Raw genomic sequence first — 57,671 nt, forward strand, 5'->3', positions numbered from 1 at the left:
TGCCAGCGCCTCCGGCTCCGCCGGCCCCTCCTGCCCCACCAGCAGGCGCCAGCAAAAAAGAGCAGAAAGCCTATGAGCGCGAGATGAAGAAGTATCAGGAGGAGATGGAGCGGCATGCACAGCAGATGCAGCAGGAGGCCAGAAGATTTGAACAGCAAGTGGTGGTACGGCGTATAGCCCAAGACAGCCTGAGACACCGAGAGCTTATGATCAGACACGAGGAAAGAGCCGATGAGATGCGGGCCCGCATGGAGGCGCGGCAGCATGAAATGGAGGCCCGGCGAGCCGAAATGGACTCGCGCAGGGCAGAGATGGAGGAGCGCCGCCATAAACATGCTGAGAATATGCGCCAGATGAAGGATGAGCTGCTGAAGGATGGCCTGATCGAGAGCGACAGCAGCAACCTGAACATCCAGCTAAATAACGGCGAGTTCTTCATCAACGGTAAAAAGCAGCCGCAGCAAGTGTACGACAAGTATAAAAAGTGGCTGCACCCGGATAAGGAGTAGCTTGTGCCGGCACTATGCAAATTTCGTAATAAAGCCTACCTTTGAGTATCAAAAGGTAGGCTTTATGCTTTTTAAGTAGCTGTAAGGCTATAGTTTATACTATGTGCCTACATCCCTTTACGGGTAAAATTGCGTAAGTAGGCGTACCTGCCGCGTGGCTGGCCCAAAACGTTGTTTTAATTACATCATCACCCATACCCCATGGCTAAAAGATTTCTCTTAACACAGGCACGTCTGCGCGCTGCGCTTTCATTGCTGCTGCTGCTCCTGCTTTCGGTACACGCCTTTGCCTCCGATACCCAGCACATGATCCCGCTTTCGCTGCAGGAGCGCGTGCAGGGCGCCGAGATGGTGGTGGAGGGCGAAGTGGTGCGGCAGGAGTCGTTCTGGGATGCCCAGCATGAAAACATCTATACTTCTAACATCATTAAGGTGTACAAAGCCTTTAAAGGCGAGGTGAAGGCTGAGCTGGTGGAAGTAATTACCGAGGGAGGCACGATAGGCTTGAAAAAGCATGTTTTCTCTACGGCACTTAAGCTAAGGCCGGGGCAGCAGGGCCTGTTCTTCCTCAGCCGCCAGCAGATGCACCAACGCACCCCGGGCAATCAGTCTGTGAGCACTCGCGCCTACGGCAGCGAACAAGGGTTTGTGCAGTATGACCTGGAGAGACGGACTGCCCGCGGCGTGTTTGAGAAGTATGGCAGTGTGCAGGAACTGTACGATGCTGTGAGCGGGAAGACGGGGCAGCAGTTCCGCGTCATCTCCGAGAACCAGAAACTGAAGGCGACCTCTGTGCAGAACGGGCAGCAACAGCAGCAGGGAGTTACCGCACCGATTATCACCAGCTTCTCGCCGCGGGTGGCCAGCGCAGGCACAGGCGTTGTACTGACTATAAACGGCACCGGCTTTGGCAGCAGCCGCGGCAATGGCTCTGTGGAGTTCAGAAACGCTGACGACGGAGGCCAGACATTCGTGAAGCCGCTCCCAACAGAGTATATCTCCTGGACCAACACGCAGATCAAGATGTACATCCCTTCGGTGATGCAGGACGAGGGTACGGCTGGCTCCGGCCCTATCCGTGTAACGACCAGCGATGGTAGTTCTTTTACCTCTGTGGGGGGCATTACGCTGGAGTTCGCCTACTCCAACATCGACTTCGACGACAAGTCGTTCCGGCCTGTACTTACTGACCAGAATGGCTCCGGCGGCTATACCATACTCTTTGCCGAGAGCATGGAAAGCCGCCTGGCTGCCAAAGAAGGCTTCAGAAGAGCCGTAAACACTTGGGTGTGCGTCTCAGAGATTAACTGGACCCTGGGTGGCCAAACCACAAAAAACAGCACGGCAGACGATGGATTGTCTATCGTCCGGTTTGCCTCACAATCAACGGTTGGCGAGTCGGTGCTGGCGCGCACCATTAGCCGCTATGAAGGCTGCGCCAGCCGTGTCACCAACGACACACTGTTTTGGGTAACTGAGTTCGACATGGAGATCAACAGCGAAATAGACTGGCAGTATGGCCCGGGCGGCCCCGGTAACCGCCAGTTTGATTTTGAGACAGTAATGCTGCATGAGCTGGGGCATGCCCACCAGCTTGGCCACGTGAACCTGGACAATGCCGTGATGTTCTACGCCATTGAGTACGCACGCCTGGAGCGTGACCTGAGCCCACTCGACATACGCGGCGCCCAACTGGTAATGGCGGCCAGCACCAAGGAAAACAGCTGTAGCCAGCCTCCTATGGTGCCGAACCCGAACGGCGAGTGTAACCTGGCCCCAGAAATACTAACGCTAGAAGCAGCGTTTAACGCGGCAGGCGCTGTGCAGGTAAACTGGATAAGCCGCAATGAGCAGCAGGTGGTCAGTTATATGTTGCAGCGCAGCCAGGATGGGGTAACCTGGGAGGATGTGGGCTCTGTGGCGGCCAAAGGGCCGAATACCGGCGACCTGAGCTATACTTTCGCGGACCCGAGCCCGCTGCGCGAGCAGTCTTACTACCGCCTGGAGGTAACGTACAGAAGCGGTGAGGTCAGCTATTCGCCCCGCGTTATAGTGGTCAACCCAGCTGACTTGCGTGTGCTGCGGTATTTCCCTAACCCGGTTGGAGGGGAGAACACACGGCTTACCCTGCGCTACCTGGTTAGCCGCGGTGCCACTATGCAGGTGCAGCTCTACAATGCAAAGGGGCAGGCTGTAAGAACGTATGAAATCAGCTTCAGCACCGGCACAAGCGCCTACAGCATCGACCTTGAGGGGCTGGCGGCTGGCATATACTTCCTGAAGTGGCAGGAAGGCAGCCGTAACGGTACAGAGCGGATTCTGAAGCAATAATCCTATTTACTGTAAAAGCAGCAGCGCCGGAGCCCAAAAGCTCCGGCGCTGCTGCTTTTACACTTTCTGCTTTATCCGCTCAATCGATCCGGATCTTGTGGCTGGGCTTTTCTTTGTTGCCGCGCTTAGGAACGGTAACGTGCAGCACCCCGTCCTTGTAGCTGGCCTTTATGTCCTCCTCCTTTACAGCGTCGGGAAGGCGGAAAGAACGGGTGAAAGAGCTGTAGTTGTACTCGCGACGGGTATAGTTTTCTTGCTCGTCTTTTTTCTCCTCCTCTTTCTCAGAGCTGATCGTTAACATGCCATCGTGCACATCAATGTTGAAGTCTTCTTTCTGCATGCCCGGTGCGGCCAACTCAATGGCATAGTCCTGCTCGTTCTCGCGGATGTTGGTGGCAGGTACATTGGCCATCATCTGAGGGCCTACACGAGAAGGGAAGCCCCAAAGGTCTGATTCGAAGAAGCGGTCTACATCGCTGAAGAAGTCAGAGAATACAGAGCGGGTTGGCATCGCATTCCCCCTGTTTCTCCTGGTCATCATGTTTGCCATGGCTTTTCCTCCTTTTGTTCTTTAAGTTTAAAATTAGCTTAAACGCATAATGCTTTGGCTTTTATTTTTACGAGTGGCCTGCGTGCGTGTTGTGTTGTAGGAGTGTTGTTAGCAGGTGTACGCCCGGTACTCACGCAATAAAAAAGCCGCTTAGCCATGCCTGGGCAAGAGCGGCCAAGCACTGTGGGCTGGTGGAAAAAGCAAAAAGGCAGGCAACATGCAGTTGGGGATACTGTCTGTTGTCTGCCTTTTCAGGAAAGGCACCTGTTATGCCAGGCGTGCGGTAAGCCCATGGAAGAGACTCGCGCCTGGCTGATGCCGTAGCTGTTGGTTTTAGAGCATTAAGGGCTTTCTAGCTTGGAAAGACTGTGAACGATGGCACAAATGTGCACCCCTCATTTCTATAACACAAGGTATTTTAAGGTGCTTTTGTCACATCGGAAAATCGGAGATGGAGAGGGGGTTTTAGGGATGTAAATGTGTTTCTGGCGCCTAATCGCTCATTACTCTTGTTGGAAAATAAGGCATTTGTCACATGAGCTTTAGAAAAAAGTGCGTCATGACATCGAATTTTATGTGCCGGAAAAGGCAGAGGAGTGGCAGTTGATGCCTGGCAGGATGACGAGATTTCCCGCCCTGCTGGTTCACCGGGGCTGCACCGCAACCATGTGGAGCTCTACATGATTTCCATACACACGCTTCTTCTTCTCCTGCACGCCCTACCGCACCGCTTCGGCTCTTTCTGCCTGGTTCCGATATTTTCCTTACAGGGGGTACTGATTACAGTTGTTTATGTTTATTTTGCCACACTGCGTGTGCCTAAGCAGGGAAACCTGCAAACGCTGTCTGGGCTTATGCCTGCTTTGATTGTTTTCCCGCTCTGCCCGGCTATGGCCCTCTTTGGGAGTATAGTGCCGGCCTGATGCGGAGCTAACTTATACCTGCGAACCATGCCTCAACAAAGATTAAACTGGGATAAGCTTATCTCTAAAAAACGCTTCGAGACCAACGACAGGAAGTATACTTCGGATGAGTCGGTGCGCGGCGAGTTCCAGCGCGACTACGACCGCATCGTGTTTTCCTCAGCTTTCCGGCGGCTGCAGAACAAGACGCAGGTCATGCCCATGCCCGAAAGCGATTTTGTGCACACCCGCCTGACGCACAGCCTGGAGGCCTCGGTGGTGGGGCGCTCGCTGGGGCGCATCGTGGGCAAAAGCATACTGGAGCGGCACCCGCAGCTGGCGCAGGAGAAAAACATTCAGGAAGCTGATTTTGGGGATGTAGTGGCCGCGGCCTGCCTGGCCCACGACATTGGCAACCCGCCCTTCGGGCACTCCGGCGAAGATGCCATCTCTGCCTATTTCCTGAGCGATGAGGCACAGGCATACCTGCAGAACCTGACAGCCGCCGAAAAAGCGGATCTACGCAACTACGAGGGCAACGCTGCGGGCTTTAGGGTACTGACGTATACGTATCCGGCGCACTGCCAATTGCCCGACGGTGTTAGCCACAGTGGCCTCAGCCTGACCTACACCACGCTGGCCACCTTCACGAAGTATCCGAAAGAGTCGCTGCCCAAAGTGGCCGGCACCAAAAATACCAGTGAGAAGAAGTATGGCTTTTTCCAGACGGAGAAAGGATGGTTTAACACCATTGCCCAGGAGCTGGGGCTGCTGAAGAAAGGCCAAGACGGGGAAGTGTTTTACCACCGCCACCCACTGGCTTTTCTGGTAGAGGCCGCCGACGACATCTGCTACCGCATCATCGATTTTGAGGATGGCCTGAAGCTGGGGCTGGTGCCACAGGAACAGGGTATGGACCTCCTTCGCCAGATCCTCAACGACGACCCGAACCGCAAGTCCAGCCTCACCTTCTATGATTGGAAAGAGGAGATCGGCTACCTGCGCGCCCGCATCATAAACAAATTGATAGAGGAAACCACCGCTATTTTTCTGCAGCACGAAGAGGAAATACTGGCCGGCACCTATGATAAGCCGCTGATCAATGAAGTAAGCAGCAAGCCGGTGCTGGACGAGATAAAGGACTTATCTATAAAGCTGATCTACCAGAACCGCCCGGTGCTGGAAATTGAGGCTGCCGGCTTTGAGGTGCTGGGCGGCCTGCTGGACGCCGGTATAAAAGCCGTGTTCAGGCCAGAGTCGAAGCACCACCGAAAGCTGGGCGCCCTGATCCCGCCACACTACCTGCAGCTCCCTGACGAGGCAACCGAATATGAGCGCATCATCCACATCTGCGACTTCGTGACTAGCCTCACCGACCAGGCGGCACTGGGTTTGTACCGCAAAATAAAGGGAATCGAGCTGCCGAGGATGTACTGATAAATCCTTCATAATGATGTCTGCGTATGAGCTAAGTCGTTAAGGTTCAGCAGATGTCGCAACCAGTGTTCAATTTTGAAAGGTACAAGCCGCAGGACTGGCTTTCGGTTTACCGGTTGCTGGCGGTGCCGGCATTGTTGTACACGTTGCTGAACAGGCAGGAGGCGCCTTTCCTGGTGTTGCTGGCTATCAGCCTGGCTACCGATGCCGTGGACGGCCTGCTGGCGCGCCGGCAACGGCAGGAGAGCCTGCGCGGTGCCAAGCTCGATTCCTGCAGCGACCTGCTCACGGTGCCTTTCATGCTGGCCAGCCTCTTCATCTTTAAACCCAATTTTCTGGAAGAGCAGGTAGTGCTGCTGAGTGTGCTGGTAGGGCTATACTTCCTGGAGTTGCTGACCTCCATGCTGCGCTACGGCAAACCCAGCAGTTTCCACACCTACCTCGATAAAGCCTCTTTCATACTGCTGGGTATCTTCTACTTCTCCCTTTTCCTGTTCGGCTTTGTTGGCTGGCTTTTCTACACTGCCATGGCGCTGGCCATACTTGGGGAGTTGGAGGAGCTTGTGCTGGTCATGCGGTTGCCCAGGTGGCGAAGTAAGGTTAAAGGCCTTTTCTGGGTGCTGCAGGAGAAGTAGCATGCCCCTGCTTCCTTTCGTCTAGAAAAAATCGAGGTTCATCTTCCTCCCTCTCTCATCTGTATAATGCGGTAGCTTTGCGGTGCGGTAAATTCGTTTCTTAGCCCATTTTGAATTAATTTTAGACGTTGTAGCACAGCTGCTGCAAGTGGCCTTTGGCCAAATACACCCTTTTTTCAACAAACAAAAACACATGAAGAGCAAATTTATCATCTGCCTTTTGTGGTGCGTTACTAGCCTGTCGGCGATGGCGCAGAGCAATGGCAACAAGATTGAGTTCACGGAGTACACGCTCCCGAACGGCCTGCACGTGATCCTGCACCAGGATAAGTCCACACCTAATGTGGCGGTGTCGGTGCTGTACCACGTGGGCTCTAAGAATGAGGTAGAGGGCCGCTCTGGCTTTGCCCACTTCTTTGAGCACCTGATGTTTGAGGGCACCGAGAACATCGGCCGCGGCGAGTACAGCTCGCTGGTGCAGAAAGCCGGCGGCGCCCTGAACGCCAACACCTCCTTCGATCGCACTTACTATTATGAGCTGCTGCCGTCTAACCAGGTGGAGCTGGGGCTGTGGCTGGAGGCTGAGCGCATGAAGCACGCCAAGGTAGACGAAGTGGGCGTGGAGACCCAGCGCAAGGTAGTGCAGGAGGAGAAGCGCGAGCGCATCGACAACCAGCCGTACGGCTCTATGGGCGAGAACGTGTTCTCTACAGCCTACACCAAGCACCCATACAAGACCATGCCGATCGGCTCTTTCGAAGACCTGAACGCCGCCAGCATTGAGGAGTTCCGCGACTTTTACAAGACCTTCTACGTGCCCAACAACGCCACCCTGTCTGTGGCCGGCGACATCAATGTAGAGGAAACCAAGAAGATGATCGAGAAGTACTTTGCGGGCATCCCGAAAGGCACTAAAGAGATTCCTCGCCCGAACGTGGAGGAGCCTAAGCAGACAGCGGAGCGCCGCAAAACGGTGTATGACAACATTCAGCTGCCAGCCGTTATCCAGGCCTACCACATTCCGGCACAAGGTACAGATGATTACTATGCCCTCTCGATGCTGACCACGCTGCTTTCTGGCGGCGAGAGCGCGCGCCTGCCAAAGGCGCTGGTGGACAAGCAGCAGAAAGCCGTGGCCGCCGCCTCTATCCCTTTCCCTACCGAAGACCCGGGCCTGTTCCTGACCTTCGCTATTGCCAACATGGGTGTGGAGGTAAACGATCTGGAGCAAGCCATGGATGCCGAGATCGAGCGCGTGAAAACCGAGCCGCTTTCTGACCGCGAGTTCCAGAAGCTGCGCAACCAGGTAGAGAGCAACTTTGTGCAGCAGAACCGCACGGTGGCCGGTCGTGCCGAGAGCCTGGCCAACTACCATGTATACTTTGGCGATGCTAACCTGATCAACACAGAGCTGCAGCGTTACCTGAACGTGAAGAAGGAGGACATCCAGCGTGTGGCCAAGGAGTACCTGACCAAGAACAACCGCGTGGTGCTGCACTACCTGCCAAAGTCAGCGGAAGCAAAAAAGTAGAAATTTTAGACAAAGGACTTGATGACAAAAGACAAAGGATATACCATACATCTATAAGGTCTTTTGTCCTTTGTCACATAATCTTTTGTCAGGCTAAAATCTTAGAGATATCATGATAAAGAAACTATATAGTACCGCATTGCTGTCGCTGGCGCTGCTGTGTGTCATGCCGGCACAGGCCCAGCAAACCACCCCGCCGCCTCCGGGTCCTGCGCCTAAAATAGAGCTGGGCGAGTACAAGCACTTCACCCTGAAGAACGGCCTGAAAGTATACGTGGTGGAGAACCACAAACTGCCGGTGGTATCTATGTCGCTGGTGCTGGACCGCGACCCGATCCTGGAAGGCGAGAAGGCCGGTTATGTGCAGGCTGCCGGCCAGATGATGCGCACCGGTACCGCCAACCGCACCAAGGACCAGTTCGATGAGCAGGTAGACTTTATTGGGGCTGACCTAAGCTTCTCCTCTACCGGCTTCAACGCCTCTTCCATGAAGAAGCACCTGCCCACCCTGCTTGATCTGACTACCGACGCCCTGCTGAACCCGAAGTTCACGCAGGAGGAGCTGGACAAGATCAAAAAGCAGATGAAGGCGAACCTGGCGCAGGCCAAGGACAACCCGGATGCCATTGCCAGCCGCACCCGCAACCTGGTGCTGTACGGCAAAGATCACCCTTACGGGGAACTGATGACCGAGCAGACGGTGGATAACTTTACGCTGGAGGACATACAGAAGTACTACAACACCTTTTACAAGCCGAACATCGGTTACCTGGCCGTGGTGGGCGATGTGACGGAAAAGGAGATGAAGAAGCTCCTGAAGAAGTCGTTTGCCAAGTGGAAGAAAGCTGATGTGCAGGAAGTGAAGTATGACCTGCCGCAGCAGCCGGAGCAAACGCAGGTGGTGATCGTGGATCGCCCAAGCTCGGTGCAGAGTTCACTTATACTTACCAACCCCGTGGATATGAAGCCGGGTGCGGAGGATGCGGTGGCAGCCTCCCTGATGAACAACATCCTGGGCGGAGGCATGGATGCCCGCCTGTTCCAGAACCTGCGCGAGACGCACGGCTACACGTACGGCGCCTATTCTTCCATCAGCTCTGATGAGATCCTGGGCCGCTTTAACGCCAGCGCCAATGTGCGCAACGCCGTTACCGATAGTGCCGTGGTAGAGTTTATGAACGAGCTGAGCAAGATCCGCAACGAGCGCGTGAGCGAGGAGGAGCTGCAGGACGCCAAAGCCTACATGATGGGCAGCTTCGGCCGCGGCCTGGAGAACCCGGCAACGGTGGCGGTTTACGCCATCAACACGGCCCGCTACGGTTTGCCACAGGATTACTACCCGAACTACCTGAAAAAGGTGGAGGCTGTAACGGCAGCAGACGTGCAGCGCGTGGCGCAGAAGTACATTAACCCAGACAAGATGTACGTGCTGGCCGTAGGCAACGCCTCTGAGATTGCCGATAAGCTGAAGAAGTTTGACAAGGACGACAGCCAGATCACCTACTACAACACGGTGGGTGAGAAAGTAGACCGCGCGGCCATGGGCGTGCCGGCTGGCTTAACGGCCGAGCAGGTGATAAACGACTATATCAAGGCGATCGGCGGCAAAGCCAACATCGAAAAGCTGAAGGATATCAGCGTCACCAGCAACGCCACCATCCAGGGCATGACGCTGGTGTTTAAACAGCAGCAGAAAGGCAACGATAAGTTCCTGGTGCAGGTGCTGATGAACAACAACCCGATGCAGCGCGTGATCATCAACGGCGACAAAGGCAAAATGGAGGCCCCGATGCAGGGCGTGAACAAGGAGATGACGGCAGAGGAGCTGAAAACGCAGAAGCTGGAGGCAAACCTGTTTCCGGTGCTGCAGTACGAGAAGCTAGGCATTGAAACCAAGCTGACAGGGGTAGAGGATGTTGACGGTACCCAAGCCTACGCCGTAGAGGTGAAACAGCCGAATGGCCAGAAAGCCACCCATTACTTCGCTAAAGATACAGGCCTGCGCCTGAAAGAGGTAAACAGCCTGGAGACGCCTCAGGGCGTAATCACCCAGACCAAAACCTTTGGAAATTATAAAGAGGTGAATGGCGTGAAGTTCCCATACGTAGTAGAGACAGTGGTTGGCCCGCAGGCAATAAAAGCCGAGGTACAGACTATTGAGGTAAACAAAAACCTGAGCGACGATACGTTCAAGCTCTAAGGTTTATACTTGCCGATGAAGTACAAAGCGGCTGCCCTAGCTAGGGCAGCCGCTTTTTTTCTTGGTGCTTACCTGAAAAGGCTTCCCTGGCGCAAGCGTCCGCTTGTGTCTTTATACTTTAGCACAACTGGAATCCTCCGCTGGCGCGGGCTTGCAGCCCGTGTCGCTTTAAATTTCCTCGCTGTTCCGGACATCCCCGTCTGAAACCGACTCTGCCGCGGATCTTCAGATCCGCGTAAGGCATACTTTGGCTAAACATCCTAGCCACGACTTCCTGCAACCCGAGCTAAGCTATCCTTGCTAGCTACTGCTGATCCTCAGCTTTACAAGCGGCTCTTTCCATAGCTGGCTTTGGGGCTCTCCAGCCCGAGAGGGCTCGTCTTTGGGCATCGCGCTGTGTTCCCTTCCTGCCTCCGCTGCGCTGCGGCTGCCCTTTCAGGGCACCGGAATCTCACAAGGCGCTCAACCCAAAGACTGGGATTTGGTTTGATAGCCAGAGCTGATGGAGCTTGAACAGAGCTCCTCCCCTTTGACAAGGAGGGGCAGGGGTGGTTGGACCCGGTGCAGCTGAGTTCTCTCCCCTACTTTTAGGAGAGGGCCGGGGAGGGGTCTATCTAAAATAACTCCCCCTGCACCGGCTGCACATACTTCTTCGGCGGCTTTAAATCAAAGCCGCATACTTTGTTGAGCTGCTCGATGAGGTAAGTAGCCAGCTCCGGGGCTAGCGTGTTGTCGGGCTCGTGCACGAAAAAGTATAGGTGGCGCAAACCATTGCTAAACCACTCCTGCAGGCGCTCTACCCAGGCATCAATGCGGGTATAGTCGGTGGGGTGCAGGCCGTTGCCCACAAACCGGATCATGGCTGATGGCGTGGTGAGGCGCATGTGCAGCACATCGCGGCGGCCGGCTACATCGGTCAGCACCGTGCCGGCTTTATACTTCTCCAGCACTTCGAAAAGCTCCAGGCTGGCCACGTTGTCCACAAACCAGCCTTCGTGGCGCAGCTCTACCGTAATGGGTACACTTTCGGGGATGAAAGCAAGGAAAGCCTCCAGGTCGGGCAGTTGGTTAGGCGCAAAGTAGGGTGGCAGTTGCAGAAAAGCCTCGCCCAGCTTGTCCTCCAATCCGGCAACGGCCGCGCAGAAGGCAGCGGTTACATCCTGGGTGCTGCGCAGGGCGGCTTCGTGGCTGATGAGCTGTGGGAACTTGGGGCAGAACTTAAAGCCGCGTGGCACCATGTTGCGCCAGCGGTCGATGGTGTCGGGGCTGGGGATGTGGTAGTGGGTGCTGTTGAGCTCAATGGTGTTGAACTGCTTGCCATACCACAGTAGCGACTCTTTCTCGGGCATGCCGGCTGGGTAGTATTTGCCTACCCAGGCCTTGTTTACCCACACCGGCAGCCCCACGTATACCTGCGGCTTCAGGTAAGAGCCGGATTGCTGCAGCAGCGGCAGCGTGTCGGGATGGTTGGGGGGCAGCGTAAAGTCTACGCGGCTGATGTCGGGCAGCTTTCCAAAGTCCATGGTTTTATGCTTTTAGTTACTATACGTGTAAGCGCAAAATTAGCAGGAGCTGCCGGAGTGCCTCAGGCCGGATTCACCAAAAATGGGGCGAAAATTGGATCAAATCTCCTTGGCCAGAAGAAAATTTTTAATTATTTTTTATAGGTTATTTTCTATGCTTCCAATGTATGAAAATATCGCCATACGTCCTTTAAAAGGCGATTTCTGCATTAGCTGACTTAAGGCAATTTTACCTCTCCAGCCTATATCCCCCTACACCCACGGTGCAATAACGGCGTAAAAGGCCTCGTTTAAAAACAAATTCCGTAATTTTGCGGCTTCACCAACTATTAAGTGATATGATACATAATAGAAAGTGCTTTATTTTCTCATTAGTCATTTTTCTATTTATCGGCATTGGCCAACCAACTTTTGCACTGAACAACAACTCCGGCCAAGCCAAAGTACAGAAAGGCGAGGCATCGTGGTACGGCAGTCGTTACCACGGCAGGAAAACCAGCAGCGGCGAGCGCTACAACAAGAACGCCATGACCGCCGCGCACAAAACGCTTCCTTTCGGCACGAAAGTGAAAGTGACCAACCTCGATAACAACGAATTTGTTATCGTGCGCATCAACGACAGAGGCCCTTTCGTGGGCGATCGCATCATTGATGTGTCTGAGGCCGCAGCCCGCAAGCTTGATTTCCACAGCGAGGGTATTGGCAACGTGAAAATCGAGGTATTGGAGACCAAGGCTGACCTGGCTTCGGCTGTTGGGTTCTCATTCAATGCGCCATCCTATGCTAAAAACGAGCTTGATGCCGGTATAGACGCTGGTATCCTGCTAAGCGCGAGGTAAGGTGCGATGGCTGTAACAGCCTTCCTTTAATTTACTGGATTAAATTACCGCTTTAGAAGCGCGGTGCCTGTAGAGGCGCTGCGCTTTTGTTGTTTTAGTCTAAAAGTATTCTTGCTTCATCTATAAAAAGCTGTATTTAAGCTTTTAAGCCGTGGCCATACTTTGAGATATAAAATGGAATTGCTATACTTAGATACCGAAACCTAACTCTTTTAAACTTTAACTAACCTGCTATACTTTGAAAAGACGAAATTTCCTCGAATTGTCGGCCCTGGGGCTAGGGGGCTTAATGCTGCCTTCCATCCCCGTCTTCGGTAACACAGTTTCGCCAGAGCGCTTGCTGGAAACCGTTGACTCGGCCCTCAAAAAGAAGCTCGCCGACGTTGCCCTGAACACAGCCAAGTCCAAGGGTGCCTCTTATGCCGACGTGCGCATAGGCCGCTACCTGCAGCAGTACGTCTTCACCCGCGAAAAGCAGGTGCAGAATATCGTGAACGCCGAGTCTTACGGCGTGGGCGTGCGCGTGCTGGCCAACGGTACCTGGGGCTTTGCCGCCACTTCTGATGTAACCGACAAAGGCATTGCCAAAGCTGCTGAGCAGGCTGTGGCCATTGCCAAGGCCAATGCCAAGCTGCAAAAGGAGCCCGTGAAGCTGGCTCCGGTGAAAGGCTACGGCGAGGTAAGCTGGAGAACGCCTATCGAGAAGAATGCCTTTGAGGTGCCTGTGGGCGAGAAAGCCGACCTGCTGCTGGCGGCCAACGCCAAGGCAATGGACAACGGAGCCAATTTCGTTAACTCGGCCCTGTTCCAGGTGAACGAGCAGAAATACTTTGCCTCTACCGAAGGCTCTTACATCGACCAGGACATCCACCGCATCTGGCCGAACTTTACGGTTACGGCTGTGGATAAGGCCAGCGGCAAGTTCAGAACCCGCGAGGCGCTGAGCGCTCCGATGGGGATGGGCTGGGAGTATATGGTCCCGAAGGCATCTGAGAAGATAAAAGGTCCGGAAGGCACTGGCCTCACCGGCTACCGCTACGCTTACGACATGCTGGAGGATGCGGCTCTGGCCGCCAAGCAAGCCAGGGAAAAGCTGACGGCAAAATCGGTGATGGCAGGCAAGTATGACCTTATCCTTGATCCAAACCACTTGGGCCTGACAATACACGAATCTGTGGGGCACCCGCTGGAGCTGGACCGCGTGCTGGGTTACGAGGCTAACTATGCCGGTACCTCATTTGCCACGCTGGATAAGTGGAAGGGCAAGGACTTTAAGTATGGCTCCGACAAAGTGAACATCTTCGCCGATAAAACACAGCCAGGCTCGCTCGGCTACGTGGGTTGGGACGACGAAGGCGTGAAAACAAAGCAGTGGGACCTGATCAAGAACGGGGTGCTGGTGAACTACCAGGCCATTCGTGACCAGGCGCACATCATCAATGAGCCGGAGTCGCATGGCTGCTGCTACGCCGACAGCTGGAGCTCCGTGCAGTTCCAGCGTATGCCAAACGTGTCGCTGGCGCCGGGCAAGGAGAAGAAGAATGTGGATCAGTTGATAAGTGGTGTGGATAAAGGTATCTACATCGCGGGGCGCGGCTCCTACTCTATCGACCAGCAGCGCTACAACTTCCAGTTTGGCGGTACTACGTTCTATGAGATCAAAGGAGGTAAGATTGTCGGCCCATTGGAGGACGTGGCGTACCAGAGCAATACCCAGGAATTCTGGAACTCCTGCTCCGACATGTGCGACCAGAGCGACTACCGCCTGTTCGGCTCGTTCTTCGACGGCAAAGGGCAGCCAAGCCAGATCAGTGCGGTGTCGCACGGCTCTGCCCACACCCGCTTCGATGGCGTGAACGTGATCAACACGGCTAGAAAAATCTAGCGATTATTAGTTTAGAGTTAAAAGTTAATAGTTAAGAGTGGCAACAACAGAACTCTTGACTACAGGCGATAGGGAAAGCGGTATCAATCAAAATCCCACATAACTTTTAACTCATAACTCTCAACCCTTAACTATCCAAACATGGCAATATTAACGAAAGAAGAAGCTCAGGCGATACTGAAGAAAGCACTGGGTTTTTCGAAGGCTGATGAGTGTGAGATCACGCTCAACGGCAACACAGGCGGCAACATCCGCTACGCCAGAAACGAGGTATCCACGAGCGGTGCGGAAGAAAACATATCCATGGCGGTGGAGTCGCGATTCGGCAAGCGTTCCGGAGTGGCCACTATCAATGAGTTCGACGATGCGTCGCTGGAGAAAGTGATTCGCCGCTCGGAGGAGATCGCGCGCCTGGCGCCGGAGAGCCCAGAGTACGTGGAGTTGCTCGGGCCCCAGCAGTACATCACCACCAAGGCCCATTTCGACTCCACAGCCAAGATAGACCCGGCCTACAGAGCCGAGGCGGCCGCTAAAAGTATAAAAGCCGCTACCGCCAAAGGCCTGACGGCCGCCGGCTTCCTAGAGCACTACACCAACTTCACGGCCAAGATGAACAACAAGGGCCTGTTCGCTTATCATCCGTCTACGGTGGTGGACTTCTCGGTGACCATGCGTACCGAAGATGGCACCGGCTCCGGTTACGTAACCCAGGACTTCTCGGATGTGAGCAAGCTGGACACGGGCAAAGCCTCGCAGATAGCCGCTGATAAAGCCGCTAACTCACGCAACGCCCGTGCACTGGAGCCAGGCAAGTATACCGTTATCCTGGAGCCAGCCGCTTCGATAGACCTGCTGCAGAACATGTTCTACAACATGGACCAGCGGAACGCTGAGGAGGGCCGCAGCTTCCTGAGCAAGCCAGGCGGCAAGACCAAGGTAGGCGAGAAACTGGTGGATGAGCGCATCACGGTATACTCTGACCCAACGCACCTGGAGGTGCCCTCCTCGCCTTTCGCCGGCGATGGCCGTCCGCAGAAAAAAATCACCTGGATAGACAAAGGTGTGGTGAAGAACCTGTACAACACCCGCTTCTGGGCATCCAACAAAGGGGCTGTCTCCGTACCGCCCCCAGGCAACATGATCATGGAAGGCGGGAACCAGTCGCTGGAAGATATGATCAAGAGCACCAAGCGCGGCATATTGGTTACGCGCCTGTGGTACATCCGCTCCGTAGACCCGCAGACGCTGCTCTACACCGGCCTTACCCGCGACGGTACGTTCTACATTGAGAATGGCAAGATCATGTATCCGGTGAAGAACTTCCGCTTTAACGAAAGTCCGGTGATCATGCTCAACAACCTGGAGGCGTTGGGCAAGCCGCAGCGTATCAGCGGCAGCCTTATCCCGCCCATGAAGATCCGTGACTTTACGTTCACGAGCCTTTCGGATGCGGTATAATTGCTGCAGATCTATACTTCGGATGCCGTATGCAGCAGTGCTGTGTGCGGCATCTGTTTTCATACTGTAACGCTAAACGCTACACATTTAACTCTTAACTCCCCTAGTGCAACCCTTCACCTTTGTGCGCCTGCAATACCGCTCTGGCAACTGGGATACCGACCCGCGTATGCCGAGCAATCTACTGCACTCGCTTATCCAGTACACTACGGTGCCGGTAAACGAGCAGGAGAAGGTGGTGTCGTTGGAGAGCGCGGAGCTGTTTAACTACCCTTTCAGCTACCTGAGCGGGCACAAGCTGGTGCAGTTTAACCAGAAGGAGCGGCAGAACTTTGAGACCTACGTGAAGAATGGCGGCTTTGTATTTGTAGACGACTGCAACCACGACGTTGACGGGCTTTTTGCCAAGTCGTTTGAAGAGCAGATGCGGCAGATATTCGGGACAAATGCGCTGAAAAAGATCCCGAACAACCACAAGCTCTACCGCAGCTTCTTCACCTTTGAGGAAGGGCCGCCCACGACCAGCTTTGAGCTAAACGGCTGGGGCGATGACCTGGTGCACGATTACCTGAAGGCCATCGAGGTAAACGGGCGCATCGCCGTGCTCTACAGCAACAAAGACTATGGCTGTGAGTGGGACTATGACTTTAGAAACAAGCGCTGGCTGGCAGAGGATAACACTAAGTTCGGCGTCAACATCATCATGTATGCGCTTACCAGTTAGTGTTGCCGACCTCGCAGTGTGCGCAGCTCCTGCGAGTGCCTAACCATACTACCTAAGTATAAAATGACTGAACAAGACATAAAACACCTGCTGGCAAAGCTGCCCCGGCTAAAGCAGGAGATACAGAAAGTAATCGTGGGCCAGGAGGAGGTGCTCGACGAGGTGCTGATTACAATGATGGCCGGCGGGCACGGCCTGCTGGAAGGCGTGCCGGGCCTGGCCAAAACGCTGTTGGTGCGCACGCTCAGCAACGCCATGGATCTGGGCTTCCGCAGAATACAGTTCACGCCGGACCTGATGCCCACCGACATTCTGGGTACCGAGGTGCTGGAAGAGGACCATGCCACCGGCAAGCGCTTTTTCAAGTTCAATGAAGGGCCGATCTTCTCGAACATCGTGCTGGCCGACGAGATAAACCGCACGCCGCCCAAAACGCAGGCGGCGCTGCTGGAGGCCATGCAGGAGCACGAGGTAACGTATGCCGGTAAAACATACTTCCTGCCCAAGCCTTTCTTCCTGCTGGCCACCCAAAACCCTATTGAGCAGGCCGGCACTTACCCGCTGCCCGAAGCGCAGCTGGACCGCTTCCTGTTGTTCATCAAAATAAAGTACCCCACCGAGCAGGAGGAGCTAAACATTCTTTCCAGCACCACCGGCACAAGGCAGGCACAGGTGCAGCCTGTACTTAGCGGCGACGAGGTAATGCAGCTACGGCAGCTGGTACGTGAGGTAAGCATCAGCGAGGAGCTTCTCGGGTTTGTGAACCAGTTGGTACGCGCCACCCGCCCCGACAGCACATCTGTAGATTTTGTAAAACAGTATTGCCGCTGGGGAGCAGGCCCGAGAGCCGGGCAGGCACTTATACTTACCGCCAAAGCCCGGGCGCTGCTGCATGGCCGCTTTGCGGTAACTGCGGAGGATATTAAAACGATGGCTTACCCCGTGCTGCGCCACCGCGTGCTGGTAAACTTTGCCGCCGAGGCAGAGCGCATCACTCCTGACAAGGTGGTAGACGAGCTGCTGCAAAGTATAAAGCTGCCGAAGGCGGTGCTGGTGTAGGCCCTGCGGGCAATTAAGAATGACGAATTAAGAATTATGAATTGACAAATGGAGTGCGGACAACATGCTCTTTCGGATTTGCAATCCGAAAATATGGTACTGCAAGGATTTATAATCCGCACTAGCAAAGGCTAAAGCTACTACCTAATAAGCGGATTGCAAATCCGCTTATTAGGTAGTTCCGGATTGCAAATCCAGAACAGCAAAATCTGGAACAGCAGTAGAGAAAAACTGGCGCGGGTATCCAATCCGTGACGTAGGGTGGGTGTGAGTCTCCAGACTCGCTTGAATAACTAAAGCAGAAACAGATGGAAGAGACAGCAACTATAAAGCTGACGGAGGCAAGTACACAGCTCCTGAAGAAGATCGTGGGAGAAAGGATCTGCTACTTCTTTACCGAAAGTATAAAGGTACACGCTACCGATGGCAAGGTGCTGTACTGGGCGCCGGAGTTTGCACTGGGCCTCACCAAGAACAAGCGCGACCAAAGCTTTATCAACATCAGCGCCGATTACAGGCTCTCTGACAAGTCCTCTACCACCTACTATACTTTTGAGGTAGAGGAAAGCAATACTCCGCTTCGCTGCGAAAAGCTGCTGCAATCCGGGCGGCACTCGGAACTAAAGCTGCTGTCGTCGCCGGTGCTGATGATAGAGGTGTACCAGGACTGGAACCAGGAGTTCGACGAAACCATACACTATGACGCTGCCATTGTGTTCTACACCGACACCCGAAAGTACATGCTAAAAGTGCGCGAGGAGCTAATCGGTGGTGTGGATATCATACTGGACGAAGCGGCTATCGAAGATGAGCTAAGGGATCTGAAGTTGCGGCAGAGTTTGGTGTAGGTGGTTATTGGCCCTTTGAGTCTAGAGAAATGGTAATTAATATAAATCAGAAGAAGATAGCCTTTGAAGACAAGTACAGAATTTACGTCAATGGCAAACTATCACATTCTGCTTCAACTGAATTGATTAGCTTTCTACCTAGACTATACTTATTCAGTAATCAGAGTTCACGTGCTAGGCTCATCATGAAAAAGAGGTGGTCGTGGTTCAATACAAAGTATAGAGTTACTCTTTGGGACGGGAATGATATAAATTTTACAACAGTCTCACTCTGGAGATCTCATTACCAATGTCAGGAGGGAGTTAACCTTTATGATATCTATGGACACAAAGGCCGAAAACATTCTGTTTACAAAAATGATGTTCAGGTTGCTTGGTGGGATAAAGAAATGGTATCATGGTTTGAAGGCGATAACTACAAGCTAGTTGCTGATGATGATAGTGATTATGAATTGATTGTAGCTTTCTGCCTGATGCTTGACAATCAAAATAGCAGTAACGACAATGGTAACACAGTAATCATTGACTTTGGAAATATTGGCCCACAAGCAAAAGAGTTTAATTATGAGTGGAAGGCAAAGCAACTATCATAATTAGTCTTAACAATCTATAAACCCTGAAAATCCTGATTTACCCTTGACCACCCACAAATTCATCGACCCGAAGGTACTGGCTACCATAAAAGACCTGCCGCTGTTGGCGAAAACGGTGGTGGAAGGTTTTCTGGCGGGACAAAACCAGAGTTTGCGGCGTGGGGCAGGGCTGGAGTTTAGCCAGTACCGTAGCTACCAGCCCGGCGACGATCTGCGGCAGCTCGACTGGAAGATGTTTGCCCGCTCCGACCGCTACTACATCCGCGAGGCCGAGGTAGACACCAACATCACGGTGCGGTTTATACTGGATGGCAGCGCCTCAATGGCACACGAAGATGTAAACGGCATCAGCAAAATGGATTATGCACGGTTTCTGGTGGCCTCGCTGGCTTACCTGGCCACGACGCAGGGCGACGCGGTGGGGCTGTACGTGCTGCACGAGAACCAGCTCATCAACCTGACGCCGCGCTCCGACAACATGCACCTGCAGCGCTTCTGGCACCAGCTGGCCGAGGTAACCCCGCAGGGTAAGTTCCCGGGCATGGAGGTAGCCGCCAACCTGTTTGCCGACAGGCGGCAGAAGGAGCTAACTGTTTTTCTGTCGGATTTATATGAGCACGAGCACGAGATAAAGAACCTGCTGTACAAGCTGGGTGCGCAGGGGCACGAACTGCTGCTGGCCCACCTCATGAGCCGCAACGAACTTGACTTCAGCTACACCGGCACCCTCACCTTCGAGGACCTGGAAACGGGGCAAACGCTACAGGTGAGCAGTGCTTCGCAAAAGCAAGCCTATTTAGCCAAACAGCAGGAGTGGCTGCAGGATATAGAAAAAGACATGCGCAACCGCCAGATCGCCTACGACAGGTTTGTAACGGACGAGCCGCTGGACAAGGCGCTAAGGGCTTTCCTGCAAAAGCGGCTGCTTTACGGGTAATTTAGAATGAGCGATTGAGTGACTGAGTGGATGAAATAATATGAAGTACCCAATCATGGCGCGAGCGTCCTCGCTCGTGCCGGCTATAGTTGGGCCTCCGGCCCAGTTGAATTACAAACTCAACACCATTGTAAGGCACGAGTTGCAAACTCGCGCCAGCAAAAGGAGATGACAGCAACTATAAAATTTATGCTCTATCAAAAGCAATACTAAAATTCCCCTCCTTGGAGGGGTTAGGGGTGGGTTAATCGTCCCACAAACTAACAACTAATAACCAACAACTATAAACTTGACTTTCCTCGCACCATACTGGCTTTTTGCAGCGTCGGCTATACTTATCCCGATCGCCATTCACCTGTGGAACAAGCGGCAGGGGAAGACAGTGAAGGTGGGTAGTCTGCGCTGGCTGGAGGCCTCGGCGAGTAACCGCTGGAGCAGTATAAAGCTGAGCAACTTCTGGCTGCTGGTGCTGCGCTGCCTTATACTTATACTTTTAGCGGTGGCGCTGGCGCAGCCGGTGTGGGAGCGTCAGGCACAAAAGCAGCAGGGGAAAAGAGCAGTGGTCATCGGCGAAGAGCTGCTTTATACTTCCGCCCTTGCCCCTATCAAGCCAACCATCGACTCGCTGTTGCAGCGTGGCTATACCTTGCACAGGTATACACCAAACTTAGAGCAGATACCGCAGGAGGCTTGGCAGCAGATTAGCAATCGGACACAAGATAGCCTGGTAAGCAGCAAGTATAACTACTGGAGCCTGCTACCGGTCCTGGCAGCAAAGTATAAATCGCCCCAGGATAGCGTGTTGCTCCTTACCTCGGATCAGCAGCAGTATTTTGCAGGTACTCGCCCCGAAGCGGTTCCGCAGCACATCCGCTGGATTCCGGTTGCCACAGCCGCAAGTATCACCTGGCTGCAGGCTGCCACTCAAACCACACCCGATAGCCTGCTGCTTCTACTTGGCCACAGCTCCCGCGAGGGCACGAAGTACAGCAGGTACAGAACAGCCGCATCCGCACAAAGTATAAACCTGCCCGGCAACCAAAAGCTGCAGCTGCAACGCCAGCAGGACTCGTTACAGGCCACCAGCTCCGGCCATAGCAGCAAGGTAAAAATACAAGCCAAGCCGCTGCAGGTAGCCATACTTGCCGGTGAGGCGCAACAGGCGGAGGTACCCTACCTAAGCGCAGCGTTGCGGACTATCAGCAGCTACACTGGCTTGCCAATTCAGGTGAAAGCCGATTCCGCACAGGCCGATTGGATTTTCTGGCTGCGTAACGAGCCGCTGCCCCAAAGTATAAACCAACAGGCAAAGCAGGGGCTGCAGGTGTGGGTGCAGCAGGGGCAGGAGCCACAGCCGGTAAAAACCAGCCTGGCCGGAGCAGGCGGCACAGCTATCCAAGTGCACCAAATCAACCAACGCAAGCCACTGCAGCAAAACCAAGTATGGGCGGCAGCAAACGGAGAGCCGCTGCTTTATGCTCAGGAAATTGGCCAGGGCCGAATCTATACTTTCCGGAGTGGGTTTGCCCCAGCTTGGAGCGAACTGGGGCAGAGCGCGCAACTGCCCGAGCTACTGCTGCCACTGCTTTTGCCGCAACCGCAGGCAACCTACGACTACCGCGCGCTAGACGAGCAGCTGCTGCTGCCGGCAACCCGTGTGCAGGCAGCAGCAGCAAGTGCCGACGAAACCACCCGCGAGCCACTGTTAAAGTGGTTTGTTTTAGCGGCCTTTGTGTTATTTTTAATCGAGAGAATCATTGCCAGCAGGCGCAGCAGTCTATAAATGGCCATACCAGAGAGCATCCATACTTTACAGCGGATCCGCCGGCAGTACGTGCAGGCGAAGCTGTGGCTGTATGCCCTGCAGGCGCTAGCGGCAATACTGGTGGCGGTGGCCATACTTTGGCGCTGGAGGTTCGAGGCCCCTTTGCTGGCTGTAACGGCCTTTGGCATCCTGCTGTCCCCCGTTTTATACTTTATACTTCGCTGGAAATCGGTTTCGATGATTGGCTTGCAGCACGTAGCGCGCCACCTGAACCGGCAGTACCCGCAACTCGAGGACAGCACCGAACTGCTCCTGCAGGAGCCGCAAAACCTGCTGCAGCGGCTGCAGCAACAGAAAGTGGCGGCTATCCTTCAGGAGCTTCATCCGGAGAAGGTTTACACGCTGAAAGGCGCGCCCACGTATGTGGCGCTGGGGCTGGCATTGGTGCTTTCCGTAGGCATTTTATACTTGCCAGCGGCCCCGCTGGCGGCTCTCTCTCCAGATAAAGAAGTGGAGATTGCGTTCCCGGAGGCACCCGCCGCAGTTGCCGATACCGCTGCGCAGATCCAGAGTATAGACATCGCCATCACACCGCCCCGCTACACGGGCAAGCAAACCTACAAAGCCGAAAGTCCGAACCTGCGCGTGGAGGAGGGGGCTACCGTTACCTGGCGCATCCGCACCAGCAAACCTGCACAACTGCAGCTGGAGCTGAACGAGCAGCCGGAGCGGTTTAAGCAAAACCAGGGAGTTTATACTTTCTCGCGCAGCTTCACAGAGCCCGGCCTCTACACCATCAACCTGAACGGACAAAAGTCCGCTTTTTATACCCTGGAGATCATCCCCGACGAGGCCCCAGCCATCCAAATCAGCAAGCCGAAAGAGTACACCGAGATCCGGTTGGGCGAGCAGCAGCGGGTAACGCTACAGGCGCAGCTCACCGACGACTACGGCATCCGCGAAGCGAACATGGTCGCGACGGTAGCCAAGGGTAGCGGCGAGGCCGTGAAGTTCCGGGAGGAAAAGATCAAACTGAACCTAAGCGGCAACAGCCGCAACTACCGTGTCAGCCAAACACTCGACCTGCAACAGCTGGGCATGAGCTTCGGCGATGAGCTATACTTTTACCTGCAGGCCTGGGACAACCACCGCGGCTACACCCGCTCCGAAACCTACTTTGTGCAGATCGAGGACACCACCATCGTGGAGGCCGATTTCGACATGACGGCCGGCGTGAACCCGGTACCGGAGTACTTCCGTAGTCAGCGCCAGATTATCATCGATACGGAGAAGCTGATCAAGGAGCAGAAAAGCATCAGTAAAACAGCGTTTGAGGAGCGTTCTAATAACATCGGGGTAGACCAAAAGCTGCTGCGCCTGCGCTATGGCAAGTTCCTGGGCGAGGAGTTTGAGAGCGGCATCGGCCCGGGAGGCGGCATCCCCGAGGGAGCGGAGGAGCATGAGGAAGAAACGCATTTTGAAGGCGACGGACACGACCACCCGGAGTTCGAGAACCAGAACAGCCCCGAGGCTCTGCTGGACCCTTACCTGCACAAGCACGACATGGAAGAGGCCGCCACGATTTTTGAGCCTGCCGTGAAAGCCAAGCTGAAGGGCGCGCTGGCGCAGATGTGGGAGGCGGAGTTGCGGCTGCGCACGCACAAGCCCAAAGAAGCCCTGCCCTTCGAGTACAAAGCCCTGCGAATGCTGAAGGATGTGCAGCAGTCGCAGCGGGCGTATGTGGCTAAAACCGGCTTTGAGGCACCACCGCTAAAAGAGCCGGAGCTGCGCCTGACCGGAGAACTAAATAAGATCACGCCGCAGAACGGGCAGCAAAGTATAGACCAGCAACAGGAGCTACCGCATACACGTGCCACGCTAAGCTGGCTGGCCAAGTATAAACAGACGGGCAAGTATAACCTCGCCGATGCACAGCTGCTGGAAAAGGCAGGACAAGAGCTGGCGGAGCACGCCCTCAGCAACTCTGGCAAAAATTTAAAAGCGCTGCAGGATGTGCGGCAGCTGATCTCAGAAATAAAAGCAGGCAAAAAGCTTTGTGTCTCGTGTTTGGAGGCGGCAGAACAAGCCTGGGCGGAGCTACTGCCCCCAGCCAGGCAAACACCACAGCCAGGGCAGGCGGTGCGAAGCAAGCTGGCGGAGGAGTATAGGAAGCGGTTAGAGAATTAGAGAGTTTAGGAGTTAGAGAGTTGGGAAGTTAGAAGGTTAGAAAGTTAGGCAGTGCCGGGCCCAACCACCCCTGCCCCTCCTTGGCTTTTTCGAGGGCCCCTACCCCCAGGAGGGGAGCTATACTTGTTCCATAGCAGAGACAGTGGCTATCGGAATGATCCCAGCCTTTGGGTTGAGCGCCTTGTAAGATCCGGTGCCACGCTAGTGGCAGCGCCCTGGCGCAGGAGGGAACACAGCGCGATGCCCTTATCGAGGGCCCCTACCCCCAAGGCGAGCCCTCTCGGGCTGGAGAGCTCCACTGTTGGAGATGAAACTGTAGGTTTGTGGGAACTAGAGGATCAGCGGTGGCTAGTAAGGATAGCTTGTATCAAGCAAAGGGAAGCAGTGGCTTTGAAAGTATAAACTGAAGTATAAGAAGGCACAAGCCTGAAGACTTGCGCCATAAAATAATAAAAGGCACAGCCAAGAGAGAGGCAAAGAAACTATAACACAAGCATGATTCAGTTCCGCACCCATATCGGCTTACTCCAACACCTCCCCGGTATGCACTACCTGGAAGTGCCGCAGGAGGTAGTACAGGATTTGGGCACCCTCAACATCCGCCTGATCTGTAAGGTAAACAACACGCTAAACTTTCAGTGCGGGTTGATGGCGCTGGGCGAGGGCAGAGCCTATATCAGCATCAGTAAAAAGCGCATGCAGCAACTGGGCGTAGCGCTGCACGATGAGGTAACAGTAACACTGGAGAAAGACGACAGCCAATACGGCACCGAAATGCCTGCCGAAATGGAGGAGCTGCTGCAGCAGGACGAGGAGGGAAACAGGCGCTTTCTGCTGCTTAAGCCCGGCATGCAGCGCTACATGCTCAACCACGTGTCGGCGGTAAAAAGCCCGCAGCTGCGCGTGGACCGTGCCATCACTTTAATCGAGAACCTGAAAAAGCTGCCGGAGGGCAAGGAGAATTTCCGGGCCATGCTGGGCCTGCCCCCACGCTAATAAAATAAGATGATGCAACTAACCTGGCTTATAGCGATACCTGTGGTCCTGCTGCTCCTGTGGCTGGCCTGGCGCCGAACTAACCGGCAACGACTGCCGTGGCGGCTGTTGGCTAGCGCTGTGGCCGGAGTGAGCCTGGTGCTGCTGGTGTTTCCGCCCGTTACGCAGCAGGCCATCAGCCCCGGCACGGCTATACTTTTAACCAAGGGGTTTGAGACGGATTCCCTGGATGCCATGCTGCAAAGGCTGGAAGCAAAACCTACAGTTTATACTTATAAAACCACTTCGGATAAGGGCGAGGCCATACACTCCCTGCTAGAGTTGCAGCAGCGGCAACCGGGGCTGCAGACAGTGCATTTGCTGGGCTATGGGTTAGAGGAGGAGGAACTGGAGCAATTAAAGCACCTGCAACTGCTGCCTCACCTCACGCGCGCTCCGGCCGGGGTGCAGGCGGTAAGCTGGCCAGCAAGTATAAAATTGGGAGAAGCCGTGGAGGTGGCCGGCAAGTATGAATCCGCAGCAGCAAGTATAAAGCTGTACCTGCACGCCGCTGGCAAAGCACAGGATTCTGTAGAACTGGCCGCGGATAGCACCCACACCTTCCGCCTCCGCTACACCCCGAAAGTGCCAGGCCGCTATACTTATACTTTACTGGCGAATACCGATACGCTAGGGCAGGTGCCGGTGCAGGTGGAGCCACCGCAGGAGCTGGGGGTGCTGCTGCTGGCCTCCTCCCCTAACTTCGAGTTCAAGTTCCTGAAAAACCACCTGGCGGAGCTGCAGCACCGGGTAGCCTTGCGCACCACTATCAGCAAAGACCTGAGCCAGAGCGAATGGCTGAACATGCCCCGCACCGACCTCCGCCGCATCACCCCTAAACTGCTGCAGCGCTTCGACGTGGTGATAACCGAACCGGAGGCGCTGCAAAACATAAGTGCCGCCGAAAGAGATGCGCTGCAAAAAGCCGTGACAGAAAACGGGCTGGGCGTGCTAACCATTGCCACTGCGCCTGCTACGCATCGCAACACAGCCTTTTTTACAAACTTTAGGAGCAGCAGGGTATCACAGCAAAGCACCCGCAGCGCCCGCGCCAGTTGGGCCGGAGCCACAGAAGTTACTCTCACCGCCGCGCCTTACGCGTTGGCAGATGCCGCTGCATTAACAGCCTTGGTAGAGGAGCAGGGCAATAGCTTATTAGCCGGGGCAAAAACAGCGGGCTGGGGAAAAGTAGCCATGAGCCTGGTGCCGCAGACGTTCCCGTGGCAACTGGAGGGCAAGCCCGAAATATACGCCAGCTACTGGGCCAGCCTGCTGTCGGCGGTAGCCCGGGAGCAGGTGCAGGAGCGGTTCTGGCAGGTAGTGCAGCCGCAGATGCCGCAGCCCGGTAAGCCCGTTATACTTACTTTCACAGATTATGCTTCAGAAGGAGCAGTGCCCACAGCCGCCGTTACCAGTACAGCCGACACCACAAGTATAAACCTGCCGCTGGCGCAGCATACGCATCAGCCGGAGAAGTATAGCGGCACCTTCTGGCCCCACAGCAGCGGCTGGCATAAAGTGGAATCACCTAATGCCAAACCTTACTTTTTCTTTGTGCAGGATACCGTGGATTGGGCGTTTGAAAGCATCGCTACCAGACGAGCCGCCACGCAGGCTTTTGCCGCGCAGCAACATATAAGCCCTGCCGAGGCTTCGGTTGCTTATAAAGAAGAGCCGCTGCCACTGCTCTGGTTCTTTGTGCTGTTTGTGCTCAGCAGCGCGTTTCTGTGGCTAGAGGAGAAGTTGTAGTCGCTACACCCCCACCCTCAGCTTAGCGGCAAAGGTATCCAGCAGTTGGATCAGGTCGGGGATGCTCTCCAGGTTTAAGGTATGGCCAATGTGCGGTAGAATTTCCAGCTCGGCGTGCGGCAGCGCTTGGTACATGGCCTGCCCCATCTCCACCGTGCACAGCGGATCCTCGTCGCCATGCACCACCAGCACCGGCACCTGCACCTTCTTCAACTCCTCCAGGTAATTGCCGCTTTCCTTGGTGGCTTGCGTCAGCTTCAAGATATTATCGGGCGTAGGGCTTTGGTTGGCTTTGGCGTTTTTGAGGTTCTCTATCGTGATGATCGGGTTGAGGAAATAGCTGCGGCCGAGCACGGTGGGCAGCATCACGTCCAGCATCAGCGGATAGCCTCCGGCTTTCAAAGCCGCCTCCCAGCTATAGCCGATGGCATCGAAATACGCATCCTTATACGGAAAAGTAGACAGCAGCGCCCCCGCCTGCGCCAGCTCCGGGTGGTTTACCAGAAAACGCTGCGCCACAGCTCCGCCGTACGATATGCCCACCACCATGGTGTCTGGCAGGTCCAGTGTTCTCAACAAATCCGCCAGGTCGGCGGCATGGCCCTCGAAGCTTCGGTGCGCTGGTGCCGCATCACTCTGCCCCTGAAATAGGAGGTCTACCAGCACCAGCCTGTACTTCTTGCCCAGCGCGTGCACCAGCCCCGCCCAAGCCGCTGTGGACTGCGATAGCCCGTTGAGGAAAACCATGGCCTGCGGTGCTTCTGGGTTGCCGTGCAGTTCGTAGTAAAGTTGTAGTCCGTCGGGTAAGGTATGCTTCATGGCGCTCTTCTTTTCTGATGCTTTGGTAGCTAACGAATATAGCGGAAATTGCGGAAAAGTGAAAGCAGGAATCAATCCCTGGAAAACCACCGAATACCCAAGCCGCTAGTGCATCAGCGCCGACTTGATCATGATGAACTCGTTGATGTTATCGGTGTTGATAACGCCGGCCAGGCGGCCGTTTTCGAGCACGGGGTAAAGCGGCACGCGTGTCTTCTGCAGTTCGGTGTAGGCGTCGGAGAGTTTGTCGTGCACGCTAAAGGTCTTCACATCCCCCGACATGATCTTGGCCACGGGTGTCTCCATCTGCTCTTCTTTTACCGCCTGTATCAGTTGGGAGCGTGTCAGCGTTCCTACTACCGCGCCATCCTCCTCCACAATAAACTCGTGCTCTGAGCCGGTAAGCAGCTTGTTAAGCGCACCTCGTACGGAGTCGGTTGGAGCCAGCGTCACGAAGTTGGTCATCATGCCCTCACGCACGCTGTGGCCGCGCAGGAAATCCAGGTGCTGCACCACAATGTTTTCGGAGTATGCGCCGAAAAACACAAACGCCCCGATCAGGATAAGAAAAGGATTGTAGAAGAGGCCGATGAACACAAAGAAGATGGCCAGCAATTGCCCCAGGTTGGCCGCAATCTGCGTGGCCCGCACGCGCCCCAGCTTAAAAGCCAGCAGCGCCCGCAGTACCCGCCCGCCATCCATGGGGAAGGCCGGTATGGCATTGAATACCACCAGCACCACGTTCACAAACAGCAGCAGGTAAAGGAAATTTGCCGGTGTGATGCGCAGGAAGAACTCCTCGGATGGTGCGGTTGGCAGCGATGGCAGCACCAGCCAAAGTATAAGCGCGATCACCACATTCACCGCCGGGCCGGCCAGGGCTACCAAAAGCTCCTGTTTCGGTTTTTCCGGCATCTTCTCCAGGCTGGCCACGCCGCCAATAGGCAGCAGTGTAATCATCTTGGTGCTGATGCCGTAACGCTTGGCCGTGAGGGCATGGCCGAGCTCGTGCAGCACCACGCAGAAGAAGACAGCCAGTATAAATCCGATCGCCAGTAAAATAGTCGGGGTGTCGCTGCCGCGCTGCGCCTCGGTAAAAGCCACCCATCCCAACAAGAGCACAAAGGTCCAGTGCACCAGTATTTTTATGCCTGCAATCCTGCCTAGGTTCAGCGACCACTTCATGTGCTTTAAGCTTTAGGGTTCAGTGAATTAACGCATGGCACCAGCTTTATGTTTACGCACCCGTACAACCGCAGAAGATAGCCGCGCATAAAGTATAGGCGGCCGTGTGGGTAATGTTTTTGAACTTTATCCTAGCTTTAGCGGGCGCAGCACGTAAAGGTCGCACAGGGTTTTGGCGAAGGGGGCCACGTGCTACAACGTATAAATCTGAAGAGATATGGCTAATGTAAGTGATAGAGGATTGGAGCGGGAGCTGCAGTTTCAGGCGTCGCGGAGTGGCGGGGCCGGCGGGCAGAACGTGAACAAGGTAAACACCAAGATGGAGCTGCGGTTTCATGTGGAAAGCTCGGAGCTGCTGACCGAGGAGGAGAAGGCGCTGGTGCAGGCGAAGCTGGGCAGCCGCATCAACAGCGAAGGCTATCTGCAGGTGGTGTGCCAGACCGAGCGCAGCCAGCTGCAGAACAAGGAGCTGTGCGTGCAGCGGTTTTATGAGCTGCTGCGGCAGGCGTTTACGCGGCAGAAGAAGCGCAAGGCCACCAAGCCCACCCGCTCCAGTGTGCGCCGCCGGCTGGAGGGCAAGAAAAAGCAGGCGGAGAAAAAAGCGAACCGCGGCTTCCGGGGCGACTACTAAGTATAAAAGAAAAGCAGGCGGCACTGTAGAGGTGCCGCCTGCTTTATAGTATCATCACTCAAAATATATTTACTCAGTGCCTGCGGCGGAGGCAGCATTCGCGCTGTTGCCTTTCAGGTAGGTGTCCAGGAACGTGAGGATGGCACTGTAGCCTTCTATCTGGTTTTCCTTCTTCACAAAGCCATGCCCCTCGTCGTCGAACACCACATACTCCACGGGCACGTTGTTCTTCTTCACGGCGGCCACAATCTCATCCGACTCCACCTTCAGCACGCGCGGGTCGTTGGCCCCCTGCAGCACCATCAGCGGCTTCTTGATCTGGTGGGCGAAGAACAGCGGCGATTTGTTATAAAGGGCGGCTGAGTCTGTCTCCGGGTTGCCCATTTCCTTATACAGCGCCTCCCTAAACGACTCCCAGTACGGCGGTATGCTCTGCAGCGTGCGCAGCCAGTTGGCCACCCCGAACAGGTTCACGCCCACGGCAAACTCATCCGGCGTAAAGGCCAGGCCCGCCAGCACCATGTAGCCGCCGTAGCTGCCGCCCATAATACCGATCTTTTCCTCGTCCACATAGCCTGTCTCGGCCAGATATTTCTTTGCCTCTATGCAGTCTTTCAGGTCCACGTCGCCGTGCTTCTGGTCATCGGCCGCGAAGAAGGTTTTGCCGTAGCCGGAGCTGCCGCGGTTGTTCACCGCCAGCACCGCGTAGCCGTGGTTCACCAGGTACTGCATCAGCGGGCTATAGTTCAGGCGCGTTTGCCCGCCCGGGCCGCCGTGTATCCAGAGTACGGCCGGCACTTTGTTGTCTGCGCTGGCGTTCTTGGGCTTCATCAGCAGGGCAGGTATCTCCAGTCCGTCATAGGATTTGTAGCGGATCACCTCCGTTTTCACCAGGTCATCCTGGTTTATCTCCGGGTTCATGGTGTTGGTTAGCTGGGTTGTCTTGTTGCTGCGGAAATCGTGCACGTACAGGTTGCTCGAAGAGGTAGGGCTGTTCACGTAAAACGCCATCAGGTTCTCGTCATCCGAGAAGTTTACGCCGGTTATGTCGCCGGCAGGCACCTCCGGCAGCTGTACCTGCTCCCCGGTGGCGGTGTTATATACTTTTACCTCGGTACGGGCATCGTTGTTGATAGAGGTTACCCTATACTTCCCGTCGCGCGAGAAGTAAGTATACTGGATGTCCCAATCAGCCTTTTCCACGTCGGAAATTTTGCCAGTGGCCACATCGTAGCTTTTCAGCTCCATAAACTCGCCGCCCTCGTCTGTCAGAAAGTAAAGTTGCCTGTTGTCCGGCGTAAAGGTTTCCGGGGTGTATTGAATGTCCTCGGTGTGATCGGTCAGTTTCTTCAGCTGCTTGGTGTCGGTGTTGAACAGGTACATGTCGCTGCTGTTGGTGTTAATGCTTTTCACCAGCGCCAGGTGCTTTTTATCACGGGAGATAGCCGCCACATCAAAGCCCTGCTCGTTCTGCATCACCAGCTTAGGCGAGAGCGTCTGCAGGTCCATCTCATACAGGTCGAAGTAACGCGGGTCGCGCTTGTTGGAGAGGAAGAAGAAGCTGTTCTGGTCGTGGCTCCAGCCGGCAAAGGCTGCTTTGGCCTTGGGCTCCGGCGTCAGGTCTTTGGTGGTGCCGTCGGTGTTGCGCACGTACAGGTGCGTAATCTCGTCGCCGCCCTTGTCGCTGGAGTATAAAATACGCTCGTCTTTCGGAAAGTAAGATATCACAAACACCGAATTGTCCGTTGAGTTGGTGAGCTGGCGCGGCTCACCGCCTGTTATAGGCACCTCAAAGGCATTGTACACGCCGGTCTGGTTGCTCGAGTAGAGAATCTTGGAGTTATCCGGTGCGAAGTCGCTGCCCGTGATGGAGGTGGTGTTCATGAACTGCTCGATGGTGTAGGTCTGCACCACCGGTTCAGTTGTTTGGTTATCGCCGGATGAGGTGTTCTGGCACCCGGCAAGCAGCGTGGCAGCGGCAAAGGCAGCAGGTGCCCAGGCAAGGATTTTTTTCATGTTTTATAGTTTTAAGGTGCGGTAAGAGCAGGTTAAGCTACTGAAATCCAGCTAAAAAACAAACAGGTGCTGGCGCAGGAGCAGAAAAATGGCGTGTCTGCCTTGTCGGGTTTATACTTTATCTTTGGGCCGCTGCTGCCTTAGGTAAGGTATTTGCAGCAACAGCATCAGAATTTTTCACCCTTGTATATGATGAAGAGATTACTCTTGTTGATGGTTTTGGTGGGCGGGCTAAGCGTGGCCGCCCAGGCGCAGAAGTATAGAACAGCGGCCGGCGTGCGCCTGGAGAGCGACCGTTTTGGCGTGAGCGTGCAACAGAAGCTGCACGAGAAAGGTACCCTGGAGGGCATTGTGCAGGTGGGGTCGCGCGAGTACAGCGGCACAGTGCTGTACGAGTGGCACCGCCCCATCCTGGGTAAGCGCTTTAACTACTACCTGGGCGCTGGCGGTCACATTGGCAACCTGAAAGACAGCGGCGTGTATACCGGTGTAGACGGCATCCTGGGGATAGAGTATAAGGTAAACGGCTTGCCGTTCCTGCTCTCTGCCGACGTAAAGCCGGCCGTGCACATCAACCACGACGACTGGGTGCACCTCTCCTCCGGCGTATCTATACGCTATGTTATCGTGAAGGAGAAAAAGGAGAAAAAAAGGCTGTGGCCGTTTGGCAAGCAGAACGATGACGACGACCGCCGGAAGAAGAACCGCAAGCAGGAGGAGCCGCAGCAGCCCCGCATCCTGGATATCTTCAAGAAAAAGGACAACTAGTGGCCTGCCGCTCTACCTTTAGCGACTGTCGGTTGGTAACGCATACTTCGAAAAGGTAAGGAGGACCAGAGACCTCAGCCTACGGTTTGCGTATAGGCTGAGGCTGGTGCATCGGTAGTAGTGGCAAGCAGCTGCTGGCGCGCAGCCACCTGCGCAGGGCAATCAGTGGTAGGCCTGGCATCTCGCAGTATGTCTTTTCCGGCCAGGTAGAGGCTCAGGATTGCGGCCGCGATCAGGAATAGAATTTTCATAGTCTTACTTTTTTAGCTGTTGCGTTACAACTTAGGCGCGGTTGGCCACAACCTCTACAACAGGCAGCAAGTTAGGGTACGACTTGTACTGGTTCAGCTCCAGGCGCTCACTGATTTCTTTTGTTTCGCTGGCAGACTTCTTAATGGTGGCGCCAATGGCCAGCAGGAATGCGAAGATTAGGATTACGATTTTCATGGTTTTATTTTGCTTTTGATAGGTTAAGGACGTGGTTAAATGGTGGTTAAAAGCGCTACCTTACTTAAGGGCCGGGGCAGTAATCTCTACCACAGGCAACAGGTTAGGGTAGTTTCGGTACTCGTTCAGCTCCAGGCGGTTTTTAACCTGCTCCATCTCTTTGGCTGATTGTTTGATTGTGGCTCCCATGCCAGTCATTAATGCGAGGATTACGATCACGATTTTCATAGTAGTAGGTATTAATTGGTTTTCGATTTCTTTATGTTTCTGTCTTAATAGATAGCGACTTAGGGCTTATGGTTGCTTGGGGCGCTATAAATTTTTTTATTTCTGATTGGGATATTACACTTTGTGTGCCAAACTGCATAAGTGATTGATTTACAGCATCATACTAGCATAATTGCCTGATATATCGGGAAAAAACTGTCCGGTGCCGAACACTTTGCTGTACGCCACCGGACAGTTTTTTTGCCGCTGCTGCAGCCCTTAAAATTTATTTATCAGCAGCTAAGACTGGAGCTGTTGTTGATGGGATAGGTTGTGCCGCCTGAGCAGGGGCTAAACGTGCTGCGTGGCAGGCACAGCCACGTGTGGCAGCAACAAAAAGAAGCTTTAAAACATGTGGGGCGGGTGAGGGTTGTTATGATGGTTTGTGCTGGCAACCAGTGATATATTCTTTGAGGGCCTGCACAGATCAACCTCCTCCTGATTTTTATAGTATAAGAAATCAATTTAAGCGTAAAAGCATCTATGGAACCAGTAAAAGGAACACTGATAGCGCTGGGTGGTGGCGATGACGATGGCCTGATTAAGCTTATCCGCTCCGAAATTTGTGCCATCACCTCGCACATTGAAGTAATTGCGAGCGCCACGCCTGAAGCTTCTAACGCTGTGAAGTCTGGCAATGCCTACAAAGAGGCCTTTGAGGAGCTAGGTTGCGCCAATGCCTACTTCATGCGCATCGATGAAGAGAACCCTGCCGATACGCCTGAGTACCTGGAGCGCATCAGTAGGGCAGACGTGGTGTTCTTTACCGGCGGTGATCAGGTTCGTTTAGCCAACTTTCTGAACGGTACCGAGCTGTTGCGCCTGATGCGCCAACGCTACCAAACCGACAACATCATTATCTCCGGCACCAGCGCCGGGGCTGCCATCATGTCCAACCGCATGATTTACGACGGCTACGGGCATTATTCGCTCATCAAAGGCGAGATGAAAACCACCCAGGGCTGCTCGTTCATCAAGAAAGTATACATCGACACACACTTTGCAGAACGCGGACGCTTCGGCAGGCTGGCGCATGCCGTGGCGCACGACCCGGAATACGTCGGCATTGGGTTAAGTGAGGAAACGGGCATCATTATTAAAAACGGGGACCAGGTGGAAGTTTTTGGGCCGGGCGTGGTCACCGTGATTGATGCCAGTGAGATCCGTTTCTCCAATACCCGCGAGGTAGAAGAGAATGAGCCTATTGCCGTAGAGAACCTGAAGATGCACTTGCTCGTGCACGGTTACCGCTACTGCCTCCGGGAACACCTCTTCCAGTCGGTGCCGCAGGAGCCAAGCCAAGCGGTGGTATAACGTGGCAAGACTAACCAGCAGGCTTCTGGCTGAGGGCCGGCACTAACAGTAAAGTCTCTGACGCCACTGGCCCGCAAACCCATGTGTAGCCCCATCAGGAGCGGGAACGCCATACAACAAGTGTGGGTTAGCTTTAACTCCTCCACTCCCAGCCTCTCTAACGCCTAAACTCCATTCACTTCCTGTTCTCCTGCTGCAGTTCCATGTTAATGGCTACACCGGCTTTGGCGCCTTCGGCGGCAGCCACTACCACCATTTGCATGTCGCGGGCGGCATCTCCGGCTACGAAGAGGCCAGGAATGTTGGAGTGTTGCAGCCTTCTGGTCTTGATAACGCCATCGCTCGTGAACTCGCAGCCCAGCTGCTCGCCAAGGTCTGATTGCTGCTCTGTGCCAAGGGAGAAGAACATAGCCTGTTGCGGGCGCTTCTCTCCATTAGCCAGCACAATGTATTGCAGCATACCGTCTTCGCCCTCCAGCCGGTCGATTTTCTCCCGTTCAACTTTAACCTCATTGCGTTTTAGCAGTTCCACATCCTCCTGCCGCAGGCCATCAATGCCGTCAGTATAAAGGGTAACGTCTGCGCTCCAGTTCTTCATGGCCAGCGCCTGCCCCACTCCGTGGTGCTCGGCTCCGCCGTACACGGCAATCGCTTTGTCGCGGCTTTCCCAGCCATCGCAGTAAGGGCAGTGGTGAATGCTTTTGCCGTACATCTCCTCCACTCCTTCCAGCTCGGGCAAGGTGTCCTTCAGGCCGGTGGCCAGCAGTAGTTTGCGCGAGCGGTATACTTTGCCTTCCACATCGTTTACCACAAACTCGCCCTTGGTATAGGTGGCACTCTCCACCGCCTTGTCGATCAACTCTACTTCATACTTTGCCAGCTCGGCACGGCCCTTCTGTATAAACTCGCGTGGGTTCATGCCATCGCTCGTCAAGAAGCCGTTCATGTTGTTTGCCCAGCGGTTGCGGGGCTTGCCGCTGTCAAAAACAACTACTTTACGGCGCGAGCGGCCCAGTAGCATGGCGGCATTCAGGCCTGCAGGCCCTCCGCCAATAATTATCACATCGTACATCTCGTTCGCTTTCAGTTCAGGAGTTTTTTAACGCAAGGCAGCCAAATAAGATAGCGCTTAAGAAAGGATAATCTTATACTTTACCGCTGAGCCACTTGCATGGGCGCATACGTGTGCTCCCATGTTCATGTGATGACATGCAACATGGCCAATGCGCGGCCATTACAGGTTAGCAGCTCCCGCTGCAACAGGGGAAAACCGCCCTAACAGGCTGCTCAGACAGATAACGAAATCGTTTGCACTAGTTTTTCGACCCATCCGGAAAAATATTTGAAAAAGTATTGTGAGGCGGTGGAATAAGCATATATTTGTTTAGAGCAATTATCACCCTACAATAAATAAATTAGACTTTATGAAAAGCAGAATTCTAGCCCTACTTGGTGGCACGCTTCTCTCTGCGTCGGCTATGGCTGGGGGGTATCAGGTAAACCTGGCCAGCCAACGACAGATAGGTATGGGCCACACCGGTACTGGCCTCCAGACGGGTACGTCCAGCATCTTCTTTAACCCGGGAGCCATGAGCCACATGCGCGAAAACGGGGTGACAATAGGAGCCAGTGCCCTTTTCTCTAAAATTGCTTATTCAGCTCCAGAGAGCAATGAGGTTACTGCCAGAACCGATAACCCTGTGGGTACCCCTTTCCAGGTTTACGCCGTGTACAAGATTAACGACAAACTGGCTGCCGGACTGGGCGTGTACACGCCTTTTGGCAGCACAGCCAAGTGGGGTCAGGAATGGAGCGGCCGCTTTGGACTGGAAGAGCTGTCGCTTTCAGCTATCTACTTCCAGCCTACCTTAAGCTACGCTATCACAGACAAGATTGGCATTGGCGCCGGTCTTACTTATGTTAAAGGCAAAGTAAACCTGCAACGTGGTATTCCAGTGCAGGATGAGGCGGGTAACTATGGCCGTGCTGAGCTCGATGGTGACGGAACAAGCGTTGGGTACAACTTAGGTCTCTACTTTAAACCATCCGAAAAGCTGTCTTTGGGCATTAACTACCGCTCTCAGGTAGACGTGGATGTGGAAGAAGGCGATGCTACCTTTACTGTGGCTTCATCGCTTAAGTCACGCTTCCCGGATACAAAGTTTGCGGCTTCGCTGCCACTGCCGGCCACCCTGTCTCTTGGTATTGGCTTTATGCCAACAGAGGCCCTGACTATTGCCGTAGACGTGAACCGCGTGGAGTGGAGCGCCTACAAGAGCCTGCGCTTTGACTACCAGGATGCAGTGAACGGCAGCAACTTTACAGAGAATGCTCGCAACTACGAGGATGCCTACATATACCGTATCGGCGCAGAGTATAAAGCTACAGACGCTCTTGCTTTACGTGCCGGTGCCTATTACGACAGCTCTCCTGTACAGGACGGCTACCTGACGCCAGAGACTCCAGATTCAGATGCACGTGGCTTATCTGTAGGTTTAGGTTACAGTGTTTCTGATAACATCAAACTGGACGCATCTTTCTTGTACATCAATAAAAAAGAGCGTACCGATGCCTCTGATAAATCAGGTGGCATTGGCGGTACTTATAAGGCGGTGGCATATATCCCTGGTCTTGCTTTAACTTATAATTTCTAGTTCTAGACGAGTATGAAAAACTTAATTTATAAAACCGGTGCGCTGGCCTTTCTTGCCACTGCGCTACTTACTAGCTGCGAGCCTGAGATTGACACACCTTCGTCAAGCGCGGGCACGGCGGACTTTAGTTCTTATGTTGCTGTGGGCAATTCTCTTAGCGCCGGATATGCCGATAACGGCTTAACACTTCCGGGGCAACAGGCCTCTCTGCCTGCCATTCTGGCCCGCCAGTTTGAAAAAGTTGGCGGCGGCGAGTTTGAGCAGCCGCTCTTCCCTGAAGATAAGCCGAACGGCTCCGGCTATCTAAAACTAGCGGGCTTTACGCCACAAGGCCAGCCAATTACACAGCCAGTTACAAGTGATTTGGCAGTGCGTGGGCAAAACGAGGCTGGTGCCCCTCTCTATACCAAGTATACTGACAACGTCAACAACCTGGCTATCCCTGGCATCAAAACCGCTGACATCAAAACAGTGGGGTACGGCAGCACGCAAGGCAACTCATACTTTGAGCGTTTGACAGACAACCCTGGCCAAACTTACCTGCAGTATGTGCAGGCACAGGCGCAGGCGGCTAACCATACGTTCTTTAGTGTATGGATGGCAGAGAACGATGTGCTGGGGTATGCTACCTCCGGTGGCGCCTTCGAGACTGATAACAGATATAAGATTACGCCAGTTGCTGATTTTGATGCCAATTTCGATGAGCTGCTGGACGTGCTTACCGCCGACAACCAGAAAGGCGTTTTGATAACGGTGCCGGATGTTACCTCTGTTCCCTTCTTCACAACCCTGGGCCCGTCTATCAAACAGGTGCTGGATACAAATGGTATCCCGGGTATGGTGGCGCTTACAGGCTCAGGCAGAGACCGTACGCAAATTGCCGCCGCGCAGATCGGTGCTGCCGAGAATGGGGTCTATTTCCCACTTACAGCTTCTGCGTATGCAGGCCTTATCGGCCAGCGGACGGGCAAATACTGGAGAGACCTAGCAAGGCAGTTAAGCCCGAGTCAAAGCGAGGTGGTGGTGAACCTGACGCTAACGAATATCCTGGCTAACTATGCTATCGACACGACTGCCATGTTTGGCCTGTCAATGGGCAACCCGCTGCCAAGTGCGCTTGTGCTGGACTTAACGGAGCAGGCTAAGATCAAAGCGGCAACAGAAGCATACAACCAGATCATCAAGGCGCAGGCTACAGCGCGTGACTTGGCTTTGTTCGACGCGAACGCATACTTTAAGTCTATAAGAGGAGGCTTTGCCGTTAACAACGTGGGTTATTCTCCTGCCTTCATTACCGGTAACCTGTTTTCACTGGACGGCATTCACCCAACACCGAGGGGCTACGCCGTTGTAGCTAACGAGGTAATCGACGCGATTAATGCAAAGTATAATGCCAACGTGCCAAAGACTGATATCTCACAGTACGACGCCGTACTTTTCCCAGGCCGACAGTAACAGGCTAGCGAAAGTATAAGCCAACAAAAAAGCACCTCCGCAAGAGGTGCTTTTTTGCTTATGTCTGAATCTCTAGATTAGAGGCTGCCCCAGGAATTTGCTACGACCTCACAGTGCCTTCCAGGCGTGTGAATGTTTTGCCGGCAGCCCTGGTACGGTAAGCGCAGACGCTCACAGGTTTTAAAAACACTGTGAGCGTCTTTAGTTGAGCCTTAATGCGCTTCCAGCCAGTTGTCGCCTACGCCCAAGCCTACCTCCATGGGCACGCTCAGTGGCAGGGCATTAGTCATCAGTTCCACAATCTTTGGCGTGATGATCTCTATCTCCTCTTTTGGCGCGTCGAACAGCAGTTCGTCGTGCACCTGAAGGATCATGCGGGTCTGCAGCTTTTCCTGGCGCAGGTAGTCATGTATGTTAATCATCGCGATCTTGATGATGTCGGCGGCCGTTCCCTGGATAGGGGCGTTGATGGCGTTGCGCTCGGCAAAGGCACGAATGGTTTGGTTACGCGAGTTAATGTCGCGCAGGTAGCGGCGGCGGCCCAGCAGCGTTTCGGCATATTCCAGCTCGCGGGCCTTTTCGATGGTGGTGTCCATATACTCCTTCACCGCCGGAAACTCCTGAAAGTAAGCTTCGATGATGTCGGCAGCCTCGCGGCGCGGTATGCCCAGGCGCTCCGCCAGACCAAAGGCCGAAATGCCGTAGATGATACCGAAGTTCACCGTCTTGGCCTTGCGGCGCATCTCGCTGTCCACCTGCTCCAGTGGCACATGAAACACCTTGCTGGCCGTGGAGGCGTGAATGTCTAGCCCGTTCTTAAAGGCTTCCTTCATGGTTGGGTCACCGCTGAAATCAGCCATGATGCGCAGCTCTATCTGCGAGTAGTCGGCAGAGATGATCTGGTGCTTTTTATCGCGGGCCACAAAAGCCTTCCGGATCTCACGCCCACGCTCCGTCCGGATCGGGATGTTCTGCAGGTTGGGGTTGGTTGAGCTGAGGCGACCGGTAGCGGTAACAGCTTGGTTAAAGGAAGTATGCACGCGGCTGTCCAGCTCGCACACCAGCTGCGGCAGCGCATCAATGTAAGTTGATTTCAACTTCGTGAGCTGGCGGTGGTCAAGTATAAGCCGCACGATCTCGTGCTCCGGCGCCAGCTTGATCAGGATCTCCTCGCCGGTGGCGTACTGGCCAGTCTTGGTTTTCTTTATTTTGGCTTTGCCGTGCAGCTCCAGCTTATCGAACAGGATCTCGCCGAGTTGTTTTGGTGAGCCGATGTTAAACTGCTCGCCGGCAATTTCGAAAATACGCTTCTCGATGTTGATGATCTCGCTCTCCAGCTGCGTAGAAAAGTCAGCCAGGGCGTCGGTGTCGATGCTGATGCCTTCTTTCTCGACATCGGCCAGCACTTGCACCAGCGGGTTCTCGATGTCGCGGAACAGCTTCATCAACCCCTGCTCCTGCAGCAGCGGCTCAAAGTATAACTTCAGGCGCAGCGTGATGTCGGCATCCTCGCAGGCATAGTCCTTCACCTCCTCCGGCTCCAGGTCGGCCATGGTTTTCTGGTTCTTGCCTTTCGGCCCGATCAGGTCGGTGATAGGAACCGGGCTGTAGTTAAGGTAGGTTTCAGCCAGCACGTCCATGTTGTGGCGCATTTCAGGCTCCAGCAGGTAGTGTGCCAGCATGGTGTCGAACAGCGGGCCCTGCACCTCTACATTATACTTCTTCAGCACCAGAATGTCATACTTGATGTTCTGGCCCACTTTGGCAATGTTCGGATTCTCCAGCACCGGCCGGAACTCGTCTAGTATACGTTGCGCCTCCTTTACATCATTATGCGGCAAGGGCACATAATAGGCCTCGCCGGGGCGGTAGCAGAATGACATGCCCACCAGCCGCGCCGTAATCGGGTCTATGCCTGTCGTCTCGGTATCCCAGGAAATCTCATCCTGCTTTAACAGGTACTGTAGCAGGCTCTGGCGCAGCTCTGGAGTGTTGATGAGGTGGTAGTCCTGCAGCGTGCTTTTTATACTTTGCATGGTGGCCGGTACCGCGTCTTCGGCTACCTCGGCCTCTGCCGCAGCGGCAGGGGCACCAAAAAGCGAGGTCTGGTTGGCGGCCACGGCTTTGCCTCTTCGGCCAGCCTTGGCGGCAGGCGCGGCGGCGGCCGTCTCGCCCAGGCTCTTGCCCAGCACGCGCTGCGTCAGCTGCCGGAACTCCAGTTCGGTGAACAGCTCTGCCACGCGCTCCTCGTTGGGGCCGTCGTAATGCAGGCCTTCCTCGCTGAACTCCACCGGCACATCGCAGTGGATGGTAGCGAGCTCTTTCGACATCAGCCCCTGGTCAGCGAATTTCTCCACGTTCTCTTTCTGCTTGCCCTTCAGTTGGTCGGTGTTGGCGAGCAGGTTCTCCACGGAGCCGAAGCGCTGGATCAGCGACTTGGCAGTTTTCTCACCAATGCCCGGTATGCCCGGAATGTTGTCCACGGCATCGCCCTGCAGACCAAGGATATCGATCACCTGCTCTACGCGCTCCACCTCCCACTTCTCCAGCACCTTCTGCACGTCCCATACTTCGATGGCGTTGCCCATAAAGGCGGGCTTGTAGAGGAAGATGTGGTCTGTCACCAACTGGCAGTAATCCTTGTCCGGCGTCATCATGTACACGTCAAAGCCTGCTTTCTCTGCCTTCTGCGCCATGGTGCCGATGATGTCGTCGGCCTCATAGCCGTCCATGATCAGCACCGGGATGTTAAAGGCCTCCACGATCTTCTTGCAATATGGTATGGCGATGGAGATATCCTCCGGCTGTGCCTGGCGGTTGGCTTTGTAGTCGGCAAAGTTGTCGTGGCGGAAGGTTTTGGCTGCCGAGTCGAAGGCGACGCCGATGTGCGTGGGCTGCTCCTTCTGCAGTACCTCTACCAGGGTGTTGGTAAAGCCAAGGGCCGCGCCGGTGTTCATGCCTTTAGAGTTGATGCGCGGGTTCTTGCTGAAGGCAAAGTGCGCGCGGTAGATCAATGCCAGGGCATCTAGCAGGAAAAGTTTCTTTCGTGGTTCGCTCATGGGGCTAATTTAGTCAATTTCGGGGTAATGCGCGGCAAGGCACCTGCACCAGCCCCGCGATTTATACTTTAACCGCAGCAACCGGGTTTAACTAGCCTGCCGCTGCCCCTGTTACGATACAGCCTGCGGGTGCTTTTCCTCATACTGTAGAAAATAGCAACAAATAAGCAAGTTTGAGTGAGAAAATATTTTTGCTATTTTATTGTTGATAATCAATGGTTTACCAGGTTTTTGGCTTTTTGGCACAGTTATCTCATATGGGAGTGCCAGAACAGAACAAAATTATAAACGGAACTAAACCATGAAAAAAGTAACTGTACTAGCGTTTGCCTTCGCGGCATTCGGACTTATATCAACTGAAGCAACAGCACAAACTCAAAATAACGCATCTACACAGCAACCGCCGCAGTCGGAGCAGGTGCAGCAGCAAGGGCAGCAAGATGCCAACAAGCAGCAAATAACGGAAGACGAATTGCCAGAAGGGGTAAAGCAGGCACTGCAGAACGAAGCCCTGAAAGAGTGGCAGGTGAGCGAAGTATACAAGGTAGCCCCTGAGGCGGCAGCCGGTGCTGAGGCCAAAGCCACCTATGAGATTTTCTTTACTAATGCTGAGCAGAAGAAAGCCGTTGCCCGTTTCGATGAGACTGGCAAGCCAGTAGCCAACGCTGCTTCAGCAGAGGCCACAGGCGAGGTAAAGGAATAAGCAGTTCACCTATTCATTCAAGAACTCCATTTTAGAGATAAGATATCATGAAAAAGTTTAGCATTTTAGCAGTAGCGCTTGCCTTTGCCGGCTTTTCAGCCCAGGCGCAGGAGGTAGCGAACGAAAATGCCCAGCAGCCTGTACAGCAGGAGCAGGCACAAGGTAACAAGCAGAAAGTAACTCCTGAGGAGCTACCGGATGCAGTGAAGCAGGCCATCGTTACAAGCGATGATTATCAAGGCTGGACCATGGGCGAGGCTTACAAGCTGCAGGGTGCCGAAGACGGAGCACCTGCTACCTATGAGGTACAGTTTATCAACGGTGAAGAGCAGCCGGTAGTGGTGCGCTTTGATGAGAACGGCAAGAAAATAGAAAGCTAGCCACCGGCACCTTAAATATAAACTACAGAACAGCCCCTGTTGCACAACAGGGGCTGTTCTGTTTTAAAGCCTCCGAAAAAGAAGTTATATTGGCGGAATAGCGGCCGGGTAGAACATAAAGCAGGTAAAAATCGTTACTTAGTAGCTTCCTGCATTCACCCGGCAGGTAAACACGGAGATCCCACTATGCCTACAATACTTCTGATTGATGACGATCCAGCTTTTTGCTTAATGCTGAGGGGCTTTCTGCAGCGCCAGCAGTATAAGGTAGAGACTGCCTACACCGCCAACGATGGGCTGCGTCAGCTGAAAAGCCAGGACTTCGACCTGATTCTGACAGACTTTCGACTGCCCGATAAGGACGGTTTGGAGCTGCTGACGCAGATACGCGTGCTGACCCAGGAGGTACCCGTTATCCTGATGACCACCTATGCCGACATCCGCACGGCGGTAAAAGCGATCAAGATGGGCGCTTTTGAGTACATCACCAAGCCTATCAACCCCGACGAAACACTGCTGGTTATAAAGAATGCCCTGAGCAAGAAGGCAGAGCCAAAGCAAGAGGCAGCCGCCTCCCCGACCGACAGCCTGCAATTTGTGCGCGGGCGTAGCGAGCAGGCCGAGAAGATTGAGGAGTTCATTACGCTGGTGGCCCCTACCAATCTGTCGGTGATTATAGAGGGAGAAAGCGGTACAGGCAAAGAGTATGTGGCCCGCATGATCCACCAGCAGAGCAAACGCCACAACAAGCCCTTTATAGCCATAGACTGTGGCGCCTTGTCCAAGGAGCTGGCGGGTAGTGAGCTGTTCGGCTATGTGAAGGGGGCCTTTACCGGGGCTCTGAAGGATAAGGAGGGCCAGTTTGAGGCTGCCGAAGGCGGCACATTGTTTCTGGATGAGATCGGTAACCTGCCCTACGAAGTACAGGTGAAGTTGCTGCGTGCCCTGCAGGAGCGCAAGGTGCGCAAACTTGGCAGCACCACCGACCAGGATGTGGACGTGCGCGTGCTGGCTGCCACGAACGAGGACCTGGTGCAGGCGGTATCTAACGGCCAGTTCCGCGAAGACCTGTACCATCGCCTGAACGAGTTCAAGATCAACATACCTGCCCTACGCGAGCGCGATGGCGATGTGGTGTTGTTTGCCGACCACTTTCTGCAGCAGGCAAACCGGGAGCTGGAGAAACAGGTGGAGGGGTTTGATGCCGCTGCCGAGGAGGCGCTGCTAAAGTATAGCTGGCCCGGCAACCTGCGAGAGCTCAAGAACGTGGTGAAGCGTGCCGTGCTTCTGGCCAAATCAGAGTTTGTGACGCTGCAGGAACTGCCGCACGAGATCGTAAGCTATACGCCTGCCCCACAGCAGCCAGCAGCCGTTAGCTATACTTCCGCCGCCGACCCAATGGAGACGGACCTGAAAAGTATAAACGAGCGTAACGAGCGGGAGATGATCCTGGCCATGCTGGAGCGCGTGAAGTATAACAAGTCTAAAGCGGCCCGCCTGCTGAACATCGACCGCAAAACACTCTACAACAAACTCAAGCTCTACAACATCGAGATATAACGCTTAGCTGGCTTCGGCCATGGCGTTTAAGCTTTGCAGTTCTCGCTGCAGCGCTTGTAGCACCTGCTGCACCTGTGGCTGCACGGCTTCCACTGCCTGCTGCAGCACTGCATCCTCCTGGGTTCCTGTGTGCAGCACCTGTTCCAACTGCATGAGGTGCGGTGTAACTGTTTGCGCTTTTAAGTGCTTAAAGGCGGTGAGCATCTTGTGCGCCATGTTGCCAGCCGCCGCCCAGTCCTGCTCGCTGGCGGCTTGTTGCAGCTGCCCCAGGTTTTGCTCCTGGTCCTGCACCAACACCTCCAGCACAGCGGCCAATGCCTGGTGGTCATCGCCGGTAAACAGGCGCATCTCGCTCAGGTCATACAGCTTTACTTCTTCTTTAGGGGATGGTGCTGCTCCCCCGTCTGTGGCAGGGCGGGCTATACTTTGCTGCTGAACGGGTGCCGCTGCTGGGGCAATAGGTTCGGTCGGCAATGCTTCGGCTATTTTCTGGTGCAGCTCCTGCTCTGTAAATGGTTTTAACACATGGCCGGTGATGGCCGTGTTGTGGAAGAAGCCGGCATCGTTGCTCAGGATGTTAGCCGTAAGCGCAATTATTGGTACCTGCTTGTCAAACTTGCGGATGTTCCGGGCCACCGTTTTGCCGCTCATGCCCGGTAATTGTATATCTGTGAGCACAATATCAAACGAATGCTGGCGTACCAGGTCCAGCGCCTCCTGTCCGTCGTTAGCCAGGTGCACTTGCATGCCCCAACGGCTCAGGATCAGGTCGCAGAGCGTGCGGCTGTAAGCATCATCATCCACCACCAAGGCTTTATACCCTTTAAAGGCAGCTGGCACAGGTACTGCTTCGGCAGGTTGTGCCGGCACAGGCACCGCTTCCTGAGCTACCTGCATCGGCAGCACGATCGTGAAGGTGGTGCCTTCGTTATGCACGCTGTCTACATGCAGGGTGCCTCCCTGTATGTCTATCAGCTTTTTGCTGATGGACAGGCCCAGGCCAGTGCCGCCATACTTGCGCAGGATGGAATCATCGGCCTGGTTAAACTCCCCGAACACATGCTTCAGGCGCTCCTGCGGAATACCGATGCCCGTATCTGCTACGGCTATACTAAGGGCCACGCGGCTTCGGCGGCGGCTCCTTAGCTTCACATCCACTGCTACCTGGCCCTCGTGCGTGAACTTGATGGCATTATCCACCAGGTTAAATAGCACTTGCTTCAGGCGCATGGCATCGGCGTTCAGGTTGTCGGGAATGTTGGCGTCTACCCGGAAACTCAAGAAAATGCTTTTGCTGGAGGCTTTCAGGGCGAAGGCGTGCTCTACCTGTGTGAGTAGCTGGCGCAGGCTGAACGGGGCGCGGTTTATCTGCAGTTTGCCCGCCTCCATTTTAGAGAGGTCCAGCACGTCATTTACGATATGCAGCAGGTGCTGCCCGGCACCGTCTATGGCCTCCAGGTGCTCGGCCTGCTCCGGTTGCAGGGGCGTGTGGCGCAGCTGTTGCGTAAAGCCCAGCACCACGTTCAGGGGTGTCCGCATTTCGTGGCTCATATTGGCAACAAACGCCTCTTTGGCTCGCGCCAGCTTCACCGCCTCCTTCTGCGCCTTTATCAACCTGGATTTATAGTTGTTGCTGCGCGTTAGGTCGCGGAGGATGAGGAGGATGAACGCTATGCCGCTGCCCAGCCCGCCTAAGCCGATGATCAGCATGATCGTGGATGTCTCCTGGGCAACCTGGCGTGCCTCGGCGGAGTTCAGCTGGGCCTTCTCTTGCTCGTGGCGCTCCAGCTCATGCATCATCGCCCGAATCTGGTCCATGATCTGCTTGTCCTGCTGGAGTAGCGCCAGCTCCTGGACCTGTAGTTTTTGGGCCTGCTCATCGGCCTCGCGCTGCACATTGTGCAGGATGCGGCGCACCTGGTTCAGTGGGGCTACCGACACAGCGGCCGTGCTGGTATCGATCTCCACCTCCTGCTTTACCTGTAGCTGGGGCATGATTACCTTTGGCGTTGGAGGAAGCTCAGTGGTGGGCTTCTCCTTCTTGGAGAACAGCTTTCCGAAAAATCCTTTTTTGTCTTCTTTTACCTCCACCTGCTGTGGCACTTCCTCCACTTCCGGCTGATCGGTGCCGTTCAGGTTCAGGCGGTCGGAAATGGTGGTGGTGGTGCTCTTGCGGATAGTGGTGGAAAGGGGCTTCTGCTGTGCCGTGGACGCGATCTGGCGCATGGCCTTGCTAGAGTACGTATGCTCCCGCTGCTGTTTCTTTAGCGCGACATACTGATCAAGGCTTTTGTGCTTTTGCTGTAAGAGGGCCGAAATAGAGTCTACCTGTGCCAGCTCCCTGGGGCTATCCTGCATGAAGAGCTCCAGCGTGTCTATCTGGCTTTGGATGGTGTCCAGGTGGCTCAAATAGGCCTTGAAGTGCTTCTCGTTGGTTGTCAGGGTATAGGCGCGGATGGCACTCTCGGCAGTAGCGATGGTAGAGAGCGTCTGCTGCAGCTCCGACAGCTTATGGTTAGGCTGCGAAAGCATCTCAACAGAATCTAGTAATTTGGTAAAGCTGGCGTATGTGAGGTAGATGGCGGCCGCCACGATGCTCAGAGCCAACGTAAAGCCCACTACCACCTTGGTTTTAATGCTATCCCCGAATATCTTCATGTAGCTAAAATACAGTTTTTTGCGTTGCCAGCAGGTGGCTTAGGTCCTTATAACGCCATTACAACAGAAATGATTACAGAAGGGTGCCGGTTTGGGGGATTTAGTGCGATGTTATACTTGCCAGCCTTTCTGGTGCAAGTCTTCAGATTTGTGTCTTCCCCATAATGTTAAGTCTCTGCTGGCTTCAAAAGCCATACCTTATACTTGGGCTATACTTCACGCCGCAAGCTTTCTCTGGCGCAAGCGTCCGCTTGTGCCTTCGCTGCTGCTTCCAGTAGGTTGAACCAAGCTATCCTTACTAGCTACTGTTCATCCTCAGTCTTAAAAGCCTAATGTTGTATTTCACACTTTCTGCTCTCAAGCCCGAGAAGGCTCGTCTTTGGGCATCGCGCTGTCTACATTTCCTTTGCTGTCGCAATGCCTCGCTCTCGCTCGGCACCGGAAATCTAGAAGGCGCTCAACCCAAAGACTGGGTTCATGTTTCGATAGCCACTGCTGACGGAGCTTGAACCGAACTCCCCTCCTTAGACTACCGAGAACGCGAGTTCGTAGGTAGCGAGCGTAGCTCTGGGGCAGGCCTACATCTGACAGGAACAAGCGGGGTTCTATACTTTATAAACAGCTGTGCCGAAGGAGCTGCGGAGGGTAAAGTGCCAAAATAAAAGCGGCCAGCGGCAAAAGTCATACTTTACCGCTGGCCGCTTGTCGCTGCTTATAGTTTTACCAACTGCTGCTGGCGCCGCCGCCGCCGAAGGAGCCGCCGCCAAAGCCGCCGAAGCCGCCTCCGCCACCCCCGAAACCGCCGCCAAAGATGCCACCGCCGGAGCGGAAAGTACCGAAGCCACCCGGCACGATGACAGGGCCTCCAAAAGTGCGCGCATAGCGCCTGCCGCCGCGGCCGCCTCTTCCGCCGCCACCGAACCTGGAGAGTATAAAGACCACCACCATCACCAGAATGATAATGAGCAGCAGCGATGGGCCTCCACTTTCCTCACCTAGTTGTGATGGATCGGCCTGGTAGGCGCCGCTGGCCAGCTCAATGATCAGGCTCGTAGCTTGGTCGAGGCCCTGGTAAAACTGCCCCTGCGAAAACGCCGGCTTCAGGGTGCGCTCTGTAATGCGTTTGGCAATGGCGTCAGGAATGTACTCCTCCAGGCCGTAGCCGGTCTGAATGGTAACCGTGCGCTCCTCCTTTGCCACAAGTATGATAATGCCATTGTCATACTTGCCGCCGCCCACACCCCAGCGCTCGCCCAGTTCGGCCGCATACTGGTTAGGGTCGTAGCCTCCAATGGAGGTAACCAGTGCCACGGCTATTTGCGTGGACGTGGTGTCGGCGTAGTTTACCAGCTTCTGCTCCAGCGCCTGCTCCTCCTGCGGAGAAAGCATATCGGCATAGTCGTTAACAAGGCGATTGGGCTTAGGCGGAAAGTCGCTGTTTTGCGCAATCGCCCCCAGGCTCAGGAAACAGAAATACAGGAAGAGAGTTAGGTGCTTCATACGTATACTTATTCTCCGAAGGAGACGTCGTCGCTTAGTTCATTGGTGTCGCCGTGGCGGTCGTAGGGGAAGTGTGCCTGCAGCTGCTCGCCGGCCATACGGATGCCTCTTGCCAGTCCCTCGGCATACTTGTTCTGCTTGAAGTATTTTACTGCCTCTGCCGTAATGTCTTCCCAGAAATGATCGGGTACAATGGCGTTGATGCCAGCATCGCCGAGCACCGCAAACTGGTGGTCTTCGAGGGCCACGTAAAACAGTACCCCGTTGCGCAGTTCGGTCTGGTGCATGTGCAGCTCGGCAAATACCTCGGTGGCACGGTCCAGCACATCCTTGTCGCAGGTACTCTCTACGTGCACCCGCACCTCGCCAGAGGTTTTCTGCTCCGCCTCCTGTATGGCCGCCATTATCTTCTCCTCATCGGCAGGAGTTATTATATGTCGTGGCATAAGCTTGGTTGTTGATGGTTGATTGTTACTTGTTGTTAGCCTCAGATGAGCAGTCAACACTGAACAATCAGCAATTTAGAACTCTACCGTTGGAGCTTGTTGTGCGCCGGCCTCTGCCTCAAAGTAGCCTTTTCGCTCGAAATCGAACATGCCTGCTATGAGGTTGCGCGGAAAGGAGCGGATGTAAGAGTTATAGTCTTGTACGGCCTCGTTAAACTTGCGCCGCTCCACGGCAATGCGGTTCTCGGTGCCCTCCAACTGCGCCTGCAGCTCCAGGAAGTTCTGGTTGGCCTTTAGCTCCGGGTACCTTTCCACAGAAACCAGCAAACGGCTCAGGGCTCCGCTCAGCTCTCCCTGTGCCTCCTGGAAACGCTGGATGTTCTCTGGCGTAAGATTATCAGGGCTGATGTTAACGCTGGTGGCCTTGGCACGTGCCTCAATCACGTCGGTAAGCGTTTCGCGCTCAAAGTTGGCAGCCCCCTTTACGGTGTTTACCAGGTTTGGCACCAGGTCAGCACGGCGCTGGTAAGCATTCTGCACATTGGCCCACTGTGATTCTACAGTTTCATCTTTCTGCACCATCGTATTGTAGCCGCACGAGGACAGGGAGCTTATCATCAGGAAGCCAATGAGGTAAAAGAACAGTTTTTTCATGTTTTTAAGTATATGTTTAAACTATACGCTTTTGTATGCCCTAGAGGCGATATCAGTACGAATTTAAGAAACCCTTGTTAGATGCCTACGGTAAATATGTAAAAATTAACACACATGTATATTTACGCGTCGCGGCCGCGGCAACGAGGTACTGCCTGAGGGTCTTTACTTTATAGATTAAAATCAATATATTGCAGGAAATGTATAGTGTATGAAAGCGATTATACCTGTAGCCGGCATTGGTTCAAAGCTTCGGCCACACACGCACACGCAGCCTAAGTCGCTGGTGCCTGTGGCGGATAACACCATTCTGGGCCATATTATTGATAAGCTGCTGGAGGTGGGTATAAGCGATTTTGTTTTCATTATCGGCTACCTGGGCGAGAAGGTGGAGCGGTACGTGCGGCAGAAGTATCCGCAGGCCAATGCTGAGTTTGTGGTTCAGGAACCGCGTGAGGGCCTGGGGCATGCGCTGTGGGTAGCCCGCCACACGTATGAGGAAGAGGAAAGCATCCTCATCATGCTTGGCGACGCGATTGTAGATGTAGACTTGAAAGCCATTATTGAGGCGCCCTACTCGGTACTGGGCGTGAAGAAGGTGGCAAAGCCTTCGCTGTTCGGCGTGACCGAGATGGGCAGCGATGAGTTTGTGGTGAAGGTGGTGGAGAAACCGAAAATCCCGAAGTCGAACTTTGCGCTGGTGGGCCTTTACAAACTCATAAACCCGCAGAAGCTGGTTGCCTCGCTGCAGCACATCATAACAGAGGATATCAGAACACAAGGGGAGTACCACCTGACGGACGCGCTGATGCACATGATTAAGAACGGGGAGAAGATGGTGCCCTGGAGCGTGGACCACTGGTTCGACTGCGGCCGCAAGGAGACGCTGCTGGAGGCCAACGCCACCCTGCTTAGCCGTCCCAAGTTCCGCGACCGCGACTACAGCAGGCTGTGCCCAGGCTGTATCATCATCCCGCCGGTAAGCATAGGCGAAGGCTGTATCATCACCAACTCCATCATTGGCCCGGACGTGGCTATTGGCGACAATACCACCATTACCAATTGCATTTTGAGCAACTCTATCATCGGCTCCTACTCCGAGCTGCGCTTCGCCGTCATGCACGACTCCATCATCGGCAGCGATGCCTCCTTCAAAGGCTTCAGCCATAGCCTCAACATCGGCGACAGCACCGAGATCAACTTTGGGCAGTAGGTTTTTGACAAAAGACTATTAGACAAAAGACATAGGACGTGAAGGAATTCTTTTGTCCTTTGTCCATACTTGCCCCTACAAAAACGTCAGCTCGTTGAGTTGGTCCAGCATCCAGCCGGTGAGGCTGTAGCGGTGACGGGTGGCCACCAGCACCTCGTGTGGGATCAGGTCGGCGCGGAAGCAGGCCAGGCGGCCGGCAATGGGCAGTATGTCCACCTCCTCCTCAGATCCATCCTCCTGCGGCAAGTATAAGCGCAGGTTGCCGCCATGCTCGGGCAGCCAGTCCTCGTTCAGGTAACAGATGAAGGAGAGGCGGCGGTGATCGTTTTCCTTGAACTGATCGATGTGGCGCTGGTACACTGTGCCCGGCGGGTAAACCGTGAAGTGGAATTCATAGTCTTTGAGTCCCAGAAAGCAGGTGCGGTTAATGTAGCGCATCACCTCGTCCATGCGGTCCAGGAAAACGCGCGTCGGCGGTAGTGCCTCTGAGGGCTCAATCCAGCGGATAAAGTCGCCGCGCACCTCCTTGTCTACCGTAAACTGGTCGGCAGAGCCGATGCCGGCCTTTTTGAAGGTGCCCTGCTCCTGGTGGTGCGTCAGCACGTTCAGCAGGTCGCGCACCTCCTGCGGCTCCAGGAAATTGTCAACTATCGCATACCCCTTATCCGACAGCCTGTCGGCAATCTGCTCGAACTTTTGCAGTAATTTCTCGTCTTCCAACTCGTTTAGCATGCGCGTGTAGCTTTGGTTTAAGCTTTTATACTTGGAAGCGAAGGCTTTGGCTGCCGTTTGTAAAAAGCGGGCAAAAGTAATTAAATAATGCATAGCTTGTACAGGTGGCGCTGTTGGAAAATTTTAGGCGGGTATCTTATTGGTAGCCAGTGGGATAGTGCCGCACGCTAGCGCAACAGGAGCTGCAAATTGAGTTAGATTTCGTATCTTGTTTTCCATACAACTATCATCACCCCAAAACAAAACCAAGGCTTAGCCATTATGAGAAAGACAACTGCTTTACTGCTGGCCGGCAGCCTCACGGCTGTGTCGGCTTGCAAATCAACACAAAACGATACAATTGCCACTGGCATGACGACAGAAACAACAGCTACTGCCTCCGCACAGGCAGAAGAAGTACAATTGAACTACCCTGACACCAAGAAAGTAGACCATGTGGACGATTATTTCGGCACCAAGGTAGCCGACCCGTACCGCTGGCAGGAGACGCACGACGAGGCGTTGGACGAGTGGATTGCGCAGGAGAACGAGGTAACCCAGGCCTACCTGAACAGCATCGGCTTCCGCGACGACATTAAGAAGCGCCTGACTGAGATCTGGAACTACCCTAAGTATGGCGCACCGTTCAAAGAGGGCGGCAAGTACTACTTCTTTAAGAACGACGGTCTGCAGAACCAGAGCGTGCTGTACGTGCAGGAGAGCCTGGAGGCGGAGCCAAAAGTATTCTTCGACCCGAACAAGCTGAGCAACGACGGCACCGTGGCCTTAACGGCGCTTTCTTTCTCTAAGGACGGCAAGTACCTGGCCTACGGCACCTCCAGCGGCGGCTCTGACTGGAACACCTACCATGTGATGGAGGCGGCCACGGGCAAGAAGCTGGACGACCAGCTGGACTGGGTGAAGTTCTCGGGCCCGAGCTGGAGCGGCAACGGTTTTTTCTATAGCCGCTACGACGCCCCTACCGAGGGCAACAAGCTGGCCAACAAGAACGAGTACCACAAAGTATACTACCATAAAGTAGGCACGCCGCAGAGCCAGGACCAGCTGGTGTACGAGGACAAGAAAAATGCGCTGCGCAACTTTTACGGCCAGACCACCGATGATGAGCGCTTCCTGATCCTGAACGTGTCGGAAGGTGCCAGCGGCGCCAACGCTTTATACTACAAAGACCTGAAGGACCCGAAATCTACGATCAAGCCGATTGTGGATAACTTCGAGAGTGAGTACAACGTGGTGGATAACTTCGGCGATAAGCTGCTGGTGATGACGAACAAGAATGCACCGCGCTACCGCCTGGTGATGATCGACCCGAAAAAGCCGCAGGAGCAGAACTGGAAAACGGTGGTGCCGGAGTCGGAGAACGTGCTGCAGGGTGTGTCTGCTGTGGGCGGCCGAATTATTGCCACCTACATGAAAGACGCTACAAGCCAGGTAGTGGTATATGACCAAAATGGCAAGCAGCTGAACACCGTGGACCTGCCGACGCTGGGCACGGTGAGCGGCTTCAGCGGCAAGCAGCAGGACAAAGAGGTGTTCTTTACCTTCACCTCCTTTACCTACCCGCCCACCATTTACCGCTACGACGTGCCGAACAACAAGGTAACGCAGTTCCGCAAAACGGAGGTGAACGTGAACACCGATGCGTTTGAGACGAAGCAGGTGTTCTATACTTCCAAGGACGGTACCAAAGTGCCGATGTTCATCGTGCACAAGAAAGGCCTGAAGCTGGATGGCACCAACCCGACGTACCTGTACGCCTACGGCGGCTTTAACATCTCCATGACGCCGAGCTTTAGTATTGCCAACATGCTGTGGCTGGAAAACGGCGGCGTGTACGCTATGCCAAACCTGCGTGGTGGCGGTGAGTACGGTGAGGACTGGCACAAAGCCGGCATGACGCCAAACAAGCAGAACGTGTTCGACGACTTCATCGCGGCCGCCGAGTACCTGATCGACCAAAAGTATACTTCGTCGGAGAGGCTGGCCGTGGCCGGTGGCTCTAACGGCGGTTTGCTGGTTGGCGCCTTCATGACGCAGCGCCCGGAGCTGGCCAAAGTGGCCCTGCCTGCGGTAGGTGTAATGGATATGCTGCGCTTCCACAAGTTCACCATTGGCTGGGCGTGGGTGCCGGAGTACGGCTCTTCTGAGGACGAGGCGCAGTTTAAGAACCTGTATGCGTTCTCGCCGCTGCACAACATCAAAGAAGGCGTAAAATACCCTGCTACCTTGGTGAAAACCGCTGACCACGACGACCGCGTAGTGCCGGCGCACTCTTTCAAGTTCATCTCAGAGCTGCAAGCGAAAGGCGCTCCGGGCAACCCATACCTGATCCGGGTGGATGTGCGTGCAGGCCATGGTGCCGGTAAGCCAACTTCGCTGGTGATTCAGGAGTATGCCGATACCTATGCCTTTATCTACAAGAACATGGGCGTGAATCCATACGCGCAGAACCAATAACACAAGTATAAATCTGCCAATTATACTTCAGCCGCGCCGCCTGCCTCAGGTGGCGCGGCTTTTTTGTTGGTGGCACAGCCTTGCTCCTACTTGCCAGAGGCGGGCACGGGCAGCAGAATTTGCTCAACTCAAAACGAAACCATGGTGTATGCGTTACTGGCATATGCTTTTCCGTATATTTAGAGATAACTATAAATTAGCCGTATGATGCCACAACAAGACAATACCGCAGGCCCAGCAGAGCTTACCTTGGACGTGAGGCTGCTGAACAACCTTTACGCCACGGCTAAGTGGGGGAAAGTGCTGGCGGTGCTCGGGTTTGTATTTTCGGGGTTCATACTTTTGTTCGGGATCTTCATGCAACAGATGCTGGAGTCGCCGGGGGTGGCGGAACGCGCGGCCAACGTAGGGTTCTCGGGCTTTACGGTAGTGGTGTACGCTTTTGTGGCGCTGGTATACTTCTTCCCCTCGCTGTACCTGTACACCTTCTCGGTGCGCCTGCAGCAGGGGGTGCAGCAGCGCAACCGGCAGTTACTTTACAAGGCTGTGAACAAGCTCAAGATCCTGTTCAAGTTCCTGGTGATCATGCTGGTGCTGTTCCTGGTGCTTTTCGGGGTATCGCTTTGGATGCTGGCAACGGGCGTTACGGGCTTCGAGGTGTAGTAGCCGGCTGCCTCAGGAATACGGGGAGCACCTTCTGCTGCAGAAGGTGCTTTTGGTTGGAGCATAGATAATGGGAGGACATCTTTAAAGTATAGGGGAAAATTTATACTTTAAAAGTATCGTTCACCTAGACAAACAAAAGCATATGGAATCAAACTTTTACGAAAACGCGGCAACGCCGCATTCTCTCGGCATCACGCCACCGTCGGCAAGCTACCTGCGGGAGATAGCCAAATGGGGCAAGTTCCTGGCGGTAGTCGGCTATGTGATGATAGGAACCATCGTGCTAGGCGCTGTCTTCGCCGGTTTTATGATGAGCTCGGCGCTAAGTGAGAGCATCGGAGGAACCTTTGTGGGTGGCTTCTTCGCGCTTTTTTACGTGTTGATTGCCTTGCTGTACTTTTTCCCGGTGCTGTACCTGCATCGGTTTTCGGGCAAGATGCAGGAGGCGCTGCAACTGCAGGACGAGGAACTGCTGACCGCCTCCTTCGGTAACCTGAAGTCGCTGTTCAAGTTCATGGGCATCCTTACCATCGTTGTGCTGGGCTTTTATGCGCTGGGGCTGCTGTCCATGTTTTTGGGAGTGGGCATTGGCGCCATGATGTAGGTGTACTTAAAGGGCACCTGTCGTGAAAGCACACCCCGCCACAGGTGTGCTTTTGTTTTTGAGGTGGCAACGGCAGCGATTCTTACGTACCTTAGCATCTGAGCAAGTATAAACAGAGCCATGAAATCATACCCGGGCGAAAGCACCTTTACCGTACGCTCCAGCGAGATAGACTATCGGGGGCAAGCCACGCTGCCGGCCTTGGTGAGCTATATGCAGGAGGCGGCCTGGGCAAACACCCGGGACTTAGGCATCTCAATGTACGATCTGCTGGAGCGGGGGCTGACGTGGGTGCTGCAGCGCATGCGCGTGGAGATGTTCCGCTACCCAGGCCACAACGATAACATAACCGTGGAGACTTGGGCCTCGGGCCGCGAACGCGTGTTTCTGCACCGCGACTTTAGGATCTACAGCGAGGAGCGCGAACTGCTGGGGCAGGCTACGAGCGTGTGGCTGGTCATGGATGTGGTGAAGCGGCAACTGGTGTCGGTGCCTGATTTTATCATGGCGGTGGAGGTAGTGCCGGACAGCGAGCCTTTGCCCTTTGCCAAAGGTAAGCTGCCGCAGTTACAGGAGGCCCGGCACGAGCAGCAGGTGCCGGTGCGCTGGCACGACATCGACCTGAACCGCCATGTTACCAACACCCGCTACCTGCAGTGGGCCCTGGACACGCTACCGCTGGAGGTGCTGGAGCAAAAGCAGCTGCAGCAGGTGGATATCATCTTCAAGGCCGAAGGTGTGCTGGGCGATACCGTGGTCTCGGCTGCTGCCCCGGCAGACGCGGAAGGCCATGCTTATCTGCACAAACTCACCAGCCAGGAAAGCGGCAAGGAACTGGTGCAGGCCGTAACGGAGTGGCGGGAGTTAGAGGGTTCTGAATGAGCGAACCTTTATACGGTACTTCCCACTGTTCCCAGAAAGAGCAGTTTAACCATGCAGCAATTCACGAGTAATATGGAAATACAAATCAGAAAAGGAACAATAGACGATCTGCCGCAGGTGTATGCGCTGATAAAAGAGCTGGCGGAGTATGAGAAGGCACCTAACGAGGTGACCAACACCCTGCTGGAGATGGAGCGTGACGGCTTTGGCGAGAACGCGATTTACAAGTTTTTTGTGGCTGAGGGTGAAGAGGGCGTGGTGGGTCTGGCGCTCTACTATACCGCCTACTCTACCTGGAAAGGCCGGATGCTATTTCTGGAGGACCTGGTGGTGACGGAAAAGCTGCGCCGCACAGGTATCGGCAAAAAGCTGTTTAACGCCGTGGCGCAGGAGGCCCGAGACACCGGGGCCAAACGCTTTAAGTGGCAGGTGCTGGAGTGGAACGAGCCGGCCATTGCTTTTTACAGAAAGATTGGCGCCGCCCTGGATGCCGAGTGGATTAACTGCAGCCTGAACGAGGAGCAGATACGGCAGTTTACCAACTAGCCCGCCTTAAAGCATGGGGGCCAGCGGTTTCATAACCGCTGGCCCCCATGCTTTAAAGTTATACCCTATTTGCGTTCCACATCGCGGGCCACAACCTCCAGCATCGAGCGGAAAACAACATACTTGCCTTGGTAGCGCTCGTGGTGGCGGTTATCAATGCTGGAGGCATGCTCGCGCTGGTACTCCTCCAGGTCCTCCAGGCTGCGGCAGGTATACTGCACGGCATAGGTCGTACCATCGTTGGCTACCTCGTGCATCAGGCGGCTGATCTGGTTGCCCAGAAAATAGCCTGTGCCCATTACTTCCGGGATGTGCACTTCCTGCATCCACTGCAGCCACTCATCAGCCACAGTGTTGTCTATACTTACGGTCTCGTTATACAAAATCATACTACAAAAATACGAAAAACAGGGGTAGAATGGCTAGAAGTATAAAAAAAGGAGCCCCTGCCGGTAGAGCAGGGGCTCCTTTTGCCTTAAAGTCTGTTGTACCTTACTTGCAGCTCCAGCGGCCAACGGTGCCGTCGTAATAGCCTTCCTTTGGGTTGGGCTGATACGCCAGCACCAACGGCTTTGCGTTGGCCTGTGGCTCCAGTTGCAGCTGGCCCTGGCTTAGTTGCAGAAAGATCTCGCCGGTCTCGCTCACCACAGCGCGCAGTGTATTGCCGCTGTTGTTAACCCGGTAGCTGTTGTTGCTGTTAAGGCCGGTGGCCGTAAGCTCCGTCACTCTGTACACTTTCTGCTGTGTGTAGGCTCCTGAACTGGCCAGAACAGCTTTGCTCTGGCTCTCTAGCTTGCCTCCAAACCACAGGTTTTCGCCTAGGCAATTAGAGGTATTGGCAATCAGGTCGAAATAAACCTCATCGGATTGGCTCTGGAAAGAGGCTACCGTAATGGCTGGCACCTCTTTGGAGGCTACCACCGCCACGGTAGGCGTCTGCTGCTCTTTGGCGGCGTCGCGCTCTACGTGGGCAGAGCAGGCGGCCATAAACAGCAGGGGCAGCAGTAGCAAAGCGAATCGGTTTAAAACGGAAATAACAGGAGTAGATATTTTATGCATAGGCAAAAGATATAATTAAATATGTTTTTTTATATATTTAATTATACTACAACTGTGGCGTTAATGTTGCTCCTGTGTTAAGAATTAAATAAAACATGCCCGCTGCAGGCTTTTTGGCAACATTGAGCCGGGGGAGCTGTGCCTGGCGGTGTCGTAAGGTTTGGTGGAGGATGTAAGCTTGCGGCGCTATGGCTTGGCGCATGAAAACCTGTAGGAAGTGCAGGAGTACAATTTTTATAGTAGCTTAGCCACAGGACACATCTAATTAAACCATGGCAGATCTCGGAAAGAAACTACAG

51 protein-coding genes and 1 pseudogene (2 of these 52 running past the window's edge) are annotated in these 57,671 nt (G+C 54.5%); 35 read left to right on the top strand and 17 right to left on the bottom strand.

All coding sequences use genetic code 11. The annotated features are described in order from the left end of the window. Positions 1-509 carry the 3' end of a M56 family metallopeptidase gene (locus tag PXG97_RS14695; protein ID WP_276498534.1) on the top strand. It extends 1,444 nt beyond the left edge of the window, so 509 of the gene's 1,953 nt are visible here — the last part of the coding sequence; its start codon lies beyond the left edge, outside the window; it ends in the stop codon at positions 507-509. Between the two features lie 201 nt (positions 510-710). Then, complete coding sequence (locus PXG97_RS14700; protein ID WP_276498535.1) at positions 711-2,840, top strand: T9SS type A sorting domain-containing protein; 2,130 nt, start codon at positions 711-713, stop codon at positions 2,838-2,840. Between the two features lie 79 nt (positions 2,841-2,919). On the opposite strand, the gene PXG97_RS14705 is transcribed toward PXG97_RS14700, so the two are convergent. Continuing rightward, positions 2,920-3,381: an Hsp20/alpha crystallin family protein gene (locus PXG97_RS14705; RefSeq protein WP_276498536.1), complete on the bottom strand. Its 462-nt coding sequence runs from the start codon at positions 3,379-3,381 to the stop codon at positions 2,920-2,922. Positions 3,382-3,986: 605 nt separating this feature from the next. On the opposite strand from PXG97_RS14705, the gene PXG97_RS14710 reads away from it, so the two are divergent. From PXG97_RS14710 to PXG97_RS14730, 6 genes and pseudogenes are all read left to right on the top strand, one after another. Then, positions 3,987-4,313, top strand: coding sequence for a hypothetical protein (locus PXG97_RS14710; RefSeq protein ID WP_276498537.1), 327 nt, complete (start codon positions 3,987-3,989; stop codon positions 4,311-4,313). Between the two features lie 27 nt (positions 4,314-4,340). Continuing rightward, positions 4,341-5,729: a dGTP triphosphohydrolase gene (gene dgt, locus PXG97_RS14715; protein WP_276498538.1), complete on the top strand. Its 1,389-nt coding sequence runs from the start codon at positions 4,341-4,343 to the stop codon at positions 5,727-5,729. 53 nt (positions 5,730-5,782) lie between these two features. Continuing rightward, on the top strand, positions 5,783-6,364 hold the full coding sequence (locus PXG97_RS14720) for a CDP-alcohol phosphatidyltransferase family protein (protein ID WP_276498539.1): 582 nt from the start codon (positions 5,783-5,785) through the stop codon (positions 6,362-6,364). A 193-nt stretch (positions 6,365-6,557) separates the two neighbouring features. Next, a complete protein-coding gene (locus PXG97_RS14725; protein WP_276498540.1) occupies positions 6,558-7,895 on the top strand; it encodes a M16 family metallopeptidase in 1,338 nt (445 codons plus the stop codon). Positions 7,896-8,277: 382 nt separating this feature from the next. Continuing rightward, positions 8,278-8,523, top strand: a pseudogene (locus tag PXG97_RS21505) (insulinase family protein); the annotation flags it as partial. Between the two features lie 21 nt (positions 8,524-8,544). Continuing rightward, a complete protein-coding gene (locus tag PXG97_RS14730; protein WP_420851799.1) occupies positions 8,545-10,095 on the top strand; it encodes a M16 family metallopeptidase in 1,551 nt (516 codons plus the stop codon). Positions 10,096-10,709: 614 nt separating this feature from the next. Here PXG97_RS14730 and PXG97_RS14735 read toward each other — a convergent pair. Further along, entirely contained in the window at positions 10,710-11,618 is a 909-nt protein-coding gene (locus tag PXG97_RS14735; protein WP_276498542.1) for a DUF72 domain-containing protein, read from the bottom strand. A gap of 338 nt (positions 11,619-11,956) precedes the next feature. Here PXG97_RS14735 and PXG97_RS14740 point away from each other — a divergent pair, with 338 nt between their 5' ends. The 12 genes from PXG97_RS14740 to PXG97_RS14795 all read left to right on the top strand — a co-directional run bounded on the left by PXG97_RS14740 (position 11,957) and on the right by PXG97_RS14795 (position 26,697). Further along, positions 11,957-12,457 carry a septal ring lytic transglycosylase RlpA family protein gene (locus tag PXG97_RS14740; RefSeq protein ID WP_276498543.1) on the top strand — a complete coding sequence of 167 codons (501 nt, stop codon included), beginning with the start codon at positions 11,957-11,959 and terminating at the stop codon, positions 12,455-12,457. A gap of 238 nt (positions 12,458-12,695) precedes the next feature. Beyond that, positions 12,696-14,342, top strand: a complete 1,647-nt coding sequence (locus tag PXG97_RS14745; protein ID WP_276498544.1) for a TldD/PmbA family protein — start codon at positions 12,696-12,698, stop codon at positions 14,340-14,342. Positions 14,343-14,483: 141 nt separating this feature from the next. Continuing rightward, positions 14,484-15,800, top strand: coding sequence for a TldD/PmbA family protein (locus PXG97_RS14750; RefSeq protein WP_276498545.1), 1,317 nt, complete (start codon positions 14,484-14,486; stop codon positions 15,798-15,800). 106 nt (positions 15,801-15,906) lie between these two features. Next, complete coding sequence (locus PXG97_RS14755) at positions 15,907-16,524, top strand: DUF4159 domain-containing protein (RefSeq protein ID WP_276498546.1); 618 nt, start codon at positions 15,907-15,909, stop codon at positions 16,522-16,524. Positions 16,525-16,587: 63 nt separating this feature from the next. Then, a complete protein-coding gene (locus tag PXG97_RS14760; RefSeq protein ID WP_276498547.1) occupies positions 16,588-17,583 on the top strand; it encodes an AAA family ATPase in 996 nt (331 codons plus the stop codon). Between the two features lie 308 nt (positions 17,584-17,891). Next, complete coding sequence (locus PXG97_RS14765) at positions 17,892-18,431, top strand: hypothetical protein (protein ID WP_276498548.1); 540 nt, start codon at positions 17,892-17,894, stop codon at positions 18,429-18,431. A gap of 29 nt (positions 18,432-18,460) precedes the next feature. Next, complete coding sequence (locus tag PXG97_RS14770) at positions 18,461-19,024, top strand: LURP-one-related family protein (RefSeq protein ID WP_476745422.1); 564 nt, start codon at positions 18,461-18,463, stop codon at positions 19,022-19,024. A gap of 43 nt (positions 19,025-19,067) precedes the next feature. Then, positions 19,068-19,961, top strand: coding sequence for a DUF58 domain-containing protein (locus PXG97_RS14775; protein WP_276498550.1), 894 nt, complete (start codon positions 19,068-19,070; stop codon positions 19,959-19,961). A gap of 289 nt (positions 19,962-20,250) precedes the next feature. Beyond that, positions 20,251-21,744, top strand: coding sequence for a BatA domain-containing protein (locus PXG97_RS14780; protein WP_276498551.1), 1,494 nt, complete (start codon positions 20,251-20,253; stop codon positions 21,742-21,744). Then, positions 21,745-23,913, top strand: a complete 2,169-nt coding sequence (locus PXG97_RS14785) for a DUF4175 family protein (RefSeq protein ID WP_276498552.1) — start codon at positions 21,745-21,747, stop codon at positions 23,911-23,913. A 543-nt stretch (positions 23,914-24,456) separates the two neighbouring features. After that, the gene (locus PXG97_RS14790) at positions 24,457-24,909 is read left to right on the top strand and encodes a DUF1905 domain-containing protein (RefSeq protein WP_276498553.1); all 453 of its coding nucleotides are present in this window, start codon (positions 24,457-24,459) and stop codon (positions 24,907-24,909) included. 9 nt (positions 24,910-24,918) lie between these two features. Further along, positions 24,919-26,697, top strand: coding sequence for a hypothetical protein (locus PXG97_RS14795; RefSeq protein ID WP_276498554.1), 1,779 nt, complete (start codon positions 24,919-24,921; stop codon positions 26,695-26,697). 3 nt (positions 26,698-26,700) lie between these two features. Here PXG97_RS14795 and PXG97_RS14800 read toward each other — a convergent pair whose 3' ends face one another. Then, positions 26,701-27,516: an alpha/beta fold hydrolase gene (locus tag PXG97_RS14800; protein WP_276498555.1), complete on the bottom strand. Its 816-nt coding sequence runs from the start codon at positions 27,514-27,516 to the stop codon at positions 26,701-26,703. Between the two features lie 105 nt (positions 27,517-27,621). Then, positions 27,622-28,701, bottom strand: a complete 1,080-nt coding sequence (locus tag PXG97_RS14805) for a site-2 protease family protein (RefSeq protein WP_276498556.1) — start codon at positions 28,699-28,701, stop codon at positions 27,622-27,624. Between the two features lie 217 nt (positions 28,702-28,918). On the opposite strand from PXG97_RS14805, the gene arfB reads away from it, so the two are divergent. Next, positions 28,919-29,332: an alternative ribosome rescue aminoacyl-tRNA hydrolase ArfB gene (gene arfB, locus PXG97_RS14810; RefSeq protein ID WP_276498557.1), complete on the top strand. Its 414-nt coding sequence runs from the start codon at positions 28,919-28,921 to the stop codon at positions 29,330-29,332. Between the two features lie 69 nt (positions 29,333-29,401). Here the strand turns inward: arfB and PXG97_RS14815 are convergent, their stop codons facing one another. Further along, complete coding sequence (locus tag PXG97_RS14815) at positions 29,402-31,348, bottom strand: S9 family peptidase (protein WP_276498558.1); 1,947 nt, start codon at positions 31,346-31,348, stop codon at positions 29,402-29,404. A gap of 189 nt (positions 31,349-31,537) precedes the next feature. On the opposite strand from PXG97_RS14815, the gene PXG97_RS14820 reads away from it, so the two are divergent. Then, positions 31,538-32,116: a hypothetical protein gene (locus tag PXG97_RS14820; protein ID WP_276498559.1), complete on the top strand. Its 579-nt coding sequence runs from the start codon at positions 31,538-31,540 to the stop codon at positions 32,114-32,116. 74 nt (positions 32,117-32,190) lie between these two features. On the opposite strand, the gene PXG97_RS14825 is transcribed toward PXG97_RS14820, so the two are convergent. The 3 genes from PXG97_RS14825 to PXG97_RS14835 are packed head-to-tail and all read right to left on the bottom strand — an operon-like array spanning position 32,191 to position 32,791. Beyond that, positions 32,191-32,367 (bottom strand): hypothetical protein, encoded by a 177-nt coding sequence (locus PXG97_RS14825; protein ID WP_276498560.1) that lies wholly within the window; start codon positions 32,365-32,367, stop codon positions 32,191-32,193. 31 nt (positions 32,368-32,398) lie between these two features. Beyond that, entirely contained in the window at positions 32,399-32,563 is a 165-nt protein-coding gene (locus PXG97_RS14830) for a hypothetical protein (protein WP_276498561.1), read from the bottom strand. Between the two features lie 60 nt (positions 32,564-32,623). Then, a complete protein-coding gene (locus tag PXG97_RS14835) occupies positions 32,624-32,791 on the bottom strand; it encodes a hypothetical protein (RefSeq protein WP_276498562.1) in 168 nt (55 codons plus the stop codon). A 522-nt stretch (positions 32,792-33,313) separates the two neighbouring features. Here PXG97_RS14835 and PXG97_RS14840 point away from each other — a divergent pair. Beyond that, positions 33,314-34,144 (top strand): cyanophycinase, encoded by an 831-nt coding sequence (locus PXG97_RS14840; RefSeq protein WP_276498563.1) that lies wholly within the window; start codon positions 33,314-33,316, stop codon positions 34,142-34,144. 175 nt (positions 34,145-34,319) lie between these two features. On the opposite strand, the gene PXG97_RS14845 is transcribed toward PXG97_RS14840, so the two are convergent. Beyond that, positions 34,320-35,216: an NAD(P)/FAD-dependent oxidoreductase gene (locus PXG97_RS14845; protein WP_276498564.1), complete on the bottom strand. Its 897-nt coding sequence runs from the start codon at positions 35,214-35,216 to the stop codon at positions 34,320-34,322. Between the two features lie 352 nt (positions 35,217-35,568). On the opposite strand from PXG97_RS14845, the gene PXG97_RS14850 reads away from it, so the two are divergent. Together PXG97_RS14850 and PXG97_RS14855 are read left to right on the top strand one after the other, a co-directional pair. Continuing rightward, positions 35,569-36,798: an OmpP1/FadL family transporter gene (locus PXG97_RS14850; RefSeq protein ID WP_276498565.1), complete on the top strand. Its 1,230-nt coding sequence runs from the start codon at positions 35,569-35,571 to the stop codon at positions 36,796-36,798. Between the two features lie 12 nt (positions 36,799-36,810). Further along, positions 36,811-38,253, top strand: coding sequence for an SGNH/GDSL hydrolase family protein (locus PXG97_RS14855; RefSeq protein ID WP_276498566.1), 1,443 nt, complete (start codon positions 36,811-36,813; stop codon positions 38,251-38,253). A gap of 212 nt (positions 38,254-38,465) precedes the next feature. Here PXG97_RS14855 and polA read toward each other — a convergent pair whose 3' ends face one another. Then, positions 38,466-41,312: a DNA polymerase I gene (gene polA, locus PXG97_RS14860; protein WP_276498567.1), complete on the bottom strand. Its 2,847-nt coding sequence runs from the start codon at positions 41,310-41,312 to the stop codon at positions 38,466-38,468. A gap of 301 nt (positions 41,313-41,613) precedes the next feature. On the opposite strand from polA, the gene PXG97_RS14865 reads away from it, so the two are divergent. The 3 genes from PXG97_RS14865 (at position 41,614) to PXG97_RS14875 (ending at position 43,955) form a co-directional block, all read left to right on the top strand. Then, positions 41,614-42,015 carry a hypothetical protein gene (locus PXG97_RS14865; RefSeq protein WP_276498568.1) on the top strand — a complete coding sequence of 134 codons (402 nt, stop codon included), beginning with the start codon at positions 41,614-41,616 and terminating at the stop codon, positions 42,013-42,015. A 47-nt stretch (positions 42,016-42,062) separates the two neighbouring features. Next, complete coding sequence (locus PXG97_RS14870) at positions 42,063-42,395, top strand: hypothetical protein (RefSeq protein WP_276498569.1); 333 nt, start codon at positions 42,063-42,065, stop codon at positions 42,393-42,395. A 186-nt stretch (positions 42,396-42,581) separates the two neighbouring features. After that, entirely contained in the window at positions 42,582-43,955 is a 1,374-nt protein-coding gene (locus PXG97_RS14875; protein ID WP_276498570.1) for a sigma-54-dependent transcriptional regulator, read from the top strand. 3 nt (positions 43,956-43,958) lie between these two features. Here PXG97_RS14875 and PXG97_RS14880 read toward each other — a convergent pair whose 3' ends face one another. From PXG97_RS14880 to PXG97_RS14895, 4 genes are all read right to left on the bottom strand, one after another. Further along, positions 43,959-46,613 (bottom strand): ATP-binding protein, encoded by a 2,655-nt coding sequence (locus PXG97_RS14880; protein ID WP_276498571.1) that lies wholly within the window; start codon positions 46,611-46,613, stop codon positions 43,959-43,961. A 720-nt stretch (positions 46,614-47,333) separates the two neighbouring features. Then, positions 47,334-48,113 carry a TPM domain-containing protein gene (locus PXG97_RS14885; protein WP_276498572.1) on the bottom strand — a complete coding sequence of 260 codons (780 nt, stop codon included), beginning with the start codon at positions 48,111-48,113 and terminating at the stop codon, positions 47,334-47,336. A gap of 8 nt (positions 48,114-48,121) precedes the next feature. Beyond that, positions 48,122-48,559 carry a TPM domain-containing protein gene (locus tag PXG97_RS14890; RefSeq protein ID WP_276498573.1) on the bottom strand — a complete coding sequence of 146 codons (438 nt, stop codon included), beginning with the start codon at positions 48,557-48,559 and terminating at the stop codon, positions 48,122-48,124. Positions 48,560-48,634: 75 nt separating this feature from the next. Further along, positions 48,635-49,213, bottom strand: coding sequence for a LemA family protein (locus PXG97_RS14895; RefSeq protein ID WP_276498574.1), 579 nt, complete (start codon positions 49,211-49,213; stop codon positions 48,635-48,637). Positions 49,214-49,424: 211 nt separating this feature from the next. On the opposite strand from PXG97_RS14895, the gene PXG97_RS14900 reads away from it, so the two are divergent. Next, positions 49,425-50,426, top strand: a complete 1,002-nt coding sequence (locus tag PXG97_RS14900) for a sugar phosphate nucleotidyltransferase (RefSeq protein WP_276498575.1) — start codon at positions 49,425-49,427, stop codon at positions 50,424-50,426. A 75-nt stretch (positions 50,427-50,501) separates the two neighbouring features. Here PXG97_RS14900 and PXG97_RS14905 read toward each other — a convergent pair whose 3' ends face one another. Beyond that, the gene (locus tag PXG97_RS14905) at positions 50,502-51,251 is read right to left on the bottom strand and encodes a 2OG-Fe(II) oxygenase (RefSeq protein ID WP_276498576.1); all 750 of its coding nucleotides are present in this window, start codon (positions 51,249-51,251) and stop codon (positions 50,502-50,504) included. Between the two features lie 168 nt (positions 51,252-51,419). Here PXG97_RS14905 and PXG97_RS14910 point away from each other — a divergent pair, with 168 nt between their 5' ends. The 5 genes from PXG97_RS14910 (at position 51,420) to PXG97_RS14930 (ending at position 56,313) form a co-directional block, all read left to right on the top strand. Next, the gene (locus PXG97_RS14910; RefSeq protein ID WP_276498577.1) at positions 51,420-53,615 is read left to right on the top strand and encodes a prolyl oligopeptidase family serine peptidase; all 2,196 of its coding nucleotides are present in this window, start codon (positions 51,420-51,422) and stop codon (positions 53,613-53,615) included. A 204-nt stretch (positions 53,616-53,819) separates the two neighbouring features. Next, entirely contained in the window at positions 53,820-54,278 is a 459-nt protein-coding gene (locus PXG97_RS14915) for a hypothetical protein (RefSeq protein ID WP_276498578.1), read from the top strand. Positions 54,279-54,423: 145 nt separating this feature from the next. Continuing rightward, the gene (locus PXG97_RS14920; RefSeq protein ID WP_276498579.1) at positions 54,424-54,885 is read left to right on the top strand and encodes a DUF5362 family protein; all 462 of its coding nucleotides are present in this window, start codon (positions 54,424-54,426) and stop codon (positions 54,883-54,885) included. Positions 54,886-55,005: 120 nt separating this feature from the next. After that, on the top strand, positions 55,006-55,767 hold the full coding sequence (locus PXG97_RS14925; RefSeq protein ID WP_276498580.1) for an acyl-[acyl-carrier-protein] thioesterase: 762 nt from the start codon (positions 55,006-55,008) through the stop codon (positions 55,765-55,767). Between the two features lie 72 nt (positions 55,768-55,839). Then, positions 55,840-56,313 (top strand): GNAT family N-acetyltransferase, encoded by a 474-nt coding sequence (locus tag PXG97_RS14930; protein ID WP_276498581.1) that lies wholly within the window; start codon positions 55,840-55,842, stop codon positions 56,311-56,313. Between the two features lie 65 nt (positions 56,314-56,378). Here the strand turns inward: PXG97_RS14930 and PXG97_RS14935 are convergent, their stop codons facing one another. Beyond that, positions 56,379-56,702, bottom strand: coding sequence for a DUF4286 family protein (locus PXG97_RS14935; protein ID WP_276498582.1), 324 nt, complete (start codon positions 56,700-56,702; stop codon positions 56,379-56,381). A 103-nt stretch (positions 56,703-56,805) separates the two neighbouring features. Further along, a complete protein-coding gene (locus PXG97_RS14940; RefSeq protein ID WP_276498583.1) occupies positions 56,806-57,324 on the bottom strand; it encodes a hypothetical protein in 519 nt (172 codons plus the stop codon). Between the two features lie 320 nt (positions 57,325-57,644). Here PXG97_RS14940 and PXG97_RS14945 point away from each other — a divergent pair, with 320 nt between their 5' ends. Next, positions 57,645-57,671, top strand: the beginning of a protein-coding gene (locus PXG97_RS14945) for a YdeI/OmpD-associated family protein (protein WP_276498584.1). 603 nt of this gene lie beyond the right edge of the window; 27 of the gene's 630 nt are visible here — the first part of the coding sequence; the start codon lies at positions 57,645-57,647; the stop codon falls past the right edge of the window.

The organism is Pontibacter litorisediminis (genome assembly GCF_029360645.1).
GTDB lineage: Bacteria > Bacteroidota > Bacteroidia > Cytophagales > Hymenobacteraceae > Pontibacter > Pontibacter litorisediminis.

Coding starts and splice junctions, on each gene's coding strand:
- PXG97_RS14785 (WP_276498552.1), top strand. CDS start 21,745: ATGGCCATACCAGAGAGCATCCATACTTTACAGCGGATCCGCCGGCAG.
- PXG97_RS14735 (WP_276498542.1), bottom strand. CDS start 11,618: ATGGACTTTGGAAAGCTGCCCGACATCAGCCGCGTAGACTTTACGCTG.
- PXG97_RS14850 (WP_276498565.1), top strand. CDS start 35,569: ATGAAAAGCAGAATTCTAGCCCTACTTGGTGGCACGCTTCTCTCTGCG.
- dgt (WP_276498538.1), top strand. CDS start 4,341: ATGCCTCAACAAAGATTAAACTGGGATAAGCTTATCTCTAAAAAACGC.
- PXG97_RS14880 (WP_276498571.1), bottom strand. CDS start 46,613: ATGAAGATATTCGGGGATAGCATTAAAACCAAGGTGGTAGTGGGCTTT.
- PXG97_RS14750 (WP_276498545.1), top strand. CDS start 14,484: ATGGCAATATTAACGAAAGAAGAAGCTCAGGCGATACTGAAGAAAGCA.
- PXG97_RS14800 (WP_276498555.1), bottom strand. CDS start 27,516: ATGAAGCATACCTTACCCGACGGACTACAACTTTACTACGAACTGCAC.
- PXG97_RS14835 (WP_276498562.1), bottom strand. CDS start 32,791: ATGAAAATCGTGATCGTAATCCTCGCATTAATGACTGGCATGGGAGCC.
- PXG97_RS14830 (WP_276498561.1), bottom strand. CDS start 32,563: ATGAAAATCGTAATCCTAATCTTCGCATTCCTGCTGGCCATTGGCGCC.
- PXG97_RS14720 (WP_276498539.1), top strand. CDS start 5,783: ATGTCGCAACCAGTGTTCAATTTTGAAAGGTACAAGCCGCAGGACTGG.
- PXG97_RS14820 (WP_276498559.1), top strand. CDS start 31,538: ATGATGAAGAGATTACTCTTGTTGATGGTTTTGGTGGGCGGGCTAAGC.
- PXG97_RS14795 (WP_276498554.1), top strand. CDS start 24,919: ATGATGCAACTAACCTGGCTTATAGCGATACCTGTGGTCCTGCTGCTC.
- PXG97_RS14765 (WP_276498548.1), top strand. CDS start 17,892: ATGGAAGAGACAGCAACTATAAAGCTGACGGAGGCAAGTACACAGCTC.
- PXG97_RS14805 (WP_276498556.1), bottom strand. CDS start 28,701: ATGAAGTGGTCGCTGAACCTAGGCAGGATTGCAGGCATAAAAATACTG.
- PXG97_RS14885 (WP_276498572.1), bottom strand. CDS start 48,113: ATGAAGCACCTAACTCTCTTCCTGTATTTCTGTTTCCTGAGCCTGGGG.
- PXG97_RS14920 (WP_276498579.1), top strand. CDS start 54,424: ATGGAATCAAACTTTTACGAAAACGCGGCAACGCCGCATTCTCTCGGC.
- PXG97_RS14925 (WP_276498580.1), top strand. CDS start 55,006: ATGAAATCATACCCGGGCGAAAGCACCTTTACCGTACGCTCCAGCGAG.
- PXG97_RS14875 (WP_276498570.1), top strand. CDS start 42,582: ATGCCTACAATACTTCTGATTGATGACGATCCAGCTTTTTGCTTAATG.
- PXG97_RS14930 (WP_276498581.1), top strand. CDS start 55,840: ATGGAAATACAAATCAGAAAAGGAACAATAGACGATCTGCCGCAGGTG.
- PXG97_RS14845 (WP_276498564.1), bottom strand. CDS start 35,216: ATGTACGATGTGATAATTATTGGCGGAGGGCCTGCAGGCCTGAATGCC.
- polA (WP_276498567.1), bottom strand. CDS start 41,312: ATGAGCGAACCACGAAAGAAACTTTTCCTGCTAGATGCCCTGGCATTG.
- PXG97_RS14760 (WP_276498547.1), top strand. CDS start 16,588: ATGACTGAACAAGACATAAAACACCTGCTGGCAAAGCTGCCCCGGCTA.
- PXG97_RS14740 (WP_276498543.1), top strand. CDS start 11,957: ATGATACATAATAGAAAGTGCTTTATTTTCTCATTAGTCATTTTTCTA.
- PXG97_RS14705 (WP_276498536.1), bottom strand. CDS start 3,381: ATGATGACCAGGAGAAACAGGGGGAATGCGATGCCAACCCGCTCTGTA.
- PXG97_RS14905 (WP_276498576.1), bottom strand. CDS start 51,251: ATGCATTATTTAATTACTTTTGCCCGCTTTTTACAAACGGCAGCCAAA.
- PXG97_RS14770 (WP_476745422.1), top strand. CDS start 18,461: ATGGTAATTAATATAAATCAGAAGAAGATAGCCTTTGAAGACAAGTAC.
- PXG97_RS14840 (WP_276498563.1), top strand. CDS start 33,314: ATGGAACCAGTAAAAGGAACACTGATAGCGCTGGGTGGTGGCGATGAC.
- PXG97_RS14855 (WP_276498566.1), top strand. CDS start 36,811: ATGAAAAACTTAATTTATAAAACCGGTGCGCTGGCCTTTCTTGCCACT.
- PXG97_RS14915 (WP_276498578.1), top strand. CDS start 53,820: ATGATGCCACAACAAGACAATACCGCAGGCCCAGCAGAGCTTACCTTG.
- PXG97_RS14825 (WP_276498560.1), bottom strand. CDS start 32,367: ATGAAAATTCTATTCCTGATCGCGGCCGCAATCCTGAGCCTCTACCTG.
- PXG97_RS14890 (WP_276498573.1), bottom strand. CDS start 48,559: ATGCCACGACATATAATAACTCCTGCCGATGAGGAGAAGATAATGGCG.
- PXG97_RS14870 (WP_276498569.1), top strand. CDS start 42,063: ATGAAAAAGTTTAGCATTTTAGCAGTAGCGCTTGCCTTTGCCGGCTTT.
- arfB (WP_276498557.1), top strand. CDS start 28,919: ATGGCTAATGTAAGTGATAGAGGATTGGAGCGGGAGCTGCAGTTTCAG.
- PXG97_RS14725 (WP_276498540.1), top strand. CDS start 6,558: ATGAAGAGCAAATTTATCATCTGCCTTTTGTGGTGCGTTACTAGCCTG.
- PXG97_RS14900 (WP_276498575.1), top strand. CDS start 49,425: ATGAAAGCGATTATACCTGTAGCCGGCATTGGTTCAAAGCTTCGGCCA.
- PXG97_RS14790 (WP_276498553.1), top strand. CDS start 24,457: ATGCACTACCTGGAAGTGCCGCAGGAGGTAGTACAGGATTTGGGCACC.
- PXG97_RS14700 (WP_276498535.1), top strand. CDS start 711: ATGGCTAAAAGATTTCTCTTAACACAGGCACGTCTGCGCGCTGCGCTT.
- PXG97_RS14865 (WP_276498568.1), top strand. CDS start 41,614: ATGAAAAAAGTAACTGTACTAGCGTTTGCCTTCGCGGCATTCGGACTT.
- PXG97_RS14935 (WP_276498582.1), bottom strand. CDS start 56,702: ATGATTTTGTATAACGAGACCGTAAGTATAGACAACACTGTGGCTGAT.
- PXG97_RS14895 (WP_276498574.1), bottom strand. CDS start 49,213: ATGAAAAAACTGTTCTTTTACCTCATTGGCTTCCTGATGATAAGCTCC.
- PXG97_RS14910 (WP_276498577.1), top strand. CDS start 51,420: ATGAGAAAGACAACTGCTTTACTGCTGGCCGGCAGCCTCACGGCTGTG.
- PXG97_RS14815 (WP_276498558.1), bottom strand. CDS start 31,348: ATGAAAAAAATCCTTGCCTGGGCACCTGCTGCCTTTGCCGCTGCCACG.